This window comes from Asticcacaulis sp. DW145, assembly GCF_037101385.1.
Taxonomy (GTDB): Bacteria; Pseudomonadota; Alphaproteobacteria; order Caulobacterales; family Caulobacteraceae; genus Asticcacaulis; species Asticcacaulis currens.
This window is the reverse complement of record NZ_AP029024.1, coordinates 762389-819402: the sequence shown is the minus strand read 5'-3', so window position 1 is coordinate 819402 and position 57014 is coordinate 762389. Positions and strand designations below refer to the sequence as shown.

The following is a 57014-nucleotide window of genomic DNA, read 5'->3' as shown; positions in this document are numbered from 1 at the left end:
TGGTCCTTGTCTGCCGACGGGTGCATAGGCATGAGCCAAATGCCGGTGACCCCCAGGCTTTTCAGATAGTCGAGCCGCGAGGTCAGTCCGTTGAAATCACCGATGCCGTCGCCGTCAGAGTCCTGATAGGAGCGGACAAAGATTTCCATAAAGGTGGCGCTGCGGTTCCAGTGAGCGGGCAAGCCATTGTCGCGTGGCTCGGCGATGACCTTGGATACGTCGATCTTAGAGCGCATTCCGAAAAGTGTGCAGCGGTTTTCGAAATTAAATGCGCGACAAAACAGACCGCTGGAGCGAGATTTCGATTCCGTCTGAACGAACTCCGCTCTAGCCGTCTGCGCGTGAGCGCCCGTGGCCATCAGCGCACACGCCAGCGCCACGCCTATCAGCGGTTTAATAACCATGCTCTGTCTCCCTGTCTTTTGCCGCAGGAAAACACAGGCGCTCATTTGCGAACAGACATCCGGCGGATGAATACGTATGCGGGGTTAGCTGCGACCGCTTAAGGAGCCTGGTTCTTCAGCAACGCGCGGCTGATCAGAGTCGCTTTTGACATAGTGCTCATTGGCCAGACCCCTGCCGTTCGGCGTCTTGGGCTGCATCCGCTCGTCCTTGCTGTCTTTTTCGTCGGCATAGGATTCGCCCGCTTCGCCGTTTGAGGGTTTGTCGCGTGAAAAATGTTCCCGCACATCGGCGGTTTCGGCCTTTTGCGGATCATCAGTCTTATATGGGGCGGTCATAGACTTCTCCTTGCTTACGATTGAGACAAAAAAGCCCGGCCTGAGCCGGGGACACTCAGACCGGGCCGATTATGTTGCACGCGCTGTCAAAAGCGACGTGTGTAGGACAGGGTTGCTCGTTTCATGCCCTGACAGGGTAGGCCGCCAGACATTAAAAGACGCGAGGCGAGGCGTTACCGCTTCATAAGAAAGCGATCAGAGTGCGCGCAATACCGGCTCGGCCTCGGTCAGCGAAGCCTCCAGAATCTCGACAATGCGGTCGATCTCGCCCTCGGTGATGATCAGCGGCGGGCACATGACGATGGTGTCACGGATGCCGCGCACCATCAGACCGTTCTTGATACAGATGTCACGCACCACCGGACCGGCGTGGCCTTCGGCCCCCTTGAAGCGTGTATTGGTGCCCATTTCGGCGACGATTTCCACTGCGCCGAGCAGACCGATAGAGCGCGCTTCGCCGACCAGCGGATGGCCGTCGAGGCGCTTCAGGGCCTGCGCCAGATAGGGACCGGTTACCTCGCGCGTGCGCTCGATCAAGCCCTCGCGCTCGATAATGCCGATATTGGCAAGCGCCACGGCACACGCCGCCGGGTGACCCGAATAGGTATAGCCGTGCACGAAGTCGCCGCCAGTTTTCAGAACCTCGACGATCTGTGACGACACGCCAACCGCCGAAATCGGCAGATAGCCCGACGACAACCCCTTGGCCATGGCGATAACATCCGGCTTGACGCCGTAATGCTGATGGCCGAACCACTGACCCAGACGCCCAAAGCCGCAGATCACTTCGTCGCAGATCAGGAGGATACCGTACTTGCGGCACAGGGCCTCGACCTTGGGCCAGTAGCTTTCCGGCGGGATGACGACACCGCCGGCGCCCTGTACCGGCTCACCGATGAAGGCCGCGACCTTGTCCGGCCCGACGCTGAGGATACGGTCTTCGATGTCCTGAACGCAGGCATCAGCAAAGGCGTCCGGGTCCTGACCGAAGCCTTCGCCGAACAGGTAGGGCTGACGCACGTGCTCGATGCCGGGAATGGGCAGCCCCCCCTGCGCGTGCATGAAGGTCATGCCGCCCAGCGACGCACCGGCGACGGTTGAACCGTGATAGGCATTGCGACGCGAGATGAAGACCTGACGCTCCGGTTCGCCCTTCAGCGTCCAGTAGTGACGAACCAGACGGAAGACCGTGTCATTGGCCTCAGACCCCGACGAGTTGAAGAAGACGTGCTTGAGGTCCGGATTGCCCAGAACCATCTTCTCGGCGATCTTGGCCGCCAGCCGCACCGCCGGGGCGGTCGCCGTCTTGAAGAAGGTGTTGTAATAGGGCAGTTCCAGCATCTGCTTATAGGCCGCTTCGGCCAGTTCGCTGCGCCCGTAGCCGACATTGACGCACCACAGCCCGGCCATGCCATCCAGCAGCGATTTGCCGTCGATATCCGTGATCACACAGCCTTCGGCATGGGTGATAATACGGCTGCCACCCAGTTGTTCCAGCAGGGCATAGTCGGCCTGCGCCGGCAGGTGGTGCGCCAGATCGAGCGCCTTCAGTTCGGCGGAGTCGTTGTTTTTGAGCGAAATATTCATAACGGGCGCTCCATAACGGAAAGGGTCTCATGTGACTATAGCCCCGCCCCGGCAAAAGCGGAATGGCCAAATCACGGGCCGCGCAAAATTGTGATCACAATTTACGGAATGACTGTGATGGAAATGATAGGAACGAGGGATTGCACAGATTTCACAGAAAGATAGGTGTCCCGAGGGCCCCGCACTGGTGCGCAGCGCCCATCTGTGTAATCTGTGGTTCTAACCTTACTGGCACCACCTCCAAACTGAACGCTGCAAGGCTTATCAGGCGAGGCAAATTAGATCGCGTTTCCGCGCACCGCTGCGCCGAGCAAGCGGAAAAAGGCCTGACGGTCAGGATAAAGCTCCGGTTGCCATTCCGGGTGCCACTGCACCCCCAGCACCTGAGCGCCGCCGATATTGGCGCTGAAGGCCTCGACAACCCCATCCGGGGCCACGGCTTCGACGTTTAACCCCTCCGCCAGCCGGTCCACCCCCTGAAAATGCACCGAATTGACCGTCAGCGCCTCGCGCGCGACCGCGCGCGCCAGCACGCCAGCGGGGGTAAGGGTCACTGGGTGTCGGTGCTCGAACATATCGGCGAAACGGGCTTCTGCGGGTGCATGATGATCAAGACGCCCGGAGCCCTCAGGTGCTGTCCCCAGATCCCCGCGCAGCGTACCGCCCAGCGCCACATTGATCTCCTGAAAACCCCGGCAAATTCCGAAGACCGGCTTGCCCATCAGGGTCAGACTTTCGATCAGAGAAAACGACACCTCATCGCGCTCGGTGTCGAACGGCCCCTCTCCGCCCGCCTGGCCATAGCGGCGCGCTTCAATGTTGGAGGGCGATCCGGTCAGCAAAAGCCCGTCCAATCGCGAAGCAACGGAACGGGCGTCAAAGAAACCGGTAATGGCCGGGATGAGAAGCGCGGAGCATTCGGCGTAGGTCGTTGCGGCGCGGACGTAACGGTCCATCACCGCCTGCGCCATCTCGACGCCAAAGTCACGATGGCAGCAACTGATGCCGATGACCGGCAGGGCTTCGTGCATCCGCCGCTCCGTGTCGCGGCTTATTTGCGGCCGAACAGCCAGTCGAAGAAGCCGCGCTTCTTGACCTGCGCCTGCGCCTTCTTGACCTCTTCCTGCACCTTATGGGCCTCGGTTTGCGCCTTGGCCACGGCCTCTTCGACAGCCTCCTTGGCCTCGTTCAACACCGGCTTGGCCTTTTCAACAGCCTCATCCAGCTTTTCTTTGGCAGAGGCGGCAACCTCTTCGGCCTTGTGCACCGCTTCCTCGATCTTCGGCTTGGCGGCTTCGACGACATCGTCGAGCCTAGCCTTCGCCTGTTCGACGACGGGCTTGGCAGCCTCAGCCGCGTCTTCCAGCTTTTCCTTGGCGACGGCGGCAGCCGCGCTGGCGGTCTTTGCGGCCTTGTCGAGTGCCGGCTTGGCGCGCTTGACGGCCTTATCGATCTCGCCCTGAGCGGCCTCGACAGCCTTGGTGGCACGGGTGCGCGCCTTGGCGACCTTCGGCTCGACCGCAGCCACGCTCTTGGCTGCACGGGTCGTCGTGCGGGTGACCTTCTTGACCTCGGCTTCGACGACCTTTTCAGCCTTCTCGACCTTGGCCTTGGCAGTCTTGGCCGCTTTTTCGATCTGGGCGGTCGCCGCCTTGGTCGCGGTTTCCGCCTTCTTGGTCACAGCGGCGGCCGTTTTGGCTGCCTTCTTGGCGGTGGCATCGGCAGCCTTGACGGTCTTTTCGGTCGCGGCCTTTACGGCAGTTTCTGCCGCCGCCTTGGGTGCGGGCGCCTTGCGGGCGATCGTCTTTTTCACTCCGGCATCCGCCGGAATCTCCGCCGCCTTTACCGTCTTCGTCTTTTTTTCCGTCGCCATTGCCTACTTTCCCATTGGCGTAAGGGCCCCCTTACGCATAAAAGACCGTTGAAACGCTTCCGTCACATCGAATCGGACGATCTGCAAAGCCTACAATGACTTATAATCCACAACAAATCATCGCAAAAGGCCCCCGTCAGGTGGCGGAAACCGCCGCAGAGGCCATCGACAACGATGCCTGGCTCGAAGGCGCGACCTATTCCATCCTCGAAGAGGATGAGGACCGCAATATCTGGCGCATCGACGCCTTCCCCACGACCGAGGAGGAAGATCAGCGTTTACAAGAGCTTCTGGCAGAGTATCCGGAGCTGATCGTCACCGCAGATCAACTGGCCGATGCCGACTGGCTGGCCATGGCCCTGTCGGGTCTGCCGCCCGTGCGCGCCGGACGATTCTTCGTGTACGGTATTCACGATCGCGGCAAAAAGCCGCTCAATGCGGTTAATCTGCGTATCGAAGCCGGGGCTGCCTTCGGTACGGGGCACCACGGGACGACGGTCGGCTGCTTGTGGGCCTATAACGATCTGTTAAAAAAACACCATTATGAGCGCGTGCTGGATGTCGGCGCGGGCACGGGCGTGCTGGCCATCGCCGCCGCCAAGACTGGCACGAAATACGCCGTCGGCACCGATATCGACGCCATCAGCGTGCGCATCTCCAACGAAAACGCTAAGCTCAATTCGGCTGGTGCTCGTTTTGTTTGGGCCAATGGCCTGAACCACAAGGACGTACGCAAGGACGCCCCCTACGATCTGGTCTTTGCCAACATTCTGGCGCGTCCGCTGGTCGGTCTGTCGCAGTCGATAAAGTTGGCGCTCAGGCCGGGCGGCACGGTCATCCTGTCGGGCCTGTTGCGCACGCAGGAGCGCTTCGTCAAGGCCGCCTATCTGTCCAAGGGCTTCCGTGTCGTGCGCCGAATCCACCGCGACGCCTGGTGCACGCTTGTGATGCAGCGGGGTGGTTAAGGGTATTTAGTACCCGTAATCGGCCTTGCCGCCAGCCTTGGCTACCACCTCTATGCCGTCGATACGCATGCTCTTGTCGACGGCTTTCAGCATGTCATAGAGGGTCAGCGCCGCCACCGACACAGCGGTCAGGGCCTCCATCTCGACGCCCGTCTGCCCTGACGTCTTCACCTCCGCGCTCAGGCGAAAGCCTGGCAAGGTGTCATCCATCGCAATCTCAAGCCCGACCTTCGTCAGGCTCAACGGGTGGCACAGGGGGATCAGGTCGGCCGTTTTCTTGGCCGCCATAGTGCCGGCGATTTCAGCCGTGGCGATCACCGCCCCCTTGGGCGCCGTGCCCTCGCGTACCATCGCCAGCGTCTCAGGGGCGCAGATCAGCCGCCCCTCAGCGCGGGCTTTGCGCGCCGTCACGGCCTTCGCCCCGACATCGACCATATGGGCGCGGCCATCCTTACCTATGTGTGACAGGCTGTTTTCGCTCATCATGTCCACCGTTTCAGATCGTCAGCGTCTTTGGCCGTAGGCTCAACCCAACGCGCAAAGCCCTCGCCGATCTCACGCTTCCACAAAGCCGCCTCGGACTTCAGCCGGTCCATTAGATAGTCGGCCGCCTCAAAGGCCGCCCGCCGATGCGACGAGGCCGCCGCCACAAACACAATCTCGTCCTCGGCCTGAACCTCGCCGCATCGATGCGCCACCAGCAGCGCCAGCACGTCGAAGCGCGCGGCGGCGGCCTCTGCGATATCCGTCAGGCTCTGCTCGGTCATGCCGGGATACCAGTCGAGCCACAGATGCGACACCGCGCCGTCGGTCGTCTCCCCCCGCACCCGGCCGGAAAAGGTGACAATGGCTCCGGCTCCGCGATTCGCCTCCACGAAACGGCGATACAGCGTTTGACCGTCGAGGGCCTGGGGCAAAAGCAGGGTTTCGACCGTTGCCACGCCTCAGCCTCCGGAAAAGACAGGAAAGAAGGCGACCTCATCGCCGGCCTGCAAGGAGCGATCCTCCTGGGTTAACCCCTGATTGACGCTCATTAGCACCCGCTCACGCGACAATGCGCCCGACGCAAAGGCAGTGCCCAACACGCTCTGGCGCAGGGTGAACAGGCTCATGTCCGTATCAGCGAAATCCAGTACGCGCTGCCGTTCACCCAGTGTGTCGGCCACCTTGCCAAAAAAGAGAACTGTGATCTGCATCACGCTCCGAGGGAAAATCTGTTGAGTAAAATCATCCACTCACAAAATTACCTTATTCTTTTTTCACGAAAAGCTGTAAGTTGCGCGGCGGCGGACGTTTTACGATCGCCATGCACGCAGGACGCGGGGGGTGTCAATGCCTGTATGTTTTATTCCCTTTCAGGGCCGGTACTAGGTTCGAATGGCCATACTTAACAATCGTATTTTACGGCTTTTGGCCAAGTCCGGTTTACTGGGGCAACGGAACGTCCGGTTATCGCTGGCCGATCCCAATGACCAGATTTCGTACAAGTCGCTGCTGCAAAGGCCACAGGTCCATCTGGACCACGAGGCGCTAAGCGCCTTCTACGCCGGCAAACGTATCCTTATCACCGGGGGCGGCGGCTCGATCGGCTCGGAAATCGCGCGTCAGGCCCTGCGACTGGGGGCGGCACACGTCACTTTGATCGACCACACCGAACTGGCGCTTTACGATGTCGAGCAGTCGCTAAATCTGGAGTTCGGCAAGCCTCCGGTCAGCCTGATCCTGTGCTCCATCCGGCGCAAAGCCCGCCTTGAAGCTATTTTCGTAGCGCAGAAGCCGGACGTTATCTTCCACGCGGCGGCGCTCAAACACGTCCCGATGGTTGAGATCAATCCGTCGGAAGGGGTGCTGACCAATGTCATGGGCACGCAGTATGTCATCGACGCAGCGCAAGCCGCCAATGTGAAACAGCTGGTCCTCATCTCGTCGGATAAGGCGGTCGCCCCGGCCTCGATGATGGGGGCGACGAAGCGTCTGGCCGAACACCTGATTTCGTCGCAGATGGGCCACCTCAATCAGGCCTGCGTCGTGCGCTTCGGCAATGTGCTGGGCTCGACGGGCTCTGTAGTGCCGCTGTTCCGCGCCCAGATTGAGCGCGGCGGGCCGATTACGCTGACCGACCCCAAGGTCGAACGCTTTTTCATGACCATCTTCGAGGCGGTGCAACTGGTCATGACAGCGGCCATGCACAACGCTACGAACCTGTCGGAAAAATCGAGCCTCTACATTCTCGAAATGGGTGAGCCCATTCGTATCTACGATCTGGCCCGGCGCATGATCGAAATGTATGGCCTCAAGGTCGATAAGGACATCCAGATCGTTCTGACCGGCCTGCGCGACGGCGAAAAGATCACCGAGGCGCTTCTCGATGACAATGAAATCCGCGAACCCTTACGCCCCGGTATCTTCAAGGTGGTCAATCAGGCGATGGACCTGCACCTGCCGCCGCACCTGATGAGCGAGTTGTTTACGCTGGCCGAACGCGGCGAGGACGAAATCGTCAAGGCGCAGGTCTTCCACTTTGTGAAAACACTGCGCGACTATTCACCACCGCCGCCTGCGCCTCAGCCGGAAAAAGTTTAAGGTGAAGTTCAAAAAACCCCCGCTGGTGACAGCGGGGGTTTTTGGTCTAGTATTGCTCAGTCTTTATGCGGGTCTTCGGCATCGGGATCATCCGTGGTGAGGAATTCGAACCAGATCCCGTTCAAAATCCCGAAGGTCACCGCCAGACCGAGGCCCAGCACCCAGGTAAAATACCACATTTTGCAACTCCTTGCCTGACGACGTCAGGCTCAAGAAAGATGTGAAAAATTTTCGAAGGGCCGCCCCAAGAAAATTTTTCGCCATCCTGAGAAGGGGGCACATGGGGGAAACAGGGTTTCCCCCATGCTCTCAATAGAGGTCCGGATTCGTCTTCAACGCCTTCACTTCGATGCGGCCGAACAGCACCTTATAGACCCACGCCGTGTAGAGCAGGACGATGGGCAGGAAGACCAGCGTCACACCCAGCATGATGAACAGGGTGGTGTGCGAGCTGGAGGCCGTCCACACCAGCAGGCTGGAGCGGGCATCGACGGTCGAAGGCAGGATGATGGGGAACATCGAAACGCCCACGCTGCCGATAATGCCCAGCACGCCGATGGAAGACCCGATGAAGGCCCACGGATCGGCCTTGGTCTTCAGCCCCAGAAGCGCCAGCAGCGCGCCTACGAAACCCAGTACCGGTGCGGCTATCATCCACGGATATTTGCCGTAGTTAAGAAGCCAGGCCCCGGCCTCTTTGACGACCTCGGCATTGCGGGGATTGGACGGGCCATCGGCGGCAATGTCGCCCACGACCTTGAAGCCCAGACCGCCATAGGCGAGATAGACGCCACCCAGCGCAAAGAGAACGATCACGGCCAGAGCGGCATAAACGCCGTAGGTGATGGCGCGGTCACGCAGGGCCCCTTTTTCGATCTTCAGCGACACCCAGGTCGCCCCTTGCAGCAGCAGCATGGCCACGGAGGTCAGGCCGCACAGGACGGTGAAGGGGCTGAACAGGCCGAGCAGACCGCCCAGAAACTGATCGTGATAGGTGATGCGCAGGTCGCTATCGAGGCTGAACGGCGCGCCCTGAAGCACATTGCCGACGGCCACACCGAAGACCAGAGCCGGGACAAAACCGCCGACGAACAGCGCCCAGTCCCAGTTGTTGCGCCACGCCTTGCCCGGCCGCTTGGAGCGGTACTTGAAGCCGACCGGACGCAGGATCAGTGCGGACAGCACAAGGAACATGGCCAGATAGAAGCCGGAGAAGCTCACCGCATAGACGAAGGGCCAGGCGGCAAAGATGGCGCCGCCCCCCAGGATGAGCCACACCTGATTGCCTTCCCAGGTGGCCGAGACGGTATTGATCACAGCCCGGCGTTCTTCGTCGGTTTTGGCGACGAACGGCAGGGTTGCCAGCGTGCCCAGTGCGTAGCCGTCCATAATGGCGAAGCCGATCAGCAGCACGCCCATGAGCAGCCACCAGATGACCCGCAAGGTCATGTAGTCGATAGGTAGTTCCATAAGGGTTACTCCTTTGTCTGCGCGTTATTCAGCCGGGCCGGCGAGGCCACCGCTTTGCAGCGGGCTGGCTTCTTCGGCGTCGTGCATACGACCGAATTTCGACGCATAGGGACCGGTCTTGATCGTCTTGACCAGCAGGCCGACCTCGATGACGGCCAGCGTGCCGTACAGCAGGGTGAAGCCCACTATGGTCACCCAGATTTGCCCGACGGTGAGGCTGGACGCGCCCATAAAGGTGGGCAGGACGCCTTCGACGGCCCAGGGCTGACGCCCCAGCTCAGCCAGCACCCACCCGGCTTCCGCCGCAAGCCACGGCAGCGGGATTGCCAGCACGCACAGGCGCAGGAACCAGCGGGTGTGCTCGGCCTTGCGCAAGCTAACCAGCACGAAGGCCAGAGCGAACAGAGCGATCATGGCAAAGCCGATGGCGGCCATCAGGCGGAAGACCCAGAACATCACCGGCACATTGGGGATGGTGTCGAGGGCGGCCTTCTGGATGAGGGCGGCGTCGGCGGTACGCGGGTCAGCGACGTACTTTTTCAGCAGATAGCCGTAACCGATGTCGCGCTTGTGCGCTTCGAACTGCGCGCGGGCGGCGAGGTCCTGAGGGTTAGCTTTCAGCTTTTCCACGGCGTCATAGGCGGCCACACCCGACTGGATGCGGTGTTCCGCCGTCTCCACCAGGTCAAGAATACCGATGACCGGACGATCCAGTGAGCGCGTGGAGATCAGGCCCAGAACATAGGGCACCTTGACTTCCATATCGGTGTGCTGGGTCTTCAGGTTCGGAATACCGAACAGGGTCAGGCCCGCCGGGGCCGGCTCGGTGTGCCACATGGCCTCAAGGGCCGCCAGCTTCATCTTCTGGTTATCGGTCAGGGCATAGCCCGACTCGTCGCCCAGAACGACGACCGACAGCGAGGAAGCCAGACCAAAGGCTGCCGCCACCGCCATCGAACGCTTGGCGACCGACACCCATTTGCCCTTGAGGAGATAGATGGCCGATACGCCGAGGACGAAGACCGCCGCGATCACATAACCTGCTGAGACGGTGTGCACGAACTTCGCTTGCGCCACCGGATTGAACAGCACGGCCATGAAGTCGGAAACTTCCATGCGCATGGTGGCCGGGTTGAAGTCTGCACCGACCGGGTTCTGCATCCAGCCGTTGGCGATCAGGATCCACAGGGCCGACAGGTTGGTACCCAGCGCCACCAGAAAGGTAACGATCAGGTGCCCGACCCGCGACAGGCGGTCCCAGCCGAAGAACATCAGCCCGACAAAGGTCGCTTCGAGGAAGAAGGCCATCAGGCCCTCAATCGCCAGAGGCGCGCCGAAGATGTCGCCGACAAAGTGTGAATAATAGGACCAGTTGGTTCCGAACTGGAATTCCATGGTCAGACCCGTGGCCACGCCCAGCACGAAGTTGATGCCGAAAAGCGTGCCCCAGAAACGGGTAATGGTGCGCCAGATTTCGCGCCGCGTCAGCACATAGACGCTTTCCATGATGACCAGCATGAAGGAAAGGCCAAGCGTCAGCGGGACGAACAGAAAGTGATACAGCGCCGTCAAGGCGAACTGTAGCCTTGATAGATCGACGGTCATCATATCCATTGAGATATATCCCTCGGGTTATTGGGGTTTTTAGATCGCACGCCCCTGCGGCAAGGTGCAGCAGCGGTGTGGAAATTTGCCCCTTGATGTCCGAAATGGGCTAGGAGAAAACCCATTCCGGCTTACTTGCCATAACAACTAAGCTGGGCCTGAGTATATGCCCCGCCCCTGAAACGCCCTATCGCACCAAATGTCGCACCCACGCCCCCGTACCCCTGAGACCCTTAAGGATGCCACCGGCGACACTGACAAGAGTCGCGCCAAAGCTGTGCGTCAGACGCTGAAACTATGGGCCGATGCAGCGAAAAGACAAGTCACACTTGTGCGACAGCTTGAGGTCGGGTCGGTCCTGTGCGCCACGGGCTTTGCCGCCGGGCTGGCCCTTATCCTTCAGGCGGTGCGCGGCGGTCAGTTTCCCTTGACGGGTCTGGCCCTATTGTTCCTCAGCCTGTGTCTCAGGGGCACTCTTTCCTACTATAATCAAGTCCTTAGCCTGAAATCAGCGCGCCTGATTATCGAGAATCTGCGCCTGTCGCTGATGCGCAAGGCCCTGTCCGGACGCGGCGTCGGGGCCTCGCAGATGGGGCGCATGACGGCGCTGTTTGAGCATACGGAGGCGCTCGAAGGCTATTATGCGCGCTTCGTTCCGGCGCGGCAGGCAACCGCCCTGACGCCGCTTCTGGTGACGCTGGTCATCGCTGTGGCCTCGCCTCTGGCGGCCGCCATCATCCTCTTCACCCTGTGTCCCTTTGTCACACTGATGGCCCTGTCCGGCATGGCTACCACCGCGGAATCGCGGCGTCAGCTTGCGGCCCTGACGCGGCTGTCTGGCCTGTTCGCCGATCGTCTGCGCCACCTGTCCCTGATCCGCGCGTTTGATAACGAAGCCGCGCAGGTCGAAAAGGTGCGGCGCGCCGCCCGCGATGTGTCGGAACGCACCCTGTCGGTCCTGCGCATGGCCTTTACCGGCTCGGCCATACTGGAATTTTTCGCTGCCCTGTCGGTCGCTCTGATCGCCGTCTATTGCGGGTTTGCCCTGCTGGGCCTGCTGCCCTTCCCCGTGCCGGCTATTCTGGATTTCAACAGAGGCCTGTTTGGTGGCGATGCCTTTGCCCCGGCCTTCTTCGCTCTGGCGCTGGCCCCAGAAGTCTATTTCCCGCTGCGCCGTCTGAGCGCCGCCTATCATGAGGAGCAGCAGGCGCACGCCGCCGCCGTAGCCCTGATGGCGCTGGAGGCACGACTGGAGACGCCCGACTCGGTGCCACTGACGCTCACCACCGCCCCCACGCTGCGCTTTGAGGGCGTCAGCGCCGTCTTTGCCGACGATCCGGCGCCGGTCTTCGCCCCGGTCAGTTTCAGCGCCGGCGGCGGAGCCATCATCGCCCTGCGAGGCGAAACGGGTTCAGGCAAGTCCACCCTGCTGCGCCTGCTGCTTGGGCGCGGCGGCGACGTGGAAGCGCGCGGCCTGATCGAAATCGACGGTCAGCCGCTGACGCCCGCGCACGACCTGTCTCCTGCCCTGTCTTGGATGTCGCAGCACACGCCGATCCTGCCCGGCACTCTGGCCGACAATCTGCGCCTGTCGAACCCGCAGGCCAGCGACGCCGACGTGCAGCGGGTGATCCGCCTGACCGGGCTGAAGGCGCTGGTGGCGGCACGCGGGCTTGAGACGCTGCTGGATGAACGCGGCTCCGGCCTATCGGGCGGCGAGCGGCGGCGTATCGGTCTGGCGCGCGCCCTGCTCAAACCCGCGCCGCTACTGTTGCTCGATGAGCCGACCGCCGATCTCGACCCAGAGGCCGAGGCCGCGCTTATCGCCGCCATCCGCAGCGCCGCCAAGGGGCGCACGGTGATTATGGCGACCCATTCCGAGGCACTGACCGCCATCGCCACGCAGGAGGTGCGGCTGTGAGCGCGTTCAAAGCCTATTTTGCCGACCTGAAACGCCGTCAGCGTACATCCCTGATCGTCGCATCCGTCTGTGCCGCCGGGGTGTCCATCGCGGCCACCACCCTGCTCGGCCTGTCCGGCTGGTTTCTGGCCGGAGCGGCCATAGCCGGGGCGGCGGGCGGCGCGGTGATGATGGCCTTCAACTATCTGCTGCCGTCGGCCGCCATTCGCGGGCTGGCCATTGCGCGCACCGTCATGCGCTATTTCGAGCGCCTGAGCGGCCATACGGCGGCCTTGCGCACTCTGGCGGAACTGCGCCCGTGGCTGTTTGAGCGGGTGAGCCATGCACCGTTGCGCCTCAGCCGCGGTGAGACCTCGGCTCGGCTGGTGCAGGATGTCGCGCAACTGGAAAACGCGCTGGTGGCACAAAGCCACTGGGCCTCTGCGCTGGGCGGCCTGATCGCCGCCCTGATCCTGACACTGTTACTATCACCCGTGGCCACCCTGATCGCGGCGGCGGGCATCGGCGCGCTGATCGGCCTGTCGCGACGCATCGCACCCACATCAACGACCGGCCTGCCTGAACTGGGGGTGTTGAAAAATAGCGTGCACGAAACCCTGCCCTTCCTGCCCGACATCGCCGCCTATCGGTTGTCGGAGCGGTTTATGGCGCGATTATCAGAGCAGGAGGCCGCCCTGCGCACCGCCCGCGAGGCGCAGGCGCGCAGCGAAAGCCTGCCGGTCCTGCTGAACCTCAGCGTGCTGGCGGCGACCCTGAGCCTGATCGTCCTCACCCATGCGCACGCCGCCATGCCGATGCTGGCGCTGGGTCTTCTGGTGACGACGGTGGCCTTCGAAGCGACCGGCCCGCTCTTGAAAGCCATGGCGCAAACACGCCTGTTCGCCGAGGCCGAGGCGCGGGTGGCCGAACTGGGCGACGCAGAGGCGGTGCCACCCACCCCGCGCACCGGGTTGGTCCTGCGCTTTGGTGCCCACGATTACGACCTCGGCCCACAGACACGCCTGCTGATCACCGGCGCGTCGGGATCGGGCAAGACGCGGCTGATCGAAGCCCTGATCGGTCTGCGCCCGATGGACGAGGTGCCGGGGCTCACCGCCCTGCCCGATCTGCGGTTCAGCCTGTCGCCGCAGGACGCGCCGGTGCTCAACGGCACTATCGGCGACACTCTGCTGATGGCCCTGTCGCCGGAAGAGATCGCGGCGGAAACGCCTGAGACCCTGACGGCGCGGGTATGGGCCGCGTTGGAGGTGGCGCAGTTGAAGGCCCGCGTCGCCGCCATGCCCAAGGGCCTGCACCAATGGATCGGCGATGGCGGCGTGACCCTGTCCGGCGGGGAGCGCAAACGCCTCAGCCTCGCCCGCGCCCTGCTGCGTCAGGCCGATGTGCTGGTGCTGGATGAGCCGACCGAGGGGCTGGACGCCGCCACCGAAGCCACCGTCACCGAGGCGGTCGAGGCGCATCTTAAACGCACGGGTCAGGGCCTGATCCTCGTCAGCCACCGTCCGGGCCCGCGACGGCTATGCGATCAGGACCTCGCAATTGACGCTGCCTTCCTACGTCTCCGACACGTCGGAGAGGTACAGGGGTAGCTTTCGCCCGTCTCTTCGCCTAAAACCCGGCCAAACGACCCGAAGGACACGTCTGATGATCGCATTCGCCCTGCACGGCGGCGCCGGGGCCAAGGCCGGCCGCGACTATGGCCGCGAAATCACCCACATGAAGGGGCTGGCCAAGATCGCGCGGCACAACCTCCATAACGGCGCCCCCGCGCTCGATGTGGTCACCGAAACCGTGCGCTCGCTCGAAGACTCCGGCCTTTACGTGGCTGGTAAGGGCGCGTCGCCCAATGCCGTGGGTGTGTTTGAACTGGACGCCAGCCTGATGAACGGAACCGATCGCCGCGCCGGAGCCGTCGCCGCACTGGCCGGCTACAAGAACCCCGTCGCTATCGCCCGCGCTGTGATGGAAAAGACACCGCACGTCCTGCTGGCGGGCGACGGCGCAAGGCAATTTGCCGAAGTGCAAGGCTTTGAGACGGTGGCCGACGACTATTTCACCCGCGCCGGGGCTTTTGAGTCCAACTATCCGCCGGGGACGCTGGCACACGGTACGGTCGGGTGCGTGTGTCTCGATTCCTATGGCAATCTGGCGGCGGCGACCTCGACGGCCGGCGTGTTCGGCAAGCTGCCGGGGCGTGTCGGCGACACGCCGATCATCGGCGCGGGCACCTGGGCCGATGACCACGCCGCTATTTCCTGCACCGGTCAGGGTGAATATTTCCTGCGCGTTCAGGCCGCCGCACAAGTGGCCTTCCGTATCGGGGCCGGTCAGGGCGCGTTTGAAAGCGCCGGTCAGGTGCTGGAGCAGATCGCGCGTCTGGGCGGCGAAGGCGGGCTGATCGTCGTCACCCGTTCCGGCGAGGTGCACGCGCCCTTCCGCTCGGCGGGCATGAAGCGAGCTTACTTCAATGGCGATGGCGATATTGTCAGCGAGGCGTTTTAAGCCGCGATCTTGCCTTTAAGCCCAACGCAAATCACGTGCGCAAGGCTTTCCAGCGTCATCAGCGCCTTGTCGAGGTCGGAGCGCGACAGATCTGCCCCGTCGAGGCGCGCCTGACGCAGATCGGCGCGTTGCAGATTGGCCCCGCGGATGCGCGCCTGACGCAGGTCCGCCGGAAACAAGCGGTCTCCGGCCAGTTTCAGCGGACCGATATTGGCCCCTTCCAGATTGGCCCCGTCCATGCGCACGCCCACCATCTGCGCCCCGCGCAGATCGGCCCCCCGCAGGTCGCAATTGCGCAGGTCCGCCCCTTCGAGGTGCGCGCCCTGTAACTGGATGCCCCGCATATCAAGGCCGTAGAAGACCGCCCCCTTGGCCGACAGCGCGGCGAGATTAAGCCCCTTGATAGATTTGAGCCCGCGCAGATCGGCCTTGTCGAACAGCGACGGCTTGCCCGCCTGCCCCACACTATCGACCCATTCGGCGTGGGCGCGGATCATCTCATCATAGGGCAGACGGCTGATATCCGTCCCGGCAGCTTTCTCGGTCAGTACGCCGCTCAGATTGGCCTGCGACGCATTCCAGCTCTCGGTCTTGGTGCCGATCATTACCGCGTCTTTCAGCGACGCCCCACTGACGTCGCACCCTGACATGTCGGCCCCGGACAGGTCGCAATTGTCCATAATCGCCTGTTTGAGGTTGGCGCGCACCAGCTTGCACGATTTGAGGATGGCATCGGTGAAATCGGCCTTCATGGCCTGAATCCCCGAAAGCTTGGAGCGCTCCAGATTGGCCCCGCGCAGATTGGTAAAGCCGGCGTCCGATACGCGCGTGGACACCTCCACATAGGCCAGACCCGACGCCTTGTCCGGCAGGGCCAGCGCCCCTTCGCGCAGATCGGCTTCGAACAGGTCCACATCGGCCAGATTGGCACCGCGCAGGCACGCCCCGCGCAAATCGGTCCGCCGCAAAGACGCGCGGCACAGATTGGCCATCTGCATATCGACGCAGTAGAGGTTCGACTGATCGAGCAGCGTGCCGGACAGGTCGGCACCTACCATGATAGCGGCGGTAAAATCGGCATCGCGCAGGTCGCGACCGCTGAAATCAAGCCCCGATACGTCCATCCACGCAAACACCGCCCGCGCGCCTCCCGGCTTCATAGCCTTCAGGCGAGCGTGCTTCAGGCAGATCGCATCCACCTCAGCCTGGGTGAGGCGGGTATAGCGTGACTGTCCGGTGGTGGCGCTCATGCGCGGGGACAAACCTTTCGATAAAAAGCTGAGAAGACGCGCATGGGACTCGACGCCCCTGGAAAGGGGTGAGCATTAACCTTACCGGAAAAGCCTAAATCAGGGCTTAACCGGCAGATTTCGCACAAAGTCTTTGATCAGGACCGAGGCTTCGGCCGCCATCAGCCCGGTTTCAACCGCAAGTCCGGCCTCGGTCATACGCGTAATACCGAGGTGTGAGGCATAGGGCGACGGGTCATGACAGGCGAAGACGACGCGACTGACCCCCGCTTCGACCAGACGCTGTGAACAGGAGAGGCCACCGTGCGACCTCTCCCCACAGGGCTCCAGCGTTACATAGGCCGTGGTCCCTTCGGCGCGGTTGTCGAGCTGGGCCAGCGCCGCCTCTTCGGCATGTGGCCGACCGCCGTCGCCGGTGGCCGCCTCAGCGATAACCATGCCGTCACTGACGATCACGCAGCCGACCGGTGGATTAGGCACGGTGCGCCCCTGCTGTGCGGTGGCCAGCGCGATGGCACGGGCCATATGGCGGGAGTCGCTCATCGCCCCGCCCGTCCGCTAGCCCTGCAACACGGGCACAGGGTTGGCACGCTCAGCGTCGAGATATTTAGCCGAAACGGGCTTCAGTGCCGCATCGAGGTCGATGACCAGCGGGTTAGAGGTTGGCACTTCGACCTCCAGAATCTCGGCCTCACCGAGGTTGAACAGCAGCTTGATAATCGCGCGGATCGAATTGCCATGCGCCGCCACCAGCACCGTGTCCCCGGCCTTCAGCGCCGGCACAATCGACCCGTCCCAGAAGGGCAGCACGCGGTCGAGCGTCGTCTTCAGGCTCTCGGTCAGGGGCAGGACCGAACCGGCGTAGCGGCGATCCTTCGAGAAGTCGTAGGCGCTTCCGGCCGACAGTTCGGGCGGCGGCACGTCGTAGGAGCGGCGCCAGATCTTCACCTGTTCGTCGCCATGCAGGGCGGCGGTTTCGGCCTTGTCCAGCCCCGTCAGCCCGCCATAGTGGCGCTCATTGAGGTGCCAGTCTTTGATCACCGGCACGTAGGATTGACCAGCCGCGTCCAGCGCCAGGTTGCAGGTGCGGATGGCGCGCGTCAGCACCGAGGTAAAGGCGCGGTCGATCTCGATCCCCTCGGCCCTGATCAGCTCACCGCCCTTAACCGCCTGCGCCTCGCCTTCGGCCGTCAAATTGACGTCCACCCAGCCGGTGAAGCGGTTTTCGAGGTTCCACTGGCTCTGGCCGTGACGGAGGAGAATGAGTTTGGGCATCCGGACACCTTTAAAGACATAAAGAATGTCTCTGCTATAGGATCAGGCCACCTGCGGGTCAACCGCATCACCGGCACGGATCAGACCCGGCGACAAGACGCGGCAATAAAGGCCGCAGTCGCGGTGACCATAGTGGGTCCACAGTGCCTGCACCATCTCCGCATCGCGCTGCGCCGTCTGCGGGTTCACGTGCGTCGCCACACAGCGCACAATGGGTTTCAGCACTTCCAGCAGCGGCCCGTCTTCGCCGATGCGCAGCGGCTTGCCCACAAAGGCGTGATCTTCGAACGCTGACCACCCTTCGACCCAGATATTGGCACGCAGCCGCAACGGATCGAGGTCGATGCCCATACGCTCGGACAGGTCGCGCACGCTGTTCAGATTAAGAATCGACACAAAGCCGTTGGACGAGTCGGTGAAGCGGTAATGATCGACTGCGCCTTCGCGGATATCGAGAAAACGCAGCGGCTGCGCCACCGGGTCGTAATCCTCATGCGCCGCCAGCACGGTTTCGATATGCCGCTCCAGCGCGTGACGCCCGGCGGGTTGCGCGATATCGAAGGGACGATCATCGACGAACAGACGCTCAGTGATCTCATCATAACGGGTGCGCAGCCTCGCCACGGCCGGAAAGCGCGCCAGCACGGCGTATTTCATCTTGGACAGGAATTGCGGATCGTCGCGATCATAGCCCGATGGCCCGACCTCCAGCGAAAACAGGCGATCAAATGGGAAGAAACCATCGACCGTCAGGCACGTCTCGGCTACGGGTTCGGGCGTAAAGCCCTTGACCGGGTGCCGCCACAGGGAGTCGATTTTACCATTGGTCGGGTGCATGAACCGCTCTTAGCGCAGCGCGGGGTTTAAATATACCCTTCCCTAAATCAGTATGACTTTTGATTGAAACGTGATTCAAGCGCCTCTCCTGATTTCAGGGGAGGTGTATTTGACGCCACAGAGGCGTCAAAGACGGTGGGGTTAATGCCACCGCTTTAACCCCACCCTGCCCTTCGGGCCAGCCTCTAACTCAGCGATGACTCTTTCCATAACGGCTTTGATACATCGGCCACGAACAGAAGCAGATTGGCCGCAAACAGAAGACAGGCCGTCCAACCCAGGAAAGGTATATGCGAAACATCGGAAAACGCACCCTCCTGCGCGTATGCCCAGACCGCCAGACCACAAAGGAAGGCCCCCAAACCGAAATCCAGCCGGTAATTGCTAGGCCAGAAATGTCGAATTAAACACTGGGTGGATAAAAACAAAAATACCCATAAAGATTTAAAAATCTTAATGGGATCAATATCTTGCCTCATGTCCGGAAAAAGAAAAAGGGCTAAGCATATTCCCCCCAAAACACAGACGGGAGGTAAAATCCAAATGAATTTCCTTTTCTCTCGCGTCGCCATCCTGTCCCCCCTCAGACTGCAGTGAGAGCCTACTCCTATCCCAGTTCTTCCTCAAGCATGGCCAGACGCGCGGCCTGATCGTCGGCGATCAGGGCGTTAATCATCTGATCCATCTCGCCTTCCATAAATTGCGCCAGATTATAGAGGGTCAGGTTGATGCGGTGATCGGACACCCGGCCCTGCGGGTAGTTATAGGTGCGGATGCGTTCCGAGCGGTCGCCGGAGCCGACCTGCGATTTGCGGGCATCGGAGCGCGCGGCATCGAGCGCCTGACGCTGGATGTCGTACAGGCGCGCCTTGAGGTTGCGCATGGCGATTTGCCGGTTCATGTGCTGCGACTTTTCCGATGAGGTCGCCACGATCCCTGTCGGCAGATGGGTAATGCGCACCGCCGAGTCGGTCTTGTTGACGTGCTGACCGCCGGAGCCCGACGCACGGTAGGTGTCGATGCGGATATCCTTGTCCTGAATGTCGATTTCGACATCCTCGGCTTCGGGCAGCACGGCGACGGTGGCCGCCGAGGTGTGGATGCGACCGCCCGCTTCGGTGGCCGGGACGCGCTGCACGCGGTGCACGCCCGATTCGAACTTCAGCTTGCCGAACACGCCGTCGCCCGTCACCGAGGCGATGATTTCCTTATAGCCGCCCGCGTCGCCTTCGCTGATCGAGTCGATTTCCACGCGCCAGCCCTGCGACGCCGCATAGCGCGAATACATGCGGAACAGGTCGCCGGCGAACAGCGCCGCCTCGTCCCCACCGGTGCCGGCGCGCACTTCCAGGATGGCCGAGGCGTTCTCGTCCTTGTCCTTGGGCGCCAGCAGCAGCGCCACACCGCGTTCCAGCTCCGGCAGGCGCTCTTTCAGCTCCTGAAACTCCTCCTGCGCCAGCGGCGACAGTTCGGGATCATTGAGCGCGATCAGTTCTTCCAACTCCGGCCCAGAGGCGCGCGCCTTGAGCAGCGCCGTGACCGCATCGACCACGGGTTTCAGCTCAGCGTGCTCCTTCGACAGCTTGACGATCTCTGTGCCATCGGTGGCGCTTTCCATGCGCGCCTCGATCATGCGGAAACGATCGACGACCTGATCGAGCTTGGCCTGCGGCAGACGTATCAAAGGAACGACCTCAAAAGACTTCGTGGCCCCCTCCCCGCAATGCCGGGAGGGGGAAAACGCGCTTCTTACCTTTAAGCGGGATAGGTGTCGATAAAGGATTGGCGTTTTTCCAGTTGATCGCGCAGGGCCACAAGGCGCGGGGCCTCGGCGTGCCAGTCGAGTTGGGGGAAACGGAAATCAATATAGGTCGCCGCCGAAGCCAGGGTGATTTCAGCCAGCCCCGGCGGCGCGTCGGACAGTACGCCCAGCCCATCCACGGCCTTCAGGGCCCGGCGCAGCCCCTCTTCCCAGCGCTTGAGCCAGGTGGCCGAGCGTTCGTGTTCGGGACGACGGTGTTCGATCACCATCTTCACGGCGGTTTCGAGAACCCCGTCGGCCAGAGCCTCGGCCTGACGCGCCGCCCACTGCGCCTCGCCTTCGGGATAGAGGGGATAGGGCCCATAGTGCGCGGCCAGCCATTCGCAGATCAGCGTCGAGTCGATCAGCGCTCCATGATCGGTGACCAGCGCCGGAATCTGCGCGAAAGGGTTAACGGCCACATGCTCCGGCGCACTGTCCAGCGTCACGGTTGGCACGTCCTCCACCCGGTCGGTCAGCCCCATCTCCCGCACCAGAATTCTACATTTTCTCGCAAAAGGCGAACCGGAATTGATAAACAACCGCACAACATCCTCCATTACAGTCTTGCATACATGCGGCTCAACCTGTTGACGGTCAAGGGGAAAACCCTTGCACACTTGCCCTGATGGCCGCGCAACCCCTTCATTACAAAAGAGTTTTCCATTTGCCTTAATTTAAGGCTTTTCGCCTATGGTGGGTGGACTGGTAATCGCCCTCAGAATGAGTACGCCTCGTGAATCGAGACCGGAGTGAATTAAGACTTTTGGCCCCCATGACCATTGTCGTGGTCGGCGCGGTATGCGCGCTGATCGGGTCCTTGTGGATCTGGGCCGCGGAAATCGACAAGGCCAACCGTGATCGCGAAGAAAACTATGTGCGCACCGGCCTCATGCATCTGGCCGAGACGCAGGCGCGCCTGATGGCGCCCATGACCATCTGGAACGAAGCGGTCAAAAGAACCGCCGTGACTTTTGACCATCAGTTCGTCGCCGACAATTACGGCAGCTATTTTTCCGAATATCTGAATTACGAACAGACCTTCGTGCTGGACGGCCTGAACCGCCCGGTGCTGGCCTGGGAAGGCAAGCAGGAAACCTCCCTGTCGGCCTATGACCGGCTGAGCGGCGAAATCAAGCGTCTGTCGAAAGACCTGCGCGAGCGCCACTATATCTATACCGCCTCCGGAATCGGCTTCACGTCGAAGACCAACGCCATAGCCCGACTGACGGTGCTGGACGGTCACGTCTATCTTCTGGGAGCCAGCCTGATCCTGCCTGACAGCACGCGCCACGATCTGACGCACTACGCGCCCTATCTGGTCGCAGGGGCGCACCGGCTGAGCAACGGCGAACTGGCGGCCCTGTCCAAGGGTAATCTGCTGAGCGATATCACCGAACTGCGCAACGGTCAGACCGTATCTCCGGATCAGGCCCGCGCCGTCTTCACCGACTCCACCGGTCAGGAAAAGGCCGAACTGACGTGGCGGCCGTCGCGGCCGGGCCTCGACCTGTTTATGCGCGCCCTCATCCCGTCACTGCTGGTTTCGGCCGGTCTGGGCGGCGTGGCGCTGGCTCTGCTGCATCGCAGCCAGAAGACGGCCCGCAGCCTGATCGCCTCGGAAGCGCGCGCCAAGCACATGGCTTTGCACGACGGCCTGACCGGCCTGCCCAACCGCACCCTGTTTACCGACCGCCTCAATCAGGCAACGGAACGTCTGCGTCGTCAGGGGGGAGCGGTCGCCGTTATGTGCGTGGGCCTAGATCGCTTCAAGGACGTCAACGATACGCTGGGCCATTCCGCCGGCGACGAACTGATCCGTCATTCGGCGCAGAAGATCAGCGGCATGATCCGCGCGGGCGATACGCTGGCGCGTCTGGGCGGCGACGTCTTCGTGATCATCCAGACTGACACCGACGCCCATTCGACGGCGGCGCTAGCCAAGCGTGTGCTGGAAGGCCTCAAGGGGCAGGTCACTCTGGAAAGCGGCCCCGTCTATTCGTCCTGCTCCATCGGCGTCACCCTGTTGCAGGAGGCCGATATCGAAGCCGCCGAAGCCCTGCGGCAGGCCGACCTTGCCCTTTATCGCGCCAAGGAACAGGGCCGTTCGCAATACGCCTTCTTCGAAGTGGAGATGGATGCGACGATCAAGCTGCGCAAGCTGCTGGAAACCGGCCTTCGCGAGGCCATCCATGTCGAAGCCATCGACGTCGTTTATCAGCCGCAGGTCGATCATAACGGTCGTATCGTCGGTGTCGAAGCGCTGGCCCGCTGGAGCCATCCGCAGCGCGGCCCGATCAGCCCGGCCTATTTCGTGCCGCTGGCCGAAGAATGTGGCCTGATGATGGATCTCGGCAGCCTGATCATGCGGCGCGCCCTGATCGACTCCAGGCGCTGGCCGGGTCTGAAGGTGGCGATCAACGTGTCGGCGACGCAGTTGCGCTCCTCGCGCTTCCTGCCGGAACTGAAGGACATGCTGCGCGAAACCGGCGTTGAGCCGCGTTCCATCGAAATCGAGATCACCGAAGGGATGCTGCTTAACGACGACCAGCCGACGCAGAACACGCTCAATGCGTTGCGTCAGATGGGCTTCTCCATCGCGCTCGACGACTTCGGCACCGGCTATTCATCGCTCAGCTATCTGAGCCGCTACCCGGTGGACAAGATCAAGATCGACCGCTCCTTCGTCTCCAATCTGGGGGTCGATCCGGACGCCGAAGCCCTGATCCGTGCCATCATCAAGCTGGCCAAGGCCCTGCACCTCAGCATCCTTGCCGAGGGTGTGGAAACCCAGGCCCAGAGCCACATCCTGCGTCAGGCCGGCTGCGCCATCATTCAGGGCTACCTCTTCTCCAAGCCCGTCGATCGCAACGAAATCGACGTGATGATGGAGGGGCAGGCCGCCAACCAGGTGACGCACATCACTAATGGCCGCTACATCGCCGGCGTGCGTTAAGCACTTACAGTAAAACAAAAAAGCCCCGTCAGGCCAAACCTGACGGGGCTTTTGCATCATGATAAGCGCCGTCTCAGACCGCTTCCGGCGTCGTCTCAATCTCACTCTGCTTGGCGGCATGGGCTTCGACCAGACCGACAATGTGCTCGATCATGTCGTCATTGGAGACCTTATGGTCCGGCTTGCCCGCCATATAGACCATACCCGCCCCGGCCCCGCCGCCGGTGAAGCCAACATCCGTGTACAGCGCCTCGCCCGGCCCGTTGACGACGCAGCCGATGATCGACAGCGACATAGGCGTGGCGATATGGGCCAGACGTTCCTCGAGCTTCGCCACCGTCTCGATGACGTTGAAGCCCTGACGGGCGCAGGATGGGCAGGCGATGATGTTGACGCCGCGGTGACGCAGGCCCAGCGATTTGAGAATATCGAAGCCCACCTTGATCTCTTCGACCGGATCGGCTGCCAGCGACACGCGGATGGTGTCACCGATCCCGGCCCACAACAGATTGCCCAGCCCAATGGCCGACTTAATGGTGCCGGTGCGCAACGGTCCGGCCTCGGTCACACCGATATGCAGCGGGCAGTCAATGGCATCGGCCAAGGCCTGATAGGCGGCTACGGTCAGGAAGACGTCCGACGCCTTTACCGAAATCTTGAATTCATGGAAGTCGTTATCGCGCAGGATATTGGCGTGGAACAAAGCACTTTCGACCATGGCGTCCGGACACGGCTCACCATATTTTTCCAGAAGGTCCTTCTCCAGCGACCCGGCATTGACGCCGATCCGCATCGAGCAGCCATAGTCCTTAGCCGCCTTGATCACCTCACGCACGCGCTCGGGTGAGCCGATATTGCCGGGATTGATGCGCAGGCACGCCGCGCCGGCCATGGCGGCTTCGATACCGCGCTTATAGTGGAAATGGATGTCGGCGACGATCGGCACATTGACCTGACGCACGATCTCTTTCAGCGCCACCGTCGAGTCCACGTCGGGACAGGAGACGCGCACAATATCGGCCCCCGCCTCTTCCAGCGCGTGAATCTGACGCACGGTGGCATCGACATCGTGGGTGCGCGTATTGGTCATGGACTGAACGCTGATCGGGGCGTCACCACCGACCTCGACCTTGCCGACACGGATCTTGCGGCTTTTGCGGCGCTCGATCATGCGCCATGGGCGGACATGCGTATGGTCAGTCATCATGCACTCTGGGATACGGGGCTTTACGCGCCCTATGTAAGCCTTCATCTCCGCCTTTACCAGCCGGAATAATACCAAGGGTCATTGAAAATGACTCTGGGCATGCCTTTCGAGAACTTTTCATGTCTTTGATACATATGAAAAATTCCCGATCATTCAATGGCCGGATGCGATCGGCTTTTTCGGCCGTTGGTATAATCAGGGCTGGGGCGGCGCAGGGTCAGTCGCCGGCTCGGCAGACGGGGAAGCGGGCGGCACGTAGGGGATGGGCCCCTCACGCACCGGCACCTCCGCCGGAACCACCCGCGCCGGAGCCGTGGCCGCCGGTGTTTCGCCCGCCGCCGGGCCGCGGCCTGCCGGGCGCAGGGCTTCCATCTGGGCATCCATCAGCTTGGCCAGCGCCCCCGCGCGGGCATTGAGCTTGGACACCGAGGTCGAGCGCTCCTCCATCACCCCGGCAAATTCCCCGTTATAATAGATTTCGAAGGCCTTGGGGTCGCCCACGTCGATCAGCAGGCTGATCGGGCTCACCTGCGGCAGACGATAGGCTTCCCCCGGCCCCAGCTGCCGCGCAAAATAGACGCGTTTGTCCGTACCGCTGATGACCAGATTGACGCTTCGTTGCGCTTGAATCGTCACCATGGAGTCCGCGGGCGTCGCCCCGAAGACCGCGCCGCGCGGGTTGAAGGCCTTTCGCATCTGTAGCGGCACACCCACGGCTGCCGCGGGATTTTGCTCAGCGCGCTCGGCGTCAATGGCGGCAAATCCCTCCTCCAGCCCCGGCGTGTAATAGGGGACCGGCAGGTCCTGATCCTTTGGCGCGGGGGCCGACTGCGTCAACAGCAGCTTTTCACGCACCAGCGGCACGCCTGGCGACCATTTCTGCGGCATCAGGTCCGCCGATTGGGCGTGGTGACCGCCCCAGCCGGGTGTGCGCTGAAACAGGTTCCATGCCACCACCGACAGCACCAGCGCTGCCGCTATGCCGCCATAGAGACGATAGCTGGGGCGCAAATCCTCGAAGGCGGCCCCCACAGGGGCGCGCAGCTTGTCCGACTGTGCCGGGTCGGCAAAGGAGCGCTTGAAGAGGTCGGCCAGACTCTCTTCGTCCAGCCCCAGCGCCTTGGCATAGGCCTTGACGAAACCGATGGAAAAGGCCCGCGACGGCAGGCGATCGTAGGCGGCATCTTCAAGCGCCTCCAGATAGCCGCGCTTCACGCGGGTCATATCGGCCATGTATTCGAGCGAAAAACCCTGCGCCTCGCGCGTGCTGCGCAGGATCGTGCCGAGGGTTTCGGGATCGCTGGCCAGGGGTTGTGCCTGATCCTGAACCCGCCCTCCGGCCAGCACCTGACCCTGCGCGCGCACCGCTGCGTCGCGCTCAGCCGTCAGGAACAGGCCGGTATAGGCCTCGTCCTCAAGAACCGTAATATTGTCCTGTGCACTCATGGTACTTTGGCAAACTCTGCACGCTGTCCCGGATGACGCCCGGCGGTCTCCGGTACGAAACCGGATCCCGCTGCGTCGAAACCGTCTTCAGGGCCCCCAGCGTTAGGAAAAACCAAACCACACCGCCCGTCCCAAATCAATACGTAAGGCTTTTGACCATAAGGCTTTCTGCCTTTTGTGACCGCCTGTGCAAAAGCGTTGCCGAACGGTCCGACACAGCTTAGAAGACGAGGCTTCCCTGTTCGAACGGAGTTCCTCATGCCTGCCGCCTTTGACGATTTGTGGATTGGTCAGGTCGCCTCGATCGGCGCGGGCGTCGTTTCCCAAAGCGATCTGGAGCAGTTTTGCGCCACCTACGCGCCCTCATGGAACACGCAGGACGGCCTGCCTGATGCGCTGATCTTCGCCCTGTGGTCGAAGCTGGAGCAGGAAGCCGCCGCTGGCTGGCCGCAGACCAAGCGGCTGGCGGTTGATGCCCTGCGCTGGTCGCGCAACCCGCCGCCGGGCGAACTGCTGCGCGGTCGCCTGACTATCATGGGTAAGGACGCGGTGGGTGACACCAAGGGCGTTGTCATCGCCCAGCACGATCTTCTGGATGAGGCGGGGCGTCTGGTCTTTTCGTGCCTGACGCGCTCGGTGTTTCAGCGCAATCCGCCGCCTGTCGGGTAAGGCTTTAGCCACGAAAAACACAAAAAGCCGACTGAACCCATACGGCCCGAGGGGCCTTTTTCAGTGTTGCAGCTTGCCGTATGGTCTGGCGTTTCGCGCCGTAATGTTTCGTGCCTTTTCGTGTAAAATTAAAAAACCCCGGCAGCCAGAGCCCCCGGGGTTTTTCTATTGTAAAAGCGGCGAACGCTTAGTTGACCGCCGGAGCGCCCTGGTTACGCTCAATGGTCAGGGCAATCAGCTTGTCCCAGGCCAGCAGCGAGATCAGGTGCGCGTAGATGTGCATCAGGGCACCGTTGTCGCGCAGCTCAACCAGCTTGTCGGCCGGCAGCTTGGCCAGCTTTTCTTCATCGACCGCGAAATACTCGGCGATCTTTTGCGGCTCGCCCTGCGAACCGTCCGGATTAGCCGGGCGGTAGATGGTTTCGCGCGGCGCCAGAAGGTCCAGATCCTTCAGCAGGTTGACGAAGGATTCGGTGCGCAGGCGCTCGTTTTCGAAGTCCGAGCAGAACTGCATGGCGTTTTCAACGAAGGCCGACGGCTTGCCGCCTTCGAAGAAAGGCACGTCCGGATTGTTGGCGGTCACCACCGGCGAGGAGGTGTCCACGCAGAGAATCATGCGCTGTTCCTGCTCGTCATTGGCGAAGACGAACGGATAGCGGCGGGCAAAGGCCGGCAGGTAGGCGTCCGGGCGGAAGACGCCTTCGGGGGACACGAACATGTTCTGACCGGCGGCCAGACCCATGGCCGCGACCGGCATGCGGGCTTCGCCGATAAAGACGATGGGGTAGCTCAGCGAGGCCGCCGGGAATTCCGCCACGGTCAGCGGCACCACATTGGTTTCGGCGACAAAGGCGTGCGGCGTGGCCGAAGCGCTGATGCCAAGATTGCTGTGGGCTTCAACGCTCAGGGGTTCCGGGGTCTTGTAAAACAGCACGTTCCCTGTCAGCGCGCTTTGTTGGTCTTGAGCCTGTTCCATGATCGCTCTTTGTAGTGGTAAAAACTGAGGAGTTTCGCTTCTAGCCCATGCCAGCGGGAAAGCGCAAGCGGCACGTTCAGGCAGGCGAGTGCAAAGGCCGCAATTCGCGCAAAAAACACCCTATGCGCAGAGAAACCACAGATTTCACAGATTTGAGCCATGATGCGGCTGAGTGGAGCCAACGAATGTCCTCGATGCGTCTAACAGCTATCGGTCGCTTGTCCAATAGAGCGGCACGAACCGCCATCTGTGAAATCAGTGTAATCTGTGGTTTCAAAAAAGCCGGCCTGCGCTGACTTCGGCAATGCAGGAACCCCGGAAGTACGGGCTTCCGGGGTTCCGCCGTGTCTGAGGGTCCAGAGCGTGACGCAAAAGGGAGGAACCTGTTTTCGCGGCGCTCCGGCGATCACCGATCAGGCCGGCACCGAAACGGGGGGCGTTTCCGGCGCAGGCCCCGACCCGCGAAGGATCAGAAATTACTGACCACGCCCAGACGCAGGCTGCGACCGGCACCGACGACGGAGTCTTTGGTGCTGGAGGTCGCTTCGCGCATTTCGACATCGCCGACATTGCGCACCTCGGCGAACAGGCTGGTGCCCGGATGCTGGGGCAGCTTGTACGAGGTGAAGAGGTTGACCGTTACATAGCCGTCCGTCGGCGTCTCAAAGGCCGCCAGTCGGTCGTTGCGACTGTCGACGCCGCGTACCTCGACATAGGAGTCCCAGCGCGGGCTGACGCTTTGCAGCTTAAGCGTTAGGGCCTGCGGCGGGATACGCACCACCGGGCCGATGGCGGTCTTGCCGTGCGTATAGTCATAGGCGGCGTGCAGACTGACGGCCTGGTCGGCATAGCTGAACAGGTGGGCACTGGCTTCGATTTCGAGGCCGTAAAGGTCGGCATCGGTCTGCACATACTGGAAGACCGGCAGGTCGTCCTGCACCTGACCGGTGGGGCGAAGGTCGATGAAGTTGTCGAAATGGCTGGTATAGACGTGCGCATCGAGCGACAGGGGGTTATGCCCGTCCACTATCATGTGCCCGGTCAGCTCCAGCGAGGTCCCGACCTCGGTACGGAAACGGGGGTCGCCGATGATGTACTGGCCCGTACCGCCGTGCGGTCCGTCGGCCAGCAGTTCGACATCGGACGGCGCGCGTTCCGAGCGGGTGACGCTCAGGCCTACGAAATTATGATCGGTTGGGCGGTAGAAGCTGCCCAGCGAGGCAGACACGGTGTTGAAATCGTGCGCATAGGCCGCCGTCGCCGACTTCAGTTGCGTCTGATCGACGCGCGCGCCGCCTTCGAGACCCCAAGCGCCGTTATCGTAACGGTACTGAGTGAAGACACCGGCCTGTTTGGTGGTGGTCGAAGGCACAAAGGCCTCTTCGCCGATGGCCTCGAAGTCGCGCTTCGACAGGCTGACGCCCACCGTCCCACTGACCTTGCCGACCCCTTCGCGGACAAGGGCGCTGCGGAACTCGCTGCCCTTCGACAGGAATTGCGTCCCCAACTCGCCGCCTTCGATTTCGGCGTGGTGATAGTCGGAATAGCCCGCCGAGCCGTCCAGACGTGTAAAGCCGGCCCAGTCGAGGTTCAGCGCACCGCGCAGATCCCAGTGCTTCTGGCTGAGGTCGATCTTCACGTCGGAATCGACCGCCGTGCCATAGAGATAATCCGTCTTCTTGTAGCTCAGGCCGATAAAGCCCTTATCGCCGACATAGGAGACGCCCGCGCCGATATTTTTCATATCCTGCGCCGAATTCTGCTGACGGGTCGAGGTGTCCGGGTCTTCCCCGGCAGCGGCGGTAACGAAGGGCAGCTTGGCCGGCACCGGGATCTTGTAATTGCTGGACTTCAGGCGGAAAGCATCCAGCGTGAAGACCCAGGGCCCCTGCCCGGTCTTGAGGTTGACGGCGCCCTGCACGCCCTTGTCGGCGGAAGAGGCCTGAAGTGTGGCCGTGCCTTCGTAACCTTTATCAGACGTGACGCCCTGTGACGGGATGCGGTCGTCGATCAGGTTGACGATACCGCCGATGGCGTTGCCGCCGTAGGCGAGCGCCGACGGACCGCGCAGGACTTCGATGCGGCGCGCCTCGGTCGGGCTGGTCGGGATGGCGTGATCGGGCGACAGGGCCGAGACATCGACCACGCCCATACCGTTATTCAGCACCAGCACACGGAAACCGTCGAGGCCGCGGATCATCGGGCGGCTGGCCCCCGGAGCGAAGCTGGAGGAGCGGATACCCGGCATATAGGCCAGAAGATCGCCCAGACCCGCCGCCGGTTTTTCGTCGATCTGCGTGCGCGTCAGAATATCGACGTGCGACATGAGCGCGTCCTTCGACACCTTATAGCCGGTGCCGGTGATGACGACTTCGGTGATGTCATCGGCCTTCGGCGGCGCGGCATCGGCCAGGGCGGGGGTGACGGCGACAAGCGCGCCAAGGCTCACGGTCAGGGTGAGAACCATACGGGTTTGCATGGGGAAGGCTCCCGGAAAAAGACGGATGGCACACACAAAGGCCATACCGGACGGCAATGTGTTATGTAATAACATAATTGCTGTCAAGCCGTCATTTTGCGCAGCAATTGCGAAACGCCGCGAGTCTGCCTAAGTTATGTCTATGTCACACGCCTGCGACCACGATCACGACCACGCCCATCACCTCGACAGCGGGCGCATCGCCGCGCGCCTCAGCGAGGCGCAGCGTCTGTGTGAGGCGCAGGGCGAACGCATGACGGCGCCCCGCCTGCGGACCCTAGAGCTAATATTGGGGGAAAACGCCCCGGTGAAGGCCTATGACGTCATCGACCGCTTCCATCCGGACGGGGCCGCCAAGCCGCCGACGGTCTATCGTGCCCTGGCTTTTCTGGAGCAGATGGGGCTGATCCACCGCATCGAAAGCCTGAACGCCTTTGTCGCCTGTCAGGGCCATGCGGACGGCCAGGTGGTGCAGCCGCACGCCGCCGCCTTCCTGCTCTGTGATTGCTGCGGCAGCAGCGAGGAAGTGGCCGTCAGCCTTCCCGAAATCGACCAACAGGCCGCCGCCAGTGGTTTTGAAACCCGCCGGGTGACGCTGGAAGCGCGCGGTCTGTGCAAGGCCTGTCGCTAATACCAAGGGTCATTGAAAATGACCCTTGGCATTCTATTCGAGACTGCCTCATGTCACTGACACAAATGAGACATTCTCGTTTCTTCAACGGCCGGATGCAGTCAGCATTCTTGGCCGTTGGTATAATATAACCCTATAACCACCCCTTGAGGCGGAACCATACCAGCGGTCCGACCGCTGAGGCGATCATGGCAAGTACCACGATCGGATAGGCCCACGGTACGTGCAGTTCGGGCATAAATTCGAAATTCATCCCATAGAGCGAGGCGATCAGGGTCGGCGGCAGAAAGGCGACCGAGGCCACCGAGACGATCTTGATGGTCGTATTCTGCTCCAGATTGATCACCCCCAGCGCCGCATCGTGCAGATAAGCGATATTGCCCGAGACAAAGGCCGAATGGTCGTTCAGCGAAGCCACGTCCTTTTCCAGCGTGCGCAGCTTGTCATGGAAGGCGTTGAAGCCTGCCTCGTCCGTCCCGACCAGTTCACGGTCCAGCGCCCGCGCAAACAGCAGCAACCGGCCAAAGGAAACCAGACTGTCGCGGATGCGCGCCGTGTCCGACTGACAGCGGCCCAGCTCACGCAAAACCTTTTCCAGATTGCGCCCGCGTTTGGGTGCGAAGATACGTCCGGAAATCTCATCCACCGTCCCTGACGCCTTTTCCAGCAGGTCGGCCGTGCGGTCGATCAGCACCTCCAGCAGATTGGCCAGCGCCTCGTGCGCCTGCCCACAGGATTCCGGATGACGCACCGTGCGGTCGGCAAAAATGCTGAACGACTTGGGGTCGATATAGCGAATGGTGATCAGGTGCTGCCGGTGCAGGACGAAGGTCACCGGCCCCGATTGCAGGTGGTCGAAGCCGCCATAAAAGGCCACCTGCGCCGTCATGAAAGCCGCCCCGTCTTCGAGATAGAGGCGCGACGAAAACTCAATCTCCTGCATGTCTTCGCGCGTCGGCAGGTTCAACCCGACGACGCCTTCGACATAGCGTTCTTCCTCGCGGTCGGGATTGTAGAGGTCGATCCATACCCCGTCCGGTGTAATCTCGCACCAGCCGGCCTCGTCCCCGGCCCCTTCGGGCGGCACCACGGTAAAAGCCCCTTCCGGGGCCGCCTCTCGGCTATAGATGTTCAGCATGGGGGCTCTTTCACAGACTGCCCCTGCATAGGCCGCTTTGCGCCTCTCTGACAAGTCAAACGCCGCTGGCAAGCACCAGCGGCGTGAAAAAGCTACAGCAGACAGGCGCCATTCAGGCCTTGGTCTTTTCGCTCTTCTGTTCGGATTTTTTGACCTCAGCCTCGGCGACCTTTCTGGCCGGGGTCTTTTCACCCTTGACGGACCTGGTCGACTTTTCTGCCTTGGCGCCCGCCTTTGTGTCGGCCTTGTCTTCGGCTTCGGCCATAGCCGTCTTGCCGGACTTGCCCGTCGCCTTGGTGGTCTTTACCGGCTTTTCCGCCTTGCTATCTGACTTGTCGTCCGAGTCAGCGATCGCCGTCTTGCCGGATTTGCCGGTGATCTTGGCCGCCTTGGCCGTGCCCTTGGCGTTGTCCGAGTCCTTGTCGGCCAGCCGGGCGGATTTTTCGCCCTTGGTCGTCTTGGCCTTGGCCTTCGACGTCTCCTTGGCGTCGGAGTCCTTATCGGCCACCGCGGTCTTTGCCTTAACGGCCTTCTTATCTGCGCCCTTATCGGCGGTTTTGGCGTCAGCCTTAATATCGGTTGCCTTCGCATCGGCCTTAGCGGCAGAGGCATCGTCAGAGCTGGCCGAAGCGAGGGCCTGATTGCGCGGCGCTTCCGCATCGGTGGCCAGCGCATTGACCAGAGCCTTGCTGTTGGTCTTCGAAGAAGTCTTCTGGGCCACCTTGTCAAAAGCCGAAGGCTTTTTGACGGTCGGCTTGTCCAGAACCTGGGTGACGAGGCTCTCACCCATTTGCTGCCCCTTTTGGGCCGCCTGATAGATGAAGCCATAGGTCGGATAAACGGTGGTGCCGACATCGGCGATCGGGCCGTACCACACCTTGACCTTGGTCCAGTCGCCCTTGTCCGAGACATCGACGACGGTGACGTCTTTTTCGACCTGCCCGCGACGACCGCCGATCGGCGACCAGTTGGCGTGGGTGATCTGAATAACGCGGTCGGTAATCACCTGAGAAACAACGGCCACATGGCCCAGTCGCATCTTGCCCTGAGGACGGAAGACCAGAACCGCACCGGCCTTGGGAGCCTGACCTTTGTCGTACTTGCCGGTCGCACCCTCCCACCAGGTCCAGGCATCACCAAAAATGTTCATGCCCGTAATCGAGCGGGCGAAGGTGACGCATTGCCAGTACGGGGATTGTTTTTCGGCAGCCTGCGCGCCCACGGCACTAAAGGCCAGAGCCGCGGACAACGCCAATACGCTTAGTCTTTTCAGCACGCGAGCACTCCATTTGGGGCCTGATCGAGGGGCCTACCCGGCGGTCCTCTTAGGGGTCTTACAGGGGGTGGCTGCGGGTGAAAAAAGATCAGCTAAAACGCCCGCAACATTTACTGGTAGTGGTTTGATACATAAGTCATAGGCATTTACAAAGCCTTTATTTTCCACAACGTGGTAAATTTCCCACATCAGGACGGGCTCGCCGGACAATTGTTGCAAAAAAGCCGTTAAACATCAGTTAACTATAAATTCAGGGTGTGCGCGAAAAAAATTTGGCGTCTTTTCGCCGCACACGGGAAAAGACGCCCGATTTTTAAGTCCTTCGTCCGCTCACAGATCAGAGCGGAATGATGTCTCTTGGAATCATTCCGCTCAAGCCGCAATTAAGGCGGCGGCCCAGGTGGCGCAGCCTGTCCCCGGGGCAAACGGATCTAACGCGCCAGTTGATAGGCGAGTCGGTAACGAAGGCGGTCACCCAGATCGCGGACGACGCGGCGCAGGGGCAGTTCGACAATGTGGTGCGCGAGCATGGCTATGGGCACGATGGCGATCAGGCCGATGGCCCACCACAGCAGCGGCAGTGGCGCGTCGCCAGTGCCCAGCACCATCCCCATGGCATTGAGATAGACCCACTTCCAAGGCACATAGACCATATACATGGCAAAGGACACTTCGCCGAGATAGACCAGCACGCGGTTGCCCAACGGGCCGTCATTGGCAAACCGCGACACGCACAGCAGCATCAGCCCCAGCAGCGGCACAATCAGGGCGTCGATCCGGCCCCAGGAGGCCACCACGATGACCATCAGGCTGAAAATCGCTGCGCCGATAACCGCCAGGCGTGGCGCCAGCCGGTCGGCCCGCCAGACCAGATAGAGCGCACACCCCAGCATAAAGGTGGGTACGATCCGCAGCGCGCCCCAGAAGACGGTGGCCGAGGTCAGCGCAAAGCCCATAATGGTCTCAAAAATCATATAGAGGCTGATGAGGAAGGTCACCGACAGACCGACGGCCACCCACGGGCGCGCCCGCAGCGACCAGGCGACCGCACCAAAGACTGGGAACAGCAGATAGGCGAACCATTCCGCCGATATAGACCACGAGGGATGGTTGAAGGCCGCTTCCGGTGCCAGACCCCACGCCTGTACAAGGAAGAGATGGGCGGGCAAGGACGGCCAATTGACCAGATTGCGGTCCACAGTCATCCCCTTGAGCGTCGCTGCCCCCCACAACAGGATGGCAAAACACAGGGTGGCCAGATGCAGCGGATAGACGCGCGCCCATCGATTGACGAGGAAGGCATCGTACCGAAAACGCCCCTCAGCCAGAGACGCCATATAGACGTGGCTCAGGATAAAGCCGGACAGGATGAAGAAGAGATCGACCCCCAGATAGCCTTTTTCGATAAGACCTATGGGGACGGCGCCGTCCAGCGCAGACCAGTAGCTATAAAGAATGACCCAGACCGCTGCGAAAAAGCGCAGCGAAGTCAAAGGCCGGATCGTGTCGGCGGGGGCGGCCGAAACGGCGGCGCGAAGGTCAGGCGTCATAGGCGGGTTCCTGTGCGGGGTGTCCTGAAATAAGCCAGTCAGGCGAATCCTGGCCATATTTTGAATCACTTTGCGCAAGCTCTGCACATTTTATACCAACGATCGAAGACGCTGACCGCATCCGACCGTTTAAAAAACTCGAGAATTTCTCATATGCGTCAAAGGCATCAGAAAGTCTCGAAAAGCATACCAAGGCTCATTTTTAATGAGTCCAGGCATCCTGCCGATCGGACGCAACGGCCTTTTCAGACACGAAAAAGCCCTGTGACCACCAGGGCCACAGGGCACACCGTACAGGCGCTAGGGGTGACGCTATTTGCGCTTCCAGCTACCCGAATCGTCCTTGTAATATTCGCCGGCCTTGACCTTGGGGAAGATCAGGTTGGTGTAGGCCGAGGCCCCGGCAGCGGCCGGCGACACGCCGTTTTTGGCAGCGGCTTCGGCATAGACGCGGGCGCGGCCGGTATTGATTTCCTCAACCGCGGCCTTGGTGGCGGCATCGGCCGAGCCCTTAACGAGGCCCAGATAGCCGTCGGATTGCTCGCCAACCGTACCGGTGGCCTTGGCGGCATCGACGGTGGCCTTGGCGGCCGACTGGGCGTAGGCCGGGGGGGTGATGGCGACGCCGGCGCTCAGGACCGCCGAGGAGACGACGACGGCGCTGAGGATAGAAAACAGGGTCTTTTTCATAGCGGAATTCCTCAGAACAGGTCCGGATTTTGTTTGACGAGGGCCTTCACGTCCTCATCCAGCGACACCCGCACATTGGCGTCGAGTTTGGCATAGATGGTGATGGGATCGACCTTGAGGCGAACCGTTGGCGTGCAGGCCGCCGTCAGTGCCGCACCCGCCAGACACAGGACGGCTGTGCCCGCGCGGGCGACAGGGGATTTCAACATGAAGGGCTCCACAGCAAGAGATCATGACTTATGGGTAACAGCTATAAGCTGAACCGGGCCTGAATGACAGAGACATTCTACCCCTGGCTATTGAGCATAATTGTGTCAGCAAGAGCACCCTGCGTAACGGGCTTTATTTGATCTTGGACCAGTCGAAACCGCCGCGCTTTTGCACCTCTATATAGTCCTTCAGAAACTCATCGAGATTATAGCTGACGTCGAGGTTCAGATTGACCCTGGTATCAGAGGGCAGGTCAATGGGCTTTTGCGTCCAGGTGCCGCGCAGATAGTCGATCAGGCCGATCTTCGCCTCCTTACGCTCAGGCGGATCATAGCGCCCGACAATACGGAAGTTGAAGTTCAGCAAACCCTTATCGTCCGAATTGACCGCCGCCGACAGTTCGTCATAGGCCAGATGCTCCATCGCCTGATAGGCCAGCCCTTCGACGATGTTGGAAGGCGATGCCGCCGGTGCCGCTGCCGCGTCGGCATTGGCGACCGCGCCGCCCTGCGCCGCAACCGTGGTCACCGCGTTGCGGCGGATCGAGACGCGGCCCGGCCCCTCGCCCAGCAGATAGCCCTTGCGCACGCTGAGTTTGCCGCCGTTCAGTTCGAACGGCAGCTTGCCCGACACAAACCCGGTAAATTCGGCGTCCTTGGCGAACGGGCTTGAGGCCACCACCTTGCCGAAATCGACCTTGTCAAAGCTCAGTTCACCCCTGAGCGGTTTGGTCGTATCGAACGGCACGTCCATCGGGGCCAGCGCAAAGTCGCCACCTTCGCTGGTGACGCGCGCGCTTTCCAGCCTCAGATAATCCCCGGCGAACTGCATCACTGCGCGCACGTCCTTCACCGGCACCACGCTGGTGACGCGACGCGCCGTCAAGGTCTGACCCGGCGCCGATTGCAGCGGGGCCAGAGAGGTAAAGTCAATCCGCCCGTTCAGACCTTCGACCAAACCCGCCGGGCTGGTAAAGCCCATCTCATTCAGCGTCAGCGCGCCGCCTGAGGCCGAACCGTCCGGCGACCAGCCGAAATAGCCCTTGAAATCGACGCGACCGGTCGTGTCACGCTGAAGCACCCCCGCCACCATCGGCGTCAGGTCGAGCGGTTGCAGCTTTTGTGGCGCAAAGCTGAGATGGGTCGCGGTAAGATCGGCGCGGCCCTTGCCGCTGGCGAGGTCAGAACGCAGGACAATCTCCGCCAGAGGCCCATCGGCCCGCGCCTGCACCGCCGCATCGGCGGAGGTCACGACCAGCTTGCCGTCCAGCGTCTTGCGGCCCTGCACCATGTCACCGGCGATCAGCACCGGATGGAAGCGCGGCGCGTCCATCGCGTCCGTGGCCTTCAGGGTTTTCAGCGCCACCGTGAAGCCCAGACCGTCCGCATCGGGGAAGCTGCTGGCGGTAAAGGCCCCCTCGCCGCCTGACAATGCCACCTGATAGTCGGGGGCGGCAGCGGCCATGCCGTCAAAGCGGCCTTCGCTGCGCCACTGACCGCTGTTCATCGTCAGGACCGGGGCGGCTGTCGGGCACAGACGGGTGGTAAAGGCGGTCAGACGACCGCCGATATCGGCGCGCTCGGCGGTAAACGGCAGGCAATCGTCAAGCCGCACCTGCAACAGGCCCGATGAACTGTAGACAAAGCGGGCATTGGCGGTGGCCTGCGCCCCATAGACGGGGGCCAGGTTGAAGCCGGCTTCAAGCGTCAGCCGGCCATCGAGCGCCCCCTGCGCCCCAAAGCCGAAATCCGACACTCTGGCCTTGAGCGCAGGCAGATTGTCTCCGCTTGTCACCACCGTGAACGCGGTGCGCGTATCGCTGGCGATCAGGGCCGAGCGCGCATCGGTCGTCAGGCGTATATCGCCACCATCGAACGGGCGGATCAGCACCGGCTTACCCGGACTGACGGCGAAGCGGTGGCGGTTGCCCTGACCGCTCAGCGAGACGCGCACCGCCTCGGCCTTCAGGCTGAAGCGGTCGGCGGCGCGCAGCAGAGACACCATCAGATCCGGTCCCGGCGGCGGCGCGGGCACGGGCGGCGTCCCGGCGGGCAAACGGGCATTGGCCGCGTCAAAGGCCACCCGGCTTTCGGCCAGAGCCCTGGCACGATCTGCGGCCAGCGCGCCCATGCCGCGATAGCTGCCCTGACGGCCGTTAACATCGGTGGTCAGGGCGATCTCATAGGCGTCCGGCCCTAAGCGCCCCGTGCCGTCGAGCCGGGCGGTCACACCGGAAAGACTCAGATCGCCCTGCGCGGCGCGGGCGGCCACGGCGCGGCCTTCGAAACTGAGATCGGTGCCTTCGGAGCCGTGCGCCAGCGAGAAACCGGAGAGGTCCAGCGCCGCCTCATTGAGCGACAAGGTGTCCTGCGTAAAAACCCCGGCCTTAAGGCTCAAGGGGCCATCGAGCGTCACGGCCGAAGCGGCATCCAGCGCCAGATCGCTGCGCAGCGTCAGGTCGTGCGCGGCCACCCGCACGGTGCGGCCCTGCATGGCACCGTTTCGGAAACTGTCCAGCGTCGCCATCACCTGCGAAGTCCCCGAAAAGGCCACCCGCGTGTTTTCAAAATCGGCCCGGCCATTGAGGCTCAGCGTGCTGTCCAGCCCCCGAACGGAGGACGCCCCGGCCCCGTCTGCGGCGTCGGCACGCAAGGCCAGCACGCCGCTCAGCATACCGTCAAAGGCCGACAGGGGCGATTTGCGCGAGGCTTCGTCCGACAGGCGACGATAGGGCAGTCGAAGATCAAGATCCGCATGGACCCCGCTCAGGCGCGGCAGCGGATCACCGAGTTCGGCCTCCGGGGCCTGAGCGGCCGGGAACAGCAGTTCGGACGCCGACAGGTTGGCGTCGATGCGCAGCGCCTCACCCGCATCGACATCGGGTTCGGCCTGAATACGGATATGGCCGTCGGACAGTTGCCCCTGCAATTGCGGCCCGTTCAGGGCTCCGGGGATCAGGGTGGCGTTCAGCGCCCGCAAGCGCCCCTGTTTCAGACTGAGCCCGCCGGTAGCCGCGACTGTGCCATAGTCGGTGCGCACCCTGATGCGCGCATCCTCGACCAGAATCTCGTCGGGCAGAGGCCCGCCGCCCCCGCTGCCGCCTTTCAGCAGGCGGTCCAGACGCCCGAAACCCAAGCCCTTTTTATCATAGGAAAAGCTCAGTTCGGGTTTGACGAGGTGGATGCGCTTAAGGCGCGTCAGCGGCTGGCCCAGCCGGAACAGGTTGAGCTCATAATCAATGTCGAAGCGTTCGATCTTCAGGTCGGGCCGCCCGGCCTCACCCAGCACGATGCGGCCGGACACATGATTCAAACTCAGGGTGTCGATGCGCAGCTCAGACGGGATATCGTTCGAACGCAGCCAGCCCTGCGCCACTTCGCGCGCTATGTCCTTGCGCGCCGCATAGGCGATGACGCCTACCGCCGCCGCCCCCCACAGGGTCAGCAGCAGCCAGCCGCCCGCCTTCAGATAGCGTTTACGTCGTCCGGGTCCACCCGGTCCGCCCTTACCGCTGGACGTCGCCCCCCCACCCTTACCACCGCCGCCCTTCGGACGTGACGGCGCAGCCTCTCCCCCGTTGCCGACTGCACGGGTAAAACTCGACTGGGGCGGCAGCCGCACAGGAAACAACAGCTCACCTCCATCCTCAGGCGCATCGGTCAGAATGTGGGTGCGCAACGGATCAATCTCTCACGGGATCAAAAGGTTGGACAAAGGTTCAGGGCAGCAATATGGCACACAACTCTTAAAAAAACGGCGCATAACCGATTCTTTTTCTTACCGTATCCGGACCATTACGGCTTCTTTATCCGCCGGCGCGTGCATTTTTTTGGGTCGTCGTTACGCAAAGTGATCCGCACCCAGACCAAGACCGTCCGCCCGCGCCCTCCGCCGTAAAAAACCCGTAAATGCACCGGCCTGCGGCCCGTCTAAGCCGGATATTAACCTTCTGCTTCTAATCGGGACAGACCGTTTCGTCGCCCAATCTCAGAAAAACGGCGATATAGATGGCGGAGCGCGCCTCATTTTGGCCTTATTCCGGCGTATGCAGGGGCGTTAACACTTTCAAATTCGCGTCTGCGGCAACTCGTCGGATCGCGCATTCCCTGAAACAGGGAAATACAGGCTAACTGGGCGGCGGAGAAAACGGCTCCGTTTTGAGTAGAGCCCGCGTTGTGTAAACCTCGTATACCGTTTTTGGATCGTAATGGCTCAACTCGACCCTCGCCGCCAACCTGTGCGCCTGACCCCGATGGTGCTGGTCTCCGCGACCGCCCTGACGGTGGCCACTCTGGTCTGGCGCGTTTATCAGCCGCTGCCGAGCGAACTGCCGACCCTCGACCCCAGTGCGACCCTGGCGCTGGAAACCCGTGCCTTGGCCGAAGCGGCAGCGCGTCCGGGCTTCACCCAACCCGTAAATGTTCAGATCATGGTGCGTGCGGGCGAAAGCCTGACCCAGGCCCTGACCCGTTCGGGCGTCTCTTCGACCGAGGCCAATGCCGCCGTCACCCTCCTGTCCCAGGCCTTTGACGTCGTCAATGTCGGCAAGGGGTTAAGCCTTCAGGCCGCCATCGCCCGCCCGGAAGCCGGCAACGCCCCGGCGCAGCTTCTGGGTCTGACCGTGCGTACCGGCCCGGCCAAGCAACTGACACTGACCACCAGCCATGACGGGTCGATGCGCCTGCGCGCGCTCGAAGAATCCGTGCGTGATGAGCGCCGCGTCGCCATCGGCACTATCGACGGCTCGCTGATCACCTCGGCCACGGCGCTGGGGGCCACGCCGAATGTTACCGGTCAGGTGCTCAAACTGTTCGCGCACAAGATCGACTTTGAACGCGATATCCAGCCGGGCGACACCTTCAAGCTGGTATTTGATCGCAAGGTGACCGAGAGCGGCCGCGTCGTGGAATCCGGCAATCTGCTCTATGCCGAAATCAGCGCCAAGGGCCACATTACGCGCTTCTACTCCTATAAGCGCAAGGGCGACAAGGACGCGCAGTTCTTCGACGATACGGGCAAGAATATCAAAGGCTTCCTGCTGGCGACGCCGGTCGCCGCAGCCCGCACCTCCTCCGGTTTCGGCATGCGTCGCCACCCCATTCAGGGCTTTATGAAGATGCATACCGGCATCGACTTTGCCGCCGGTACGGGCACCCCCATCTACGCCGCCGGTGACGGCGTCGTGGCCGATGCCAAATGGTGGGGCGGCTATGGCCGATGGGTGCGCGTGTCGCACAATAGCGACTGGGCGACCGGCTATGCCCACATGTCGCAGATCAAGGTTCGCCCCGGTCAGCGCGTCAAGCAGGGCGAACTGATCGGCTATGTCGGTTCGACCGGCAATTCGACCGGCCCGCACCTGCACTTCGAAGTGTGGTACAAGAACCATCCGATCAATCCGAAGGACGCCAAGGTGCCGCAAGGCACCATTCTGGCCGGTCAGGACCTGGTGGCGTTCAAAGCCCGTAAGCACGAACTGGACACCATGATCGCCATGGCCGACCTCAAGCGCACGCAGGACAATCAGCCGTCTCAGGCGCTGGCCATGAAGACCACACCGTACAAGTACGAAGACTCCGGCGCGGCCAACAAGCTGGTCGCCAAGACAGAACGCAAGAACATCCCGCTGCGCCCGGCCCTGTCCACCAGCCGCGGTAGTCAGTAACAGACAAAAAATCCCGGTTTTGCCGGGCTTTTTTTCGCCAAGGCGAGGACTGACTGTATAGTACGAAGCCGACGCCACGGATCGCCCGTTTCAATACTATTCGCTATTCCAACCTGTCCACACGATACAGCGCCGGAAACAGCTTGATCCACGCGCCCGTCACCAGTATCGCGCCAATGCCGCCGAACAGGGCCGCGCCAATGGGCCCCAGAAGGCGCGTCGCTACGCCACTTTCGAATTCACCCAGCTCGTTCGACGCCCCAATAAACAGGTAGGACACCGAGGCCACCCGTCCGCGCATGGGGTCAGGCGTCACGATCTGCACCAGCGTCCCGCGCACAAAGACGCTGACCATATCCGCCGCGCCCAGCACGGCGAGTGCTGCCACCGACACGAAGATGTTGGTCGAAAGCCCGAAAATAATGGTCATCAGGCCAAACACCGCCACGCCGCCATACATCCATTTGCCGGCCTTGTATTTCAGAGGCCGCCGCGCCAGCCACAGGGCCGTCATCATGGCCCCCACCGCCGGGGCGGCCCTGAGCGCGCCATAACCGATTTCCCCAGCGTGCAGGATGTCGCGCGCAAAGATGGGCAGCAGCGCCGTCGCCCCACCCAGCAGCACCGCCGCCAGATCGAGCGACAGGGCGCCAAAAACGATCTTGTTGGTCCAGATATAGATCAGGCCTTCGCGCACCATCTCCATCTTGGAGCCAGTGGGCGCATTGACGGGATGCGTATCGGCCTTCAGCGTGGCGATCAGCACGCCGCCGATGACAAACAGCGCCGCCGAAAAGCCGTAAGCGAACATGGCAGAAACACTGAGCAACAGGCCGCTGACCGCTGCCCCGGAGATACCGCCGATCTGAAACGCCAGGGCATTGGAGGCGATGGCGCGCGGCAAAATCGCCTTGGGCACCAGCATCGGGCCGATGGCCGATGAGGCCGGGGCGATAAAGGCGCGCGACGCCCCCAGAAAGAAGGACAGGGCAATCAGTCCGGCAATCGGCGGATGATCCAGCGCCGACAGCCCCATATAGCCCAGCGCAATCACGGCCTGCGCCGCGATCGTATAGCCCATGATCTTTTTACGGTCATAACGGTCGGCCACGATGCCCGCCGGCAGCGTAAAGGCGAACATGGCGATAAACTGCGTCAGCCCCATCAGACCGATATACAGCGCCGCCTCGCCGATGCCGGAATCCTTGCGCGCCGTCTCATAGATCTGCCAGGCGATGACCGCGCTTTGCGACGAAAAGCCCAGCACCGAGCACAGGCGGGCGATCCAGAAGTTGCGGTAGGCGGGTATGCGGAACGGGTTTTGCGATTCCGGCGGCGAAGGCGGCTCGGAAACGATTTCAGGCGAAACGGGAGGGGTCACGGCGATATCCGGTAAATAGGTCCGCGAATGATTTCACTTTCGTTCGCAGCAAAGTCGTCTTACACCACGCGCCATGACGAATATACCCGAAAACACGCTCGATCCGGTCGAATTGACCAAGGCCCTGATCAACCATCCGTCCGTGACTCCGGTGGACGCCGGGGCGATGGACCGCGTGCAGCAGACGCTGGAATCGCTCGGCTTTGCCTGTGAGCGGCTGAAGTTCGGTGAGATCGAAAACCTCTATGCGCGGCGCGGGACGGCTTCGCCCAACCTGTGCTTTGCTGGTCATACGGACGTGGTGCCCGAAGGCGCGCTTGATGGCTGGCGCTCGGACCCGTTTGCCGCGACCATCGAAAACGGTGTGCTGACCGGGCGCGGAGCCGTCGATATGAAGGGCGGTATTGCGGCGTGGATCGCCGCCGTGTCGCGCTTTGAACAGGTGCCCGGTTCGCTGTCCTTCCTGATCACCGGCGACGAAGAAGGCGAAGCGCTGGACGGTACCAAGAAGGTCGTTGAACACCTGAGGCAGACGGGTGAGGTCATCGACCACTGCATCGTCGGCGAGCCCACCTCTTCGGCGGTGCTGGGGGACATGATCAAGGTCGGCCGTCGCGGTTCGATCAACGCCACGATCACGGTGACGGGCAAGCAGGGCCACGTCGCCTACCCGCAGCGCGCGCTCAATCCGATCCCCGTGCTGGTCGCCATCATGGCTGAACTGGACGGGCGCGTGCTGGATGAGGGCTATGAACGCTTCTTGCCGTCGAATCTCGAAATCACCACCTTTGATGTGGCGAACAAGACCACCAACCTGATCCCGCAAACGGCGACAGGGCGCATCAATATCCGCTTCAACCCGACCCATTCGGGTGCGTCCTTGCAGGCGTGGATCGAAGAGGTCTGCGCCCGTCAGGCGGAACGCAGCGGCGCCGCGATCGAGGTGAAAGCCGCTATATCGGGCGAGGCCTTTCTGACCGAGGCCGGGCCGTTCGTCGATGTCATTCAGGACGCCATCCGCGACGTGCTGAAGGTAGAGGCCGACCCGTCAACCACCGGTGGCACGTCGGACGCGCGCTTTATCCGCGCCCTGTGCCCGGTGGTGGAATTCGGTCTGGTGGGCCAGACCATGCACCAGGTCAATGAAGCGACCCCGGTACAGGACCTCTATGACCTGACCGACGCCTATGCGGCGCTGATCGCCAAATATTTCAAGGTGTTCGCCTAACCCCTCCTCCCTGTCGCGCAGCGATGGGGAGGAGGACTATATCGAACTGCGGCTTGCGAAATCCGGTTCCGGTTCAAAGGTGACGTGCGTCAGGCACAAGCCCTCCGGCGGGGCCACCTGCCCGCAGGCACGGCGGTCGCGCGCCTCCAGCGCCGCCTTGACATCGGCCACCGTCCAGCGACCGATCCCGGCCTCGACCAGCGTGCCGGTCATTGAGCGCACCTGACGATGCAGGAAGGAGCGCGAGGCGAAGACGAGGTGTATCTCCTCCCCCACCCGCTTCACCCGCGCGATATCCAGCGTCTTGACGGGAGATGCCGCCTGACACTCCGTGTCACGGAAGGTGGTGAAATCATGCCGCCCGATCAGGTGCTGCGCGGCCTCGGCCATCACCTCGGCATCCAGCGGCTTCTTGACGTGCCACACCCGCCCCTGCTCCAGCGCCGGCGGGGCCCGGCGGTTGAGGATGCGATAGAGGTACATGCGCCCCGTCGCCGAAAAGCGCGCCGAAAACTCGTCATCGACAATCGCCGCTTCGCGCACGGCGATCGGTTCGGGGACCAGATAGGCGTTCATGGCGTCGCGCACCACATCGGGTCGGTAGGTCTTGGGCAGATCAAACGTGATCACCTGACCCGACGCATGGACGCCCGTATCGGTCCGCCCCGCCGCCGTAATGCGCAGGGGTTCGCCGGAAAAGCCCAGAATGGCGCGCTCCAGCGACCCCTGCACGGTCGGCAGGTTGTCCTGCGCCTGAAACCCCTTGTACGGGCGGCCATCATATTCAACGAGGCAGGAATAGCGGGGCATGCTAAACCTCTATACCTCCCCGGTTTACCGGGGAGGGGGACCGCACGAGCCGCCTCAGGCGGTGAGATGCGGTGGTGGGGGCTCTTTCCATTTGACGCCATGCACCCGCTGTCGTGAGAGGCGGCCCCCCCACCGTCTGCGAAACCGTGGGTTTCGCATCCACCTCCCCCAGCAAGCTGGGGGAGTATGATTGAAAACCTCTCATCCCAGACGATCCCCGACGCTCAGGCCCGCGCCGTTGAGGAACTCGGTGGCGTCCTGCGCGCCCTTGCCTTCGCGCTGCACGCGCAGGAGTTCAATCACGCCGTCGCCGGTGGCAAGGCGCAGGCCTGGCCCGATCAGCGTACCCGGTGCGGCGTCGGTCATGGCCTCATCGACGCGCGACATCAGCACCTTGAGGCGCTGCTCGCCCTTGGGCGTCTTCAGCATCGTCCATGCGCCCGGAAACGGCGACAAACCCCGAATGTGCCAGTCGAGTTCACGCGCCGGCCGGCTCCAGTCGATGCGCGCCTCTTCCGAGGTGATCTTTTTGGCGTAGGTGACCTCACCGACCTGCGGTTCGCCTTCCGGCTGACTGCGCTCAATAGCGGCCAAGGCGACGGGCAGCAGCGACGCCCCCAGCCCGGCCAGCTTGTCGTGCAGGGTCTGGGCCGTGTCCTGCGCCGTGATTTCGACGCGGCCGGACAGGATGACCGGCCCTTCGTCCAGCCCCTCGGACATGCGCATCACCTGCACGCCCGTATGGGTATCACCGGCCATGATCGCGCGTTGGATCGGCGCCGCCCCGCGCCAGCGCGGCAACAGCGAGGCATGGAGGTTGAAACAGCCGAGCGGCGGATGTTCCAGCACCTCGCGCTTTAAAATCTGGCCATAGGCGACAACGATGGCGGCGTCGATGTCCAGCGCCTGAAATTCGGCAATCGCGTCATCCGACTTCATCGACTTCGGGGTGCGGACCGGCAGGCCCAGACTATCGGCAAAGGCGTGCACCGGCGACGGGGTCAACACCTGCCCCCGGCCCTTGGGTGCCGGCGGCTGCGAATAGACGCAGACGATCTCATGACCGGCGGCGACCAGTTCGGCCAGAGCCTTCACAGCAAATTCGGGGGTGCCCATAAAGGCCAAACGCATGGAGTAACTCCGCAAAAAACAAAAGCGCATCCGGTGGACGCGCTTTTGGCTCAATTCAAAGGGCTATGCAAGTTAGGCGACTTTTTTGAGCTTCTTGACCTTCGTCACCGCCCGGTCGCGTTTCAGCTTCGACAGGTGGTCGATGAACAACACGCCGTTCAGGTGGTCCATCTCGTGCTGGATGCAGGTGGCGTAGAGGCCATCGCACTCTTCGATCACCTCTTCGCCCTGATAGTTCAGGTATTTGAGCCGCACGCGCGCCGGGCGCTTCACCTCGTCATAGACTTCGGGCACCGACAAGCAGCCCTCATCATAGGTGGACAGTTCGTCCGACGCCCACAGGATTTCCGGATTGACAAAGTAGCGCGGCTGCTTCGGCGCCGGGGCATCTTCGGGAAGGTCGTCGGGGCGTTCCTGAAGGTCCATGACGATGACGCGGATCGGCTCACCGATCTGGATCGCCGCCAGCCCGATGCCGGGCGCGTCGTACATGGTCTCCAGCATGTCGTCCATCAGGGCGCGCAGTTCGTCGGTCACGCCCCCTTCGACGGGTTTGGACACCTGCTTGAGCAGCGGATTGGGTACGGTGATAATGTCTCTAATGGCCATGGCGCTAAAATAAGAACCCGCCCCCGGCGGGTCAAGGCATTCGCGCTTCGCCACTGACGATTACTTATAAATCAGTGCCTTGGCCGATGCCACTCACGAAGCGCCAGTGGCAGACCGTCCGTTGACGTATGTACAGGCCCCTTTCGCGCATCTTTTGCCCCATCACCGCCGGGCCGACCTACACCGGGGTCATCGCAATGCAACCCAGCGCATTCCAAAACGTGCGAAACGGTTTTGGGACCCAAATGCGCTAACGCCATATGGAGGCCTTCATGCTCAAATCCGCTCTTATCGCCGCCCTGATGGGTCTTATCGCCCTGCCCGCCAGCGCTGAAACCCTGACGGTGCAGTTTTCCAAACTGACGCCCAAGGGCACACTGATGGTCGCGCTTTATAAGGGCGAAGAGGCCTATACAAGCGGCAAGCCGGTCGCCGGTCAGCAGGTCGCCGTCAGCAGCGACACGGCCACCGCCACCTTTGAGGTCGTACCGGGTCAGTACGGGCTGAAGATATTCCACGACGTCAACGGCAATGGTCAAATGGACAAAAACCCGTTTGGTATGCCGGTCGAGCCCTTCGCCTTTTCCAACAATGCCAAGGGCCGCATGGGCCCGGCGGCCTGGGCCGACGCGGCCTTTGAGGTCAAGGGCAACACCACGCAAGACATCGCGTTTTAAGGAGGGATCGACATGACCGACCTGTCCCGCCGTTCCTTCCTGACCGCGCTGGGTGGCGCGGGCCTGATGGCCGCCGCGCCCACATCTTGGGCCGCCGCGGCCGCGACCGCCACCTTTTCGGAAGGCTGGCGTCTGGCCGTCGCCAACGCCCCCGCCGAAGGCTATGCTCCCTCCGCCCTCACCCGCCTGAGCGGCAAGATGCCGGCGGGCCTGAGCGGCACGCTCTACCGCAACGGCCCCGCGTGGTTCCGTTATGGCGACGACACCACCGGCCACTGGTTCGACGGCGACGGCATGATCCAAAAATACGATCTCAGCGCCGACGGCGTGCGCCACACCGGCCGCTTCGTCGATACGGTCAAACGCCGCGTCGAGCAGCAAAAACAAGCCATCGTCATGCCGGGCTTCGGCACCAAGGGCCGCGCCGATGCCCCTGTGACCAGCAATGACGACGTCAACGCCGCCAATACCTCGGTCCTGCGCGTCGGGGACGAGCTGTGGGCCCTGTGGGAAGGCGGCTCGCCCTACCGCCTTGATGCCCAGACCCTGCTGACCAAAGGGCCGAAGACCTTCCGTGACGACCTGAAAGGGCTGGCCTTTCTGGCCCACCCCAAGGTCGAACCATCGGGCCGCATCTGGAGTGCCGGGTTCATGGGCGACAAGGCGTGGATCTGGCAACTCAGTCCGGCGGGCGTGATGGAGCGCGGGGAACTGATCCAGCTTCCCGCTGCGGGGTATGCCCACGACTGGGTCGTCAGCGAACGCCACCTGATCCTGCCCATGCAGCCGCTTATCGCCGAACGTCAAACCCCGCCCTTTGTCGATACGCTGGTCTGGCACCCCGATCAGCCGATCCGCATTCTGGTCGTCGAAAAAGCCGATCTGTCGAAGCGGCGCCTGTATGAACTGCCCGCCGCCACCTACTTCCATACGGGCGATGCCTGGGAAGACACCGACGGCACCATCCGCTTCGATGTCTGTCTGGCCAGTTCGCCGAAATTCGGCCTGAACGGGGCGCGTGATCTGGTGAAGGGGGTTTACAATGCCGGCAATGATGAGGAGGCGCATCTGGCCCTGATCACCCTGCGCCCGGACGGTCGCGCCGACATGCAGGCGACAGGCGTCTCATCGGAGTTTCCGCAGACCGATCACCGCTTTCAGGGTCTGCGCCGGGACCGCGTCGTGCACGTCGGGGGGTATATCGAGGGGCGTCTAGGGGCACACGCCCTGTCGGCCTTCGACTGGAAGACCGGCAAGGCGCAGACCCACGATTTCGGCCGGGACGCCATCGTCGAAGAGGCTCTGTTCGTCCCGCGTCCGGCCAGCCACGGCGGCACGGGTCAGGAGATGGACGGCTGGATGGTCGGCACGGTGCTTAATCTGAAGGCCAAGGCCACCGAACTGCACGTGTTCGAGGCGAAAAACCTCAGCGCCGGACCGGTGGGCTCATGGCGTTCGGCACACGCCACACCACTTGGCTTCCACGGGACGTTCGCTTGAATATACCTCCCCAACGTGTTGGGGAGGGGGACAGCGCCCGAAGGGCGTGGGGGTGGGGGCTCTTTCAAGCCACCTACTCTCCCGCCCCCGACTGCACTACGGTCAGCTTGCTCAGGGGCCGCGTCTGCACATCGAGCGGCGCGGCCTCAACAATCTCCTTGCCCTCATGACTGACCTTCAGGTCCTCAAAACGGCGCGCCTGAGTGAGCACCTGCGATTCCAGCGAACCGACAAAGGCATTGTACTTATCGACCGCGCTGCCGAGATTTTTGCCGAGCGCCGCCACGTGCCCGCCCATCACCGACAGACGGCTGTACAGTTCGCGCCCCACCGCCGCGACCTCATGGGCATTGTGAATCTGCTCCTCAGCGCGCCAGCCATAGGCTACGGCCTTGCACAGGGCAAACAGCGTGGTCGGGGTGACGATGATCACCTTGCGGTCCATCGCCTCGGTCATCAGGTGCGGCATCCGCTCCAGCGCCATCGACAATATGCCGTCGCCCGGCACAAACATGGCCACAAAATCCGGCGACTGTTCGCGGAACTGATCCCAGTAGGCCTTGGCCGACAGATCACGCACGTGCTGTTGTAAGGCGCGCGCATGGCGTTGCAGCGCCTCTTCGCGGATGCCCTCGTCGGTGGCCTCAATGGCCTCCAGATAGGCGGTCAGATTGGCCTTGGCATCAATAACGAAGACGCCACCGGGCAGTTTCACCGTCACGTCCGGGCGGCGACGTCCCATATCGGTGTCAAGGTTCTGCTGCTCAACGAAGTCAAAATGTTTGGACAGTCCGGCACTTTCCAGCACATTGCGCAGCGTCTCTTCGCCCCAGCGGCCCTGCACCCCGGCCCCGCGACGCAAGGCGTTGGCCAGCTTCTGCGTCACCTCGCGCGTCGCCACCGACGCCTGCATCAGGTGGGTGATCTGCTCTTTCAGCCCGCCGGTGTCCTTGGCGCGCGACTCCTCCATCTCCTTCACCTGCGCCTCGAACCGGCCCAGCGTCTCGGCAACGGGTTTCAGCGTATGCCCCATGCGTTCCAGCGCCAGCTTTTCACGCGCCGCAAAATTCTCCTCAGCGCGTTTCAGCAGTGCCTCGGTCGATTGGCTCAGCGCCTGCTGAGACGCCGCGCGGAAATGCTCGCTCATGGCGGCGCGCGCGTCTTCGAGATTGCGCGTGCGCTCCTTCAGTTGCGACACCTCAGCGGCGGCGTCACGCAACTGATCGCTCAGGTCTTCATTGCGCTCGCGCAGGCGGCGCGTCTCCTGAAAGGCCAGATAATAGCCGCCCCCCAGCACCAGCGAGGCGAAGACAGAGGCAATAAGGGCGACGGATTCAAAGTTCATGAAATGTTCTTGCCATACGGAATAAAAGCTGACAAGCTTTTTCCTGACACGATTCCTGTCGGACCAAATACTCCCTTGCGGTCATCTGCGGGGCAGGCAAGGACGTATCAGGCGCTTTTGGGAGGGGCAGATGGTATTCAGCGCATTTGTACGCAAGGCGGTCACGGGGCGCACGCCGTGGACGTACCTCTATCTGGCGCTGATCCCGTTTATCAACTGGTGCTTTGCCGCCGTGCCGCAAATCCCCCTGCCCGATCATGGCTCGTGGACGCCGATGTCGGTGGTGACGGGGCTGGTTCTGGTGGTGCGTGACTTTGCCCAGCGCGAGATCGGTCACTGGATCTTGCTGACCCTTATCATCGGCCTGGGCCTATCGCTGCTGACCTCTGATCCCGCCGTGGTGATCGCCTCAAGCGCGGCCTTTGTGGTGTCGGAACTGATCGACTGGTCCATCTTCACCTTTATCAAGCGGCCCCTGTCTGAGCGGGTGGTGATCTCGACCGCCGTCAGCGCACCGATCGACTCAGCGGTCTTCTATGCCATCGCCTCGACAACGATCCCGGGGATTTTCAACATCTGGTCGGTGGTGACTTCGGTGCTGAGCAAGCTGGCCGGAGTGTTTGCGGTGTTTCTGGTCATGCGTCACCGGGAGAAGGCGGAGCGCGCCTAATCCCTGCCAATCGACTGATTTACGAATTTAAAAGCTTTCAATTTGGATGAGATGGCAGGCGATCAGAGCATTCGCCGGCTCCATTGAGCCGCCTCATGGCTCTGATTTTATATGACGCCTCATGTGTATCCGAAAAGTGGCGTTCACTTTTCGGCATGAGGCTATGGCGCAGCCCGTATATGAATACGGGCAAGTGACGCCGACGCACCCCCATCGCCCAATTCAAGGCTTTTAGCGTCGGCTTTTGAAAGCATGGGCAATCGTACCATCATCCAGCCAGTCGAGTTCGCCGCCGACGGGCACGCCGCGCGCCAGATGGGTGATGGTGACCTCCGGGGCCAGTTGCTTCAGGCGGTCGGCGATATAGTGCGCCGTGGTCTGGCCTTCGACGGTCGCCGGCAGGGCCATGACCAGTTCTTCGACGCCGCCCGCACTGACGCGCTGCATCAGGCCCGACAGGCGCAGGTCTTCGGGCCGCACTCCGTCGAGCGCCGACAGGAGCCCGCCCAGCACGTGATAACGCCCGGAAAAGGCCCCAACGCGCTCCATGGCCCACAGGGCAGAGTCTTCTTCGACCACGCAGATCATCGCCGCGTCGCGGGCCGGGTCGGCGCAGGTGGCACACGGATCGCGGGTCGAAAGCGCGCCGCAAATATGGCAGGAGGTGACGCGCTCGGCCGCGTCCTGCATGGCGACGGTCAGCGGTATCAGCAACTGCTCGCGCTTTTTCAGCAAGGCCAGCGCGGCGCGGCGCGCCGAGCGGGGCCCCAGCCCCGGCAGCTTGGACAATAGGGCCATCAGGCGTTCGATTTCAGGTCCGGCACCAGAGGCCATACGATTACTCTAAAACCCCCTCTCCCCTGTGGGGAGAGGGTTGGGGTGAGGGGGGAAAACGGTGCGGCGGGGATGCCCCCTCATCCGGCGCTTCGCGCCACCTTCTCCCCATAGGGCGAAGGGGTTAGAACAGCTTCGGCATCGGCATATTGCCGAACGGACCCGCCGCTTCCTTCATCAGGCGCGCGGATTCTTCATCGAGCTTTTTGCGCGCATCGGCGTGGGCGGCGATAATCAGGTCGGCCAGCACCTCGGCCTCGTCCGCATTGATCAGGCTGGGGTCGATGTGCAGGCGCGTCAACACGCCCCCCCCTTGCAGATCGACCGAGACCAGACCGGCACCGGCCTGACCGGTGACGACCACCTGATTCATCTTTTCCTGCGCTTCGGTGAACTTTTGCTGCACGGCCTGGGCCTGCTTCATCAGGGCGTTCAAGTCCATCAGTCGTCGTCCTTTTCGCTGAATTCGTCGCGGTTTTCGGTCATCGGCATGTCGGGCGTGGTGGCGGCCACCGGCTTCGGCTTCGGCCGGAGGCTGAGGATTTCCACGCCCGGAAAGGCCGTCATCAGACCGGAGATAAATGGGTCATTGCGCAGCTTTTGCAAGGCTTCCGCCTTTTCGCGGATTTCGCGCTCACGGTAGGTTTCGGCCCCGCCGCCGCCTTCGGTGGCGATCAGCCAGCGCTGCCCCGTCCATTCCTTCAGCCGCGCCGACAGCTTACGCACCAGATCAATCGGCGTGTGCGGGGCAGGTTCAAACGTAATCGCGCCCTGCCGGAAGGAGATCAGCTTGACGTAGCGCTCGACATCGACGCGCAGGCCGATATCGCGCTTTTCGGCGATCAGGGCCAGCACGTCGTCAAACGTATTGAGCTGAATCTGCAGCTGGGCATTGGCATAGGCCTGCGGACGCATAACCGCGCCCTGAGCCAAAGAACCTTGCGCGCTGACGCCGCTGCCGGAACCACCGCCGCCCATGCCGCCGCCCGACGGGCCGCCGTCCAGCAGGTTTTCGCCGTTTTGCAGTCGCTTGAGCAGGGTCTCCGGCCCCGGCAGGTCGGACGCATAGCAGAAGCGCACCAGCGCCATTTCGGTTGCCGCCGCCGGATCGGGGGCACGGCGGATTTCCTCAAACGCCTTGAGCATCAGGGTCCACAGGCGCGACAGGGTGCCCGCCGACAACTGCGCCCCCAGCGCCGCCACCCGCTGCGCCGGTTCCTTGGGCAGACGCGTAGCCTCGGCCCCCAGCACCTTGGCCACAGAGGTGGCGTGGCAGTATTCCAGCAGGTCGCCCATCACCTGCGACGGGTCGGCCCCGAAGCCGTAAAGGGTGCGGAAGGCCAGAAGCGCCTCCGGCATCTGACCGGAAATAATATTCTCAAACAGGCTGAGCGTCGCCGACCGGTCGGCCAGCCCCAGCATGTCGCGCACCACCTCGGCGGACACGCTCTGCCCCTCTTCGGCCTGCACCAGCGCCTGATCGAGCAGCGACAGGGAGTCGCGCACCGAACCTTCGGCGGCACGGGCGATCAGGGCCAAGGCGTCCGGCTCGATCTGCGCCCCTTCGAGACGGCAGATTTTTTCGAGATGCGGCGTCAGGGTTTCGGGCTCGACGCGGCGCAGATCAAAGCGCTGACACCGCGACAGGATGGTCACCGGTACCTTGCGGATTTCGGTGGTGGCGAAGATGAATTTGGCGTGCGGCGGCGGTTCTTCCAGCGTCTTCAGAAGCGCATTGAAGGCCCCGGTTGACAGCATGTGCACTTCGTCGATCACATAGACCTTGTAGCGCGCCTCGACTGGTGCATAGCGCACGCTTTCCAGCAATTCGCGCATCGAATCGACACCGGTGCGCGACGCGGCGTCCAGCTCCAGCACGTCGATATGCCGGCCTTCGATAATGGCCTGACAGTGATAGCCAAAGGTCGAAAGATCGACGCTGGGCCCCTTCACCGTGTCGGATTCGTAATTCAGCGCGCGCGCCAACAGGCGGGCCGTCGTCGTCTTGCCCACCCCGCGCACGCCGGTCAGCATGAAGGCGTGGGCGATACGCCCCGTGGCGAAGGCATTGGACAGGGTACGCACCATTGCCTCCTGCCCGATCAGGTCCTCAAAGGTGCGCGGGCGGTATTTGCGCGCCAGCACCGTATAGGCCGCGTCCTTTTTCGCAGGCGCAGGCACCGCCGGACCACCGAACATATCGTCGGTGTTCTCATCGCGTTCGGTGGCAAAGGGATCGCCAAGGTCTGGAGATTCGGGATGGTCGGACATACCCGACTTATAGCGCCAAACGCAGGGTTTGCGAGTCGGAAAGCACGTGGGTTCAGCGCAGTCAGGCAGCGCTTTGTGGACGGCTTAGAATATAGGGAAAAGGTGAGACCGCGCGACCCGAAGGTGAATTCGTTGTGGCTGCTGCCTTCCGGCCCTGACCAGGTTGGCGAGGCCTCCGCCCGCGCGATCTCGCCCCTATATGCGGATTCCGTTTTGCGATTGCAAGCGCTTATTTAAACGCCGCGAGCCCCACCCGCAGACGCACCCCCAGCACCAGTGCATCATCCGTTTGCGGATCACCGGCGGGGTGGCGGATATACTGCACGTCCGGCTGAAGGCTGAGGCCGTCCCTGATGGCGTAACGATAGCTGAGTTCGTAAATGGTTTCCGGCTTTAAGTTCATGCCCAACGCCTCGGCATAGGGCTGACCGAAATCGGCGTGGGCGATGGCAAGGCCTACGGCGTCCGACTCACGCCCTGTGAGCGGCCCGCTCCACACCAGCCCGCCGCCCGCATAGGTTTCGATGGCCTGAAGGTCCTTATTGGCCTTACCCAGCCGCACCCAGCCCGACACGCCGCGGTCGCTGTCGGCTTCGGGTTTATAAAAATCATACTTCAGTTGCGCGTAATAGCCGCTGTTGCCATCGGACAGGCCCGTGCCGTCGAGGCGCTCGGCCTTCGCCGTATAGGTCCACGCCCCCAGCTTGACATAGCCGCGCGCAAACTCCTGCTGCGCTTCGGCCACCCAGTGCGCGCCGTCGCCGTCACCCAGCTTGACGCCGATAAAGCTGCTCTGATGCGCCGGGTCGCCGGCCACACCGTCAAACACCCCGGCGCGCAGGCGCAAAGTCTCGCTGGCCTGCCATTCGCCGACCAGCCCCAGAGTGGAAAACGGAAAGATCGACGGACCGGTCTGCGAATAGTCCGGACCAATACCGTGCGAAGCGTTGAGGAACAGCGTCCCCGCCTCCTGCACATCGAAAATACCATTGAGATTGATCAGGCCGCCGGTCACAGACCAGCGTTCATCGTCGCTCGTGCGGCGCAACCACGCCTCGAACAGGCGCACGCCCTTGGGCGCGTCGATATTGGACACGACCTGCGCATCGCCAGAGTAGAACTCGGAAAAACCGCCCCCGGCATCGGCCAGCACATAGGCGAAACCGTCCCAGTTTTTAAAGGCCTCACCTTCACCCTGCCAGGCCGCCGAAAGGTCGAGATTGCTCATAATCCGGTTGCCTTCGCGCAACCCTCCCGAATGATTGCGCAGCAGGTCAGCGGTCAGGACGGCATCGTATTCGACGCCCGCCGAAGCCACACCGGCCAGAGAGGCGCCGTAACCCAGAGACAGTAGCGCACAAGCGAGAACAGACAGACGCATGGAAAAACCTTGAACACATCGGGCACATCGCCCGACAATATCCACGTTACTTCAAATCCGTTGGGTTATAGTTTACAGACAGGGTTAACCGGATATGACCGGAACGGCCCGGCGATTGCTCTGTGGTTTCCGACTGTTGAAAGGTGTCCCAGTATGAAACCGCTTCTGTGCCTGATGGCCCTGTCCCTGCCCCTGATCGCCGCTGTTCCGGCGACCGCCGCCCCGGCCGCCTGCCGCGCCGAAGCCCTCGCCGCCGTCAAGCAGACCGCCGCCTATCGCCACGGCTCGGTCCGCGAAAAGCAGGCCCTGCTGCGCAGTCAGAGCCTGCGCGCCTGTGCCGTGAAAGCCTGAAAAGAGGCAGGGGACACGTCCCCTGCTCCCCGATACACGCTTACGAGGCCCGGTTGATGCGGCTGAGGAACTCCGCCACGCGACCGCGCAGAGCCGCCGCCTGATCCGACAGGGCCTGAGACGAGTCGAACAGGTGTGCCGACGCGTCGCCGCTACGTGCCGTAATGCCCGAAACCTGATCGAGATTTTCACTGATCACCCGCGTCCCTTCGGCGGCGAAGGCCATGTTGCGGGCGATGTCCTCGGTGGTCGCCGACTGTTCCTCGACCGCGGCGGCCACCGAAGTCGTGGCCTGGGTGATGGCATCCACCGCCCCGCGAATATCGCTCAGGACCCCCACGATTTCGCGCGACGCCTGACGCATTTCGTCGATGACGCTGTTGATTTCACCAATGGAGCGGCTGGTCTGGTTGGCGAGGTTCTTGACCTCCCCCGCCACCACCGCAAAGCCACGGCCCGCCTCACCGGCGCGCGCCGACTCGATCGTGGCGTTGAGCGCCAAGAGATTGATCTGACTGGAAATATTGGCGATGACGGTCGTCACCTCGCTGACGCGATCCGAAGCCGAAGACAGCTTCTGCGCCACCAGATCGGCGTCCTGCACCTTATGGAAGGAGTCGGCCACCAGACGGTTGGTCGTCTGCACCTGATCGGAAATTTCGCGTACCGATGCCGCCAGTTCTTCGGCCGCCGCTGCCACGGTTTGCACGCTGGCCGTCGTCTGGGTCGCCGAAGAGGCCGCCGATACAGCCAGACCGGCCCCGTTGCGCAGATCCCCCGTCACGGTTTCGGCCACCTGCGACAGTTCCTCTGCCGACGCCGCCAGCCCCTTCACTACATCCTGCACCCGCACTTCGAAATCGCGGCTCAGTTGCGCCTGATCGGTGACCAGTTCCCACACCAGCATGGCACCGGCATATTGATCGCGGTGATCGCGCACCGCCGAAATCTGAAGGTCGATGCTTTCGTCACCTACACGGATACGCGCCCGGTGCGGCAGGTTTTTCGGGTCAGACAGCAGCCGACGCTGATGCTCCGGGTGTTTGTGGAAGATGTCGATAGATTCCCCGATCAGGGTGCCACGATAGTTGGGCAGATGCGCCTTGACCGCATCCATCAGCTTTTCGGTCGCCGCATTGATGTAGGTGATGCGGAAATCGTCGCGCACATCGACCGCCATGACCGGAGTCGGCATGGCCTGCACCATGCGGTCCACCATCAGGGCCTTGCGCGCCGTCTCGCACAGGGACTGCGTGGCGCGGGCCAGAACGCCCATCTCGTCCTTGCGAACCGTGAAGGCGACTTCGACATCGGTGTCACCTTCGGCAATGCGTCCGATCGTCTGCGACAGCAGACCCAGGGGCTTGAGCAGGTCGCGCCACATCAGGCCGATCATGCCGAGAACGCCCAGAATGGCGAACACCGACAAGACCTGTACGAAAAGACCCAGTTGCGCATCGGTCTTGGCGCCGCGCGCGACTTCGCCCTTCATCCACGCTTCAAGATCGCCGGACAGGCTCTCAT

At 62.4% G+C, this 57014-nt stretch carries 52 protein-coding genes and 1 other RNA gene (2 of these 53 running past the window's edge); 14 read left to right on the top strand and 39 right to left on the bottom strand.

Features of this window, described 5'->3' with window-relative positions; all coding sequences use genetic code 11:
- The 5 genes from AACH73_RS03770 to AACH73_RS03750 form a co-directional block, all read right to left on the bottom strand.
- Positions 1–404, bottom strand: partial view of an alpha-amylase family glycosyl hydrolase gene (locus AACH73_RS03770; RefSeq protein ID WP_338735485.1) — the 5' portion only. It extends 1285 nt beyond the left edge of the window; only the first 404 of its 1689 coding nucleotides appear in the window; the start codon lies at positions 402–404; the stop codon falls past the left edge of the window.
- Between the two features lie 84 nt (positions 405–488).
- Positions 489–740 carry a hypothetical protein gene (locus AACH73_RS03765; protein ID WP_338735484.1) on the bottom strand — a complete coding sequence of 84 codons (252 nt, stop codon included), beginning with the start codon at positions 738–740 and terminating at the stop codon, positions 489–491.
- Positions 741–935: 195 nt separating this feature from the next.
- Entirely contained in the window at positions 936–2327 is a 1392-nt protein-coding gene (locus tag AACH73_RS03760) for an aspartate aminotransferase family protein (RefSeq protein ID WP_338735483.1), read from the bottom strand.
- Between the two features lie 278 nt (positions 2328–2605).
- A complete protein-coding gene (locus AACH73_RS03755) occupies positions 2606–3358 on the bottom strand; it encodes a gamma-glutamyl-gamma-aminobutyrate hydrolase family protein (protein ID WP_338735482.1) in 753 nt (250 codons plus the stop codon).
- A gap of 20 nt (positions 3359–3378) precedes the next feature.
- Complete coding sequence (locus tag AACH73_RS03750; RefSeq protein WP_272740536.1) at positions 3379–4200, bottom strand: hypothetical protein; 822 nt, start codon at positions 4198–4200, stop codon at positions 3379–3381.
- Positions 4201–4295: 95 nt separating this feature from the next.
- Between AACH73_RS03750 and AACH73_RS03745 the strand changes: the two genes are divergently transcribed.
- Positions 4296–5165, top strand: a complete 870-nt coding sequence (locus AACH73_RS03745; protein ID WP_272740537.1) for a 50S ribosomal protein L11 methyltransferase — start codon at positions 4296–4298, stop codon at positions 5163–5165.
- 6 nt (positions 5166–5171) lie between these two features.
- Here AACH73_RS03745 and moaC read toward each other — a convergent pair whose 3' ends face one another.
- Genes moaC through AACH73_RS03730 form a run of 3 tightly spaced genes read right to left on the bottom strand, consistent with a single transcriptional unit; the run spans position 5172 to position 6400 of the window.
- Complete coding sequence (gene moaC, locus AACH73_RS03740; protein ID WP_272740538.1) at positions 5172–5648, bottom strand: cyclic pyranopterin monophosphate synthase MoaC; 477 nt, start codon at positions 5646–5648, stop codon at positions 5172–5174.
- On the bottom strand, positions 5648–6106 hold the full coding sequence (locus AACH73_RS03735) for a molybdenum cofactor biosynthesis protein MoaE (RefSeq protein WP_338735481.1): 459 nt from the start codon (positions 6104–6106) through the stop codon (positions 5648–5650). The genes moaC and AACH73_RS03735 overlap by 1 nt, the downstream gene beginning before the upstream one ends.
- Positions 6107–6109: 3 nt before the next feature.
- Entirely contained in the window at positions 6110–6400 is a 291-nt protein-coding gene (locus AACH73_RS03730; protein WP_272740540.1) for a MoaD/ThiS family protein, read from the bottom strand.
- Between the two features lie 142 nt (positions 6401–6542).
- Here AACH73_RS03730 and AACH73_RS03725 point away from each other — a divergent pair, with 142 nt between their 5' ends.
- On the top strand, positions 6543–7748 hold the full coding sequence (locus AACH73_RS03725; RefSeq protein ID WP_272740541.1) for a polysaccharide biosynthesis protein: 1206 nt from the start codon (positions 6543–6545) through the stop codon (positions 7746–7748).
- A 56-nt stretch (positions 7749–7804) separates the two neighbouring features.
- Here AACH73_RS03725 and cydX read toward each other — a convergent pair whose 3' ends face one another.
- The 3 genes from cydX to AACH73_RS03710 form a co-directional block, all read right to left on the bottom strand.
- Positions 7805–7927 (bottom strand): cytochrome bd-I oxidase subunit CydX, encoded by a 123-nt coding sequence (gene cydX / locus AACH73_RS03720; protein WP_126419631.1) that lies wholly within the window; start codon positions 7925–7927, stop codon positions 7805–7807.
- 130 nt (positions 7928–8057) lie between these two features.
- Positions 8058–9218, bottom strand: a complete 1161-nt coding sequence (gene cydB, locus AACH73_RS03715; protein WP_338735480.1) for a cytochrome d ubiquinol oxidase subunit II — start codon at positions 9216–9218, stop codon at positions 8058–8060.
- Positions 9219–9242: 24 nt separating this feature from the next.
- Complete coding sequence (locus tag AACH73_RS03710; protein WP_338735479.1) at positions 9243–10832, bottom strand: cytochrome ubiquinol oxidase subunit I; 1590 nt, start codon at positions 10830–10832, stop codon at positions 9243–9245.
- Between the two features lie 190 nt (positions 10833–11022).
- Between AACH73_RS03710 and AACH73_RS03705 the strand changes: the two genes are divergently transcribed.
- From AACH73_RS03705 to AACH73_RS03695, 3 genes are read left to right on the top strand one after another with little or no spacing between them, the layout of a single operon-like run.
- On the top strand, positions 11023–12744 hold the full coding sequence (locus AACH73_RS03705) for an ATP-binding cassette domain-containing protein (protein WP_338735478.1): 1722 nt from the start codon (positions 11023–11025) through the stop codon (positions 12742–12744).
- Entirely contained in the window at positions 12741–14333 is a 1593-nt protein-coding gene (locus AACH73_RS03700) for an ATP-binding cassette domain-containing protein (RefSeq protein WP_338735477.1), read from the top strand. The genes AACH73_RS03705 and AACH73_RS03700 overlap by 4 nt, the downstream gene beginning before the upstream one ends.
- Positions 14334–14388: 55 nt before the next feature.
- The gene (locus AACH73_RS03695; protein ID WP_338735476.1) at positions 14389–15246 is read left to right on the top strand and encodes an isoaspartyl peptidase/L-asparaginase; all 858 of its coding nucleotides are present in this window, start codon (positions 14389–14391) and stop codon (positions 15244–15246) included.
- Here the strand turns inward: AACH73_RS03695 and AACH73_RS03690 are convergent.
- From AACH73_RS03690 to AACH73_RS03660, 7 genes are all read right to left on the bottom strand, one after another.
- Positions 15243–16496, bottom strand: a complete 1254-nt coding sequence (locus AACH73_RS03690; protein WP_272740547.1) for a pentapeptide repeat-containing protein — start codon at positions 16494–16496, stop codon at positions 15243–15245. The genes AACH73_RS03695 and AACH73_RS03690 overlap by 4 nt on opposite strands.
- 99 nt (positions 16497–16595) lie before the next feature.
- A complete protein-coding gene (locus tag AACH73_RS03685) occupies positions 16596–17039 on the bottom strand; it encodes a bifunctional diaminohydroxyphosphoribosylaminopyrimidine deaminase/5-amino-6-(5-phosphoribosylamino)uracil reductase RibD (RefSeq protein WP_272740548.1) in 444 nt (147 codons plus the stop codon).
- A 15-nt stretch (positions 17040–17054) separates the two neighbouring features.
- The gene (gene gpmA / locus AACH73_RS03680; protein ID WP_338735475.1) at positions 17055–17771 is read right to left on the bottom strand and encodes a 2,3-diphosphoglycerate-dependent phosphoglycerate mutase; all 717 of its coding nucleotides are present in this window, start codon (positions 17769–17771) and stop codon (positions 17055–17057) included.
- 42 nt (positions 17772–17813) lie between these two features.
- The gene (locus tag AACH73_RS03675; protein ID WP_338735474.1) at positions 17814–18608 is read right to left on the bottom strand and encodes an MOSC domain-containing protein; all 795 of its coding nucleotides are present in this window, start codon (positions 18606–18608) and stop codon (positions 17814–17816) included.
- 185 nt (positions 18609–18793) lie between these two features.
- A complete protein-coding gene (locus tag AACH73_RS03670; protein ID WP_338735472.1) occupies positions 18794–19180 on the bottom strand; it encodes a hypothetical protein in 387 nt (128 codons plus the stop codon).
- Positions 19181–19215: 35 nt separating this feature from the next.
- Positions 19216–20289 carry a peptide chain release factor 1 gene (gene prfA, locus AACH73_RS03665; protein ID WP_272740868.1) on the bottom strand — a complete coding sequence of 358 codons (1074 nt, stop codon included), beginning with the start codon at positions 20287–20289 and terminating at the stop codon, positions 19216–19218.
- 74 nt (positions 20290–20363) lie between these two features.
- Complete coding sequence (locus AACH73_RS03660; protein WP_338735470.1) at positions 20364–20969, bottom strand: glutathione S-transferase N-terminal domain-containing protein; 606 nt, start codon at positions 20967–20969, stop codon at positions 20364–20366.
- 215 nt (positions 20970–21184) lie between these two features.
- On the opposite strand from AACH73_RS03660, the gene AACH73_RS03655 reads away from it, so the two are divergent.
- Positions 21185–23365 (top strand): EAL domain-containing protein, encoded by a 2181-nt coding sequence (locus AACH73_RS03655; protein WP_272740553.1) that lies wholly within the window; start codon positions 21185–21187, stop codon positions 23363–23365.
- A 73-nt stretch (positions 23366–23438) separates the two neighbouring features.
- Here AACH73_RS03655 and ispG read toward each other — a convergent pair whose 3' ends face one another.
- On the bottom strand, positions 23439–24572 hold the full coding sequence (gene ispG / locus AACH73_RS03650; RefSeq protein ID WP_338735468.1) for a flavodoxin-dependent (E)-4-hydroxy-3-methylbut-2-enyl-diphosphate synthase: 1134 nt from the start codon (positions 24570–24572) through the stop codon (positions 23439–23441).
- Between the two features lie 195 nt (positions 24573–24767).
- Positions 24768–26018, bottom strand: coding sequence for a helix-turn-helix domain-containing protein (locus AACH73_RS03645; RefSeq protein WP_338735467.1), 1251 nt, complete (start codon positions 26016–26018; stop codon positions 24768–24770).
- 258 nt (positions 26019–26276) lie between these two features.
- Between AACH73_RS03645 and AACH73_RS03640 the strand changes: the two genes are divergently transcribed.
- The gene (locus tag AACH73_RS03640) at positions 26277–26687 is read left to right on the top strand and encodes an acyl dehydratase (protein WP_126419615.1); all 411 of its coding nucleotides are present in this window, start codon (positions 26277–26279) and stop codon (positions 26685–26687) included.
- A 187-nt stretch (positions 26688–26874) separates the two neighbouring features.
- Here AACH73_RS03640 and AACH73_RS03635 read toward each other — a convergent pair whose 3' ends face one another.
- Together AACH73_RS03635 and AACH73_RS03630 are read right to left on the bottom strand one after the other, a co-directional pair.
- Positions 26875–27663, bottom strand: coding sequence for a SapC family protein (locus AACH73_RS03635; RefSeq protein WP_272740556.1), 789 nt, complete (start codon positions 27661–27663; stop codon positions 26875–26877).
- 469 nt (positions 27664–28132) lie between these two features.
- On the bottom strand, positions 28133–30142 hold the full coding sequence (locus tag AACH73_RS03630) for a TonB-dependent receptor (RefSeq protein ID WP_338735465.1): 2010 nt from the start codon (positions 30140–30142) through the stop codon (positions 28133–28135).
- A gap of 142 nt (positions 30143–30284) precedes the next feature.
- On the opposite strand from AACH73_RS03630, the gene AACH73_RS03625 reads away from it, so the two are divergent.
- Positions 30285–30773: a transcriptional repressor gene (locus tag AACH73_RS03625; RefSeq protein WP_272740558.1), complete on the top strand. Its 489-nt coding sequence runs from the start codon at positions 30285–30287 to the stop codon at positions 30771–30773.
- Positions 30774–30906: 133 nt separating this feature from the next.
- Here the strand turns inward: AACH73_RS03625 and AACH73_RS03620 are convergent, their stop codons facing one another.
- From AACH73_RS03620 to AACH73_RS03595, 6 genes are all read right to left on the bottom strand, one after another.
- Positions 30907–31911 (bottom strand): magnesium transporter CorA family protein, encoded by a 1005-nt coding sequence (locus AACH73_RS03620; protein ID WP_272740559.1) that lies wholly within the window; start codon positions 31909–31911, stop codon positions 30907–30909.
- Between the two features lie 112 nt (positions 31912–32023).
- Positions 32024–33187: a CHAP domain-containing protein gene (locus tag AACH73_RS03615; protein WP_338735463.1), complete on the bottom strand. Its 1164-nt coding sequence runs from the start codon at positions 33185–33187 to the stop codon at positions 32024–32026.
- A gap of 431 nt (positions 33188–33618) precedes the next feature.
- Positions 33619–34737 carry an acyltransferase gene (locus AACH73_RS03610; RefSeq protein ID WP_338735462.1) on the bottom strand — a complete coding sequence of 373 codons (1119 nt, stop codon included), beginning with the start codon at positions 34735–34737 and terminating at the stop codon, positions 33619–33621.
- Between the two features lie 312 nt (positions 34738–35049).
- Positions 35050–35427 (bottom strand): YdbL family protein, encoded by a 378-nt coding sequence (locus tag AACH73_RS03605; protein ID WP_338735460.1) that lies wholly within the window; start codon positions 35425–35427, stop codon positions 35050–35052.
- Positions 35428–35438: 11 nt separating this feature from the next.
- Positions 35439–35636 carry a YnbE family lipoprotein gene (locus AACH73_RS03600; protein ID WP_272740563.1) on the bottom strand — a complete coding sequence of 66 codons (198 nt, stop codon included), beginning with the start codon at positions 35634–35636 and terminating at the stop codon, positions 35439–35441.
- Positions 35637–35769: 133 nt separating this feature from the next.
- The gene (locus tag AACH73_RS03595; protein ID WP_338735459.1) at positions 35770–39315 is read right to left on the bottom strand and encodes a YdbH domain-containing protein; all 3546 of its coding nucleotides are present in this window, start codon (positions 39313–39315) and stop codon (positions 35770–35772) included.
- 529 nt (positions 39316–39844) lie between these two features.
- On the opposite strand from AACH73_RS03595, the gene AACH73_RS03590 reads away from it, so the two are divergent.
- Positions 39845–41302 (top strand): peptidoglycan DD-metalloendopeptidase family protein, encoded by a 1458-nt coding sequence (locus tag AACH73_RS03590; RefSeq protein WP_272740565.1) that lies wholly within the window; start codon positions 39845–39847, stop codon positions 41300–41302.
- Positions 41303–41405: 103 nt separating this feature from the next.
- Here AACH73_RS03590 and AACH73_RS03585 read toward each other — a convergent pair whose 3' ends face one another.
- Positions 41406–42683 carry an MFS transporter gene (locus tag AACH73_RS03585; RefSeq protein WP_272740566.1) on the bottom strand — a complete coding sequence of 426 codons (1278 nt, stop codon included), beginning with the start codon at positions 42681–42683 and terminating at the stop codon, positions 41406–41408.
- A gap of 73 nt (positions 42684–42756) precedes the next feature.
- Between AACH73_RS03585 and dapE the strand changes: the two genes are divergently transcribed.
- On the top strand, positions 42757–43911 hold the full coding sequence (gene dapE / locus AACH73_RS03580) for a succinyl-diaminopimelate desuccinylase (protein ID WP_272740567.1): 1155 nt from the start codon (positions 42757–42759) through the stop codon (positions 43909–43911).
- A gap of 36 nt (positions 43912–43947) precedes the next feature.
- On the opposite strand, the gene truA is transcribed toward dapE, so the two are convergent.
- The 3 genes from truA to def all read right to left on the bottom strand — a co-directional run bounded on the left by truA (position 43948) and on the right by def (position 46461).
- On the bottom strand, positions 43948–44721 hold the full coding sequence (gene truA / locus AACH73_RS03575; protein ID WP_272740568.1) for a tRNA pseudouridine(38-40) synthase TruA: 774 nt from the start codon (positions 44719–44721) through the stop codon (positions 43948–43950).
- A gap of 201 nt (positions 44722–44922) precedes the next feature.
- Positions 44923–45852 carry a methionyl-tRNA formyltransferase gene (fmt, locus tag AACH73_RS03570; RefSeq protein WP_272740569.1) on the bottom strand — a complete coding sequence of 310 codons (930 nt, stop codon included), beginning with the start codon at positions 45850–45852 and terminating at the stop codon, positions 44923–44925.
- A 72-nt stretch (positions 45853–45924) separates the two neighbouring features.
- Positions 45925–46461, bottom strand: a complete 537-nt coding sequence (gene def, locus AACH73_RS03565) for a peptide deformylase (protein WP_290796328.1) — start codon at positions 46459–46461, stop codon at positions 45925–45927.
- Positions 46462–46733: 272 nt separating this feature from the next.
- On the opposite strand from def, the gene AACH73_RS03560 reads away from it, so the two are divergent.
- Both AACH73_RS03560 and AACH73_RS03555 read left to right on the top strand, forming a co-directional pair.
- The gene (locus AACH73_RS03560) at positions 46734–47138 is read left to right on the top strand and encodes a DUF2141 domain-containing protein (RefSeq protein ID WP_338735453.1); all 405 of its coding nucleotides are present in this window, start codon (positions 46734–46736) and stop codon (positions 47136–47138) included.
- A gap of 12 nt (positions 47139–47150) precedes the next feature.
- The gene (locus AACH73_RS03555) at positions 47151–48638 is read left to right on the top strand and encodes a carotenoid oxygenase family protein (RefSeq protein WP_338735451.1); all 1488 of its coding nucleotides are present in this window, start codon (positions 47151–47153) and stop codon (positions 48636–48638) included.
- Between the two features lie 73 nt (positions 48639–48711).
- Here the strand turns inward: AACH73_RS03555 and rmuC are convergent, their stop codons facing one another.
- Positions 48712–49983: a DNA recombination protein RmuC gene (rmuC, locus tag AACH73_RS03550; RefSeq protein ID WP_272740573.1), complete on the bottom strand. Its 1272-nt coding sequence runs from the start codon at positions 49981–49983 to the stop codon at positions 48712–48714.
- 130 nt (positions 49984–50113) lie between these two features.
- Here rmuC and AACH73_RS03545 point away from each other — a divergent pair, with 130 nt between their 5' ends.
- On the top strand, positions 50114–50653 hold the full coding sequence (locus AACH73_RS03545) for a VUT family protein (RefSeq protein ID WP_338735448.1): 540 nt from the start codon (positions 50114–50116) through the stop codon (positions 50651–50653).
- Positions 50654–50884: 231 nt separating this feature from the next.
- On the opposite strand, the gene recR is transcribed toward AACH73_RS03545, so the two are convergent.
- The 5 genes from recR to AACH73_RS03520 form a co-directional block, all read right to left on the bottom strand.
- Positions 50885–51487 (bottom strand): recombination mediator RecR, encoded by a 603-nt coding sequence (recR, locus tag AACH73_RS03540; RefSeq protein ID WP_338735446.1) that lies wholly within the window; start codon positions 51485–51487, stop codon positions 50885–50887.
- Between the two features lie 124 nt (positions 51488–51611).
- Positions 51612–51932 carry a YbaB/EbfC family nucleoid-associated protein gene (locus tag AACH73_RS03535; RefSeq protein WP_272740869.1) on the bottom strand — a complete coding sequence of 107 codons (321 nt, stop codon included), beginning with the start codon at positions 51930–51932 and terminating at the stop codon, positions 51612–51614.
- Positions 51929–53758, bottom strand: coding sequence for a DNA polymerase III subunit gamma/tau (locus AACH73_RS03530; protein ID WP_338735444.1), 1830 nt, complete (start codon positions 53756–53758; stop codon positions 51929–51931). The genes AACH73_RS03535 and AACH73_RS03530 overlap by 4 nt, the downstream gene beginning before the upstream one ends.
- 98 nt (positions 53759–53856) lie before the next feature.
- Positions 53857–53952, bottom strand: an RNA gene (ffs, locus tag AACH73_RS03525) — signal recognition particle sRNA small type.
- A gap of 35 nt (positions 53953–53987) precedes the next feature.
- On the bottom strand, positions 53988–55139 hold the full coding sequence (locus AACH73_RS03520) for a carbohydrate porin (RefSeq protein ID WP_338735442.1): 1152 nt from the start codon (positions 55137–55139) through the stop codon (positions 53988–53990).
- Between the two features lie 153 nt (positions 55140–55292).
- Here AACH73_RS03520 and AACH73_RS03515 point away from each other — a divergent pair, with 153 nt between their 5' ends.
- Entirely contained in the window at positions 55293–55490 is a 198-nt protein-coding gene (locus AACH73_RS03515) for a hypothetical protein (RefSeq protein WP_338735440.1), read from the top strand.
- 40 nt (positions 55491–55530) lie between these two features.
- Here the strand turns inward: AACH73_RS03515 and AACH73_RS03510 are convergent, their stop codons facing one another.
- Positions 55531–57014, bottom strand: the 3' portion of a protein-coding gene (locus tag AACH73_RS03510; RefSeq protein ID WP_338735438.1) for a methyl-accepting chemotaxis protein. It continues 463 nt past the right edge of the window; the window shows 1484 of its 1947 coding nt (coding positions 464–1947); its start codon lies off the right edge, out of view; it ends in the stop codon at positions 55531–55533.

What these genes read in the sequence shown, in the direction of transcription:
- rmuC (WP_272740573.1), bottom strand. Translation starts at nt 49,983, where the DNA reads ATGAACTTTGAATCCGTCGCCCTTATTGCCTCTGTCTTCGCCTCGCTG.
- cydB (WP_338735480.1), bottom strand. Translation starts at nt 9,218, where the DNA reads ATGGAACTACCTATCGACTACATGACCTTGCGGGTCATCTGGTGGCTG.
- AACH73_RS03705 (WP_338735478.1), top strand. Translation starts at nt 11,023, where the DNA reads ATGTCGCACCCACGCCCCCGTACCCCTGAGACCCTTAAGGATGCCACC.
- fmt (WP_272740569.1), bottom strand. Translation starts at nt 45,852, where the DNA reads ATGCGTTTGGCCTTTATGGGCACCCCCGAATTTGCTGTGAAGGCTCTG.
- cydX (WP_126419631.1), bottom strand. Translation starts at nt 7,927, where the DNA reads ATGTGGTATTTTACCTGGGTGCTGGGCCTCGGTCTGGCGGTGACCTTC.
- AACH73_RS03640 (WP_126419615.1), top strand. Translation starts at nt 26,277, where the DNA reads ATGCCTGCCGCCTTTGACGATTTGTGGATTGGTCAGGTCGCCTCGATC.
- AACH73_RS03635 (WP_272740556.1), bottom strand. Translation starts at nt 27,663, where the DNA reads ATGGAACAGGCTCAAGACCAACAAAGCGCGCTGACAGGGAACGTGCTG.
- recR (WP_338735446.1), bottom strand. Translation starts at nt 51,487, where the DNA reads ATGGCCTCTGGTGCCGGACCTGAAATCGAACGCCTGATGGCCCTATTG.
- AACH73_RS03605 (WP_338735460.1), bottom strand. Translation starts at nt 35,427, where the DNA reads ATGAAAAAGACCCTGTTTTCTATCCTCAGCGCCGTCGTCGTCTCCTCG.
- moaC (WP_272740538.1), bottom strand. Translation starts at nt 5,648, where the DNA reads ATGAGCGAAAACAGCCTGTCACACATAGGTAAGGATGGCCGCGCCCAT.
- AACH73_RS03675 (WP_338735474.1), bottom strand. Translation starts at nt 18,608, where the DNA reads ATGCACCCGACCAATGGTAAAATCGACTCCCTGTGGCGGCACCCGGTC.
- AACH73_RS03760 (WP_338735483.1), bottom strand. Translation starts at nt 2,327, where the DNA reads ATGAATATTTCGCTCAAAAACAACGACTCCGCCGAACTGAAGGCGCTC.
- AACH73_RS03710 (WP_338735479.1), bottom strand. Translation starts at nt 10,832, where the DNA reads ATGGATATGATGACCGTCGATCTATCAAGGCTACAGTTCGCCTTGACG.
- AACH73_RS03620 (WP_272740559.1), bottom strand. Translation starts at nt 31,911, where the DNA reads ATGCTGAACATCTATAGCCGAGAGGCGGCCCCGGAAGGGGCTTTTACC.
- AACH73_RS03590 (WP_272740565.1), top strand. Translation starts at nt 39,845, where the DNA reads ATGGCTCAACTCGACCCTCGCCGCCAACCTGTGCGCCTGACCCCGATG.
- AACH73_RS03645 (WP_338735467.1), bottom strand. Translation starts at nt 26,018, where the DNA reads ATGAGTGCACAGGACAATATTACGGTTCTTGAGGACGAGGCCTATACC.
- AACH73_RS03520 (WP_338735442.1), bottom strand. Translation starts at nt 55,139, where the DNA reads ATGCGTCTGTCTGTTCTCGCTTGTGCGCTACTGTCTCTGGGTTACGGC.
- AACH73_RS03690 (WP_272740547.1), bottom strand. Translation starts at nt 16,496, where the DNA reads ATGAGCGCCACCACCGGACAGTCACGCTATACCCGCCTCACCCAGGCT.
- gpmA (WP_338735475.1), bottom strand. Translation starts at nt 17,771, where the DNA reads ATGCCCAAACTCATTCTCCTCCGTCACGGCCAGAGCCAGTGGAACCTC.
- AACH73_RS03670 (WP_338735472.1), bottom strand. Translation starts at nt 19,180, where the DNA reads ATGGCGACGCGAGAGAAAAGGAAATTCATTTGGATTTTACCTCCCGTC.
- AACH73_RS03515 (WP_338735440.1), top strand. Translation starts at nt 55,293, where the DNA reads ATGAAACCGCTTCTGTGCCTGATGGCCCTGTCCCTGCCCCTGATCGCC.
- def (WP_290796328.1), bottom strand. Translation starts at nt 46,461, where the DNA reads ATGGCCATTAGAGACATTATCACCGTACCCAATCCGCTGCTCAAGCAG.
- AACH73_RS03765 (WP_338735484.1), bottom strand. Translation starts at nt 740, where the DNA reads ATGACCGCCCCATATAAGACTGATGATCCGCAAAAGGCCGAAACCGCC.
- AACH73_RS03660 (WP_338735470.1), bottom strand. Translation starts at nt 20,969, where the DNA reads ATGGAGGATGTTGTGCGGTTGTTTATCAATTCCGGTTCGCCTTTTGCG.
- AACH73_RS03725 (WP_272740541.1), top strand. Translation starts at nt 6,543, where the DNA reads ATGGCCATACTTAACAATCGTATTTTACGGCTTTTGGCCAAGTCCGGT.
- AACH73_RS03630 (WP_338735465.1), bottom strand. Translation starts at nt 30,142, where the DNA reads ATGCAAACCCGTATGGTTCTCACCCTGACCGTGAGCCTTGGCGCGCTT.
- AACH73_RS03545 (WP_338735448.1), top strand. Translation starts at nt 50,114, where the DNA reads ATGGTATTCAGCGCATTTGTACGCAAGGCGGTCACGGGGCGCACGCCG.
- AACH73_RS03750 (WP_272740536.1), bottom strand. Translation starts at nt 4,200, where the DNA reads ATGGCGACGGAAAAAAAGACGAAGACGGTAAAGGCGGCGGAGATTCCG.
- AACH73_RS03745 (WP_272740537.1), top strand. Translation starts at nt 4,296, where the DNA reads ATGACTTATAATCCACAACAAATCATCGCAAAAGGCCCCCGTCAGGTG.
- AACH73_RS03600 (WP_272740563.1), bottom strand. Translation starts at nt 35,636, where the DNA reads ATGTTGAAATCCCCTGTCGCCCGCGCGGGCACAGCCGTCCTGTGTCTG.
- AACH73_RS03655 (WP_272740553.1), top strand. Translation starts at nt 21,185, where the DNA reads ATGACCATTGTCGTGGTCGGCGCGGTATGCGCGCTGATCGGGTCCTTG.
- dapE (WP_272740567.1), top strand. Translation starts at nt 42,757, where the DNA reads ATGACGAATATACCCGAAAACACGCTCGATCCGGTCGAATTGACCAAG.
- AACH73_RS03695 (WP_338735476.1), top strand. Translation starts at nt 14,389, where the DNA reads ATGATCGCATTCGCCCTGCACGGCGGCGCCGGGGCCAAGGCCGGCCGC.
- AACH73_RS03530 (WP_338735444.1), bottom strand. Translation starts at nt 53,758, where the DNA reads ATGTCCGACCATCCCGAATCTCCAGACCTTGGCGATCCCTTTGCCACC.
- AACH73_RS03625 (WP_272740558.1), top strand. Translation starts at nt 30,285, where the DNA reads ATGTCACACGCCTGCGACCACGATCACGACCACGCCCATCACCTCGAC.
- AACH73_RS03685 (WP_272740548.1), bottom strand. Translation starts at nt 17,039, where the DNA reads ATGAGCGACTCCCGCCATATGGCCCGTGCCATCGCGCTGGCCACCGCA.
- truA (WP_272740568.1), bottom strand. Translation starts at nt 44,721, where the DNA reads ATGCCCCGCTATTCCTGCCTCGTTGAATATGATGGCCGCCCGTACAAG.
- AACH73_RS03755 (WP_338735482.1), bottom strand. Translation starts at nt 3,358, where the DNA reads ATGCACGAAGCCCTGCCGGTCATCGGCATCAGTTGCTGCCATCGTGAC.
- AACH73_RS03555 (WP_338735451.1), top strand. Translation starts at nt 47,151, where the DNA reads ATGACCGACCTGTCCCGCCGTTCCTTCCTGACCGCGCTGGGTGGCGCG.
- AACH73_RS03560 (WP_338735453.1), top strand. Translation starts at nt 46,734, where the DNA reads ATGCTCAAATCCGCTCTTATCGCCGCCCTGATGGGTCTTATCGCCCTG.
- AACH73_RS03610 (WP_338735462.1), bottom strand. Translation starts at nt 34,737, where the DNA reads ATGACGCCTGACCTTCGCGCCGCCGTTTCGGCCGCCCCCGCCGACACG.
- ispG (WP_338735468.1), bottom strand. Translation starts at nt 24,572, where the DNA reads ATGATGACTGACCATACGCATGTCCGCCCATGGCGCATGATCGAGCGC.